The 57,671-nt window shown below is 62.7% G+C and carries 47 protein-coding genes, 1 tRNA gene, 1 rRNA gene and 4 pseudogenes (1 of these 53 running past the window's edge); 22 read left to right on the plus strand and 31 right to left on the minus strand.

The window, feature by feature from the left end:
* The first annotated feature begins 189 nt into the window (after positions 1–189).
* Positions 190–302: ribosomal RNA gene (gene rrf / locus QZM72_RS32500) — 5S ribosomal RNA — on the plus strand.
* A 247-nt stretch (positions 303–549) separates the two neighbouring features.
* Here rrf and QZM72_RS32505 read toward each other — a convergent pair.
* The 11 genes from QZM72_RS32505 to dnaA all read right to left on the minus strand — a co-directional run bounded on the left by QZM72_RS32505 (position 550) and on the right by dnaA (position 17,849).
* Positions 550–795, minus strand: a complete 246-nt coding sequence (locus QZM72_RS32505) for a SymE family type I addiction module toxin (RefSeq protein WP_059608924.1) — start codon at positions 793–795, stop codon at positions 550–552.
* Between the two features lie 198 nt (positions 796–993).
* A complete protein-coding gene (locus QZM72_RS32510) occupies positions 994–4,107 on the minus strand; it encodes a type I restriction endonuclease subunit R (RefSeq protein ID WP_301740159.1) in 3,114 nt (1,037 codons plus the stop codon).
* A 54-nt stretch (positions 4,108–4,161) separates the two neighbouring features.
* Positions 4,162–5,094 carry a DUF5655 domain-containing protein gene (locus QZM72_RS32515; protein ID WP_301740160.1) on the minus strand — a complete coding sequence of 311 codons (933 nt, stop codon included), beginning with the start codon at positions 5,092–5,094 and terminating at the stop codon, positions 4,162–4,164.
* On the minus strand, positions 5,091–6,449 hold the full coding sequence (locus QZM72_RS32520) for a restriction endonuclease subunit S (protein ID WP_301740161.1): 1,359 nt from the start codon (positions 6,447–6,449) through the stop codon (positions 5,091–5,093). Before QZM72_RS32520 ends, QZM72_RS32515 begins: the two co-directional genes overlap by 4 nt.
* The gene (locus QZM72_RS32525; RefSeq protein ID WP_301740162.1) at positions 6,446–8,284 is read right to left on the minus strand and encodes a class I SAM-dependent DNA methyltransferase; all 1,839 of its coding nucleotides are present in this window, start codon (positions 8,282–8,284) and stop codon (positions 6,446–6,448) included. The genes QZM72_RS32520 and QZM72_RS32525 overlap by 4 nt, the downstream gene beginning before the upstream one ends.
* Positions 8,285–9,128: 844 nt before the next feature.
* On the minus strand, positions 9,129–9,986 hold the full coding sequence (locus tag QZM72_RS32530) for an HNH endonuclease (RefSeq protein ID WP_301740163.1): 858 nt from the start codon (positions 9,984–9,986) through the stop codon (positions 9,129–9,131).
* On the minus strand, positions 9,976–10,635 hold the full coding sequence (locus QZM72_RS32535; RefSeq protein ID WP_226159177.1) for an OmpA family protein: 660 nt from the start codon (positions 10,633–10,635) through the stop codon (positions 9,976–9,978). The genes QZM72_RS32530 and QZM72_RS32535 overlap by 11 nt, the downstream gene beginning before the upstream one ends.
* A gap of 47 nt (positions 10,636–10,682) precedes the next feature.
* Positions 10,683–11,951: a hypothetical protein gene (locus QZM72_RS32540; RefSeq protein ID WP_301740164.1), complete on the minus strand. Its 1,269-nt coding sequence runs from the start codon at positions 11,949–11,951 to the stop codon at positions 10,683–10,685.
* A gap of 377 nt (positions 11,952–12,328) precedes the next feature.
* Complete coding sequence (gyrB, locus tag QZM72_RS32545) at positions 12,329–14,803, minus strand: DNA topoisomerase (ATP-hydrolyzing) subunit B (protein WP_011546516.1); 2,475 nt, start codon at positions 14,801–14,803, stop codon at positions 12,329–12,331.
* 191 nt (positions 14,804–14,994) lie between these two features.
* The gene (gene dnaN / locus QZM72_RS32550) at positions 14,995–16,101 is read right to left on the minus strand and encodes a DNA polymerase III subunit beta (RefSeq protein ID WP_006490996.1); all 1,107 of its coding nucleotides are present in this window, start codon (positions 16,099–16,101) and stop codon (positions 14,995–14,997) included.
* Between the two features lie 170 nt (positions 16,102–16,271).
* Positions 16,272–17,849: a chromosomal replication initiator protein DnaA gene (gene dnaA, locus QZM72_RS32555; RefSeq protein ID WP_301740165.1), complete on the minus strand. Its 1,578-nt coding sequence runs from the start codon at positions 17,847–17,849 to the stop codon at positions 16,272–16,274.
* 421 nt (positions 17,850–18,270) lie between these two features.
* On the opposite strand from dnaA, the gene rpmH reads away from it, so the two are divergent.
* From rpmH to yidC, 4 genes are all read left to right on the plus strand, one after another.
* Positions 18,271–18,405 (plus strand): 50S ribosomal protein L34, encoded by a 135-nt coding sequence (gene rpmH, locus QZM72_RS32560; protein WP_004198824.1) that lies wholly within the window; start codon positions 18,271–18,273, stop codon positions 18,403–18,405.
* A gap of 15 nt (positions 18,406–18,420) precedes the next feature.
* A complete protein-coding gene (rnpA, locus tag QZM72_RS32565; protein WP_006489941.1) occupies positions 18,421–18,882 on the plus strand; it encodes a ribonuclease P protein component in 462 nt (153 codons plus the stop codon).
* Positions 18,883–18,957: 75 nt separating this feature from the next.
* The gene (gene yidD / locus QZM72_RS32570; protein WP_089468780.1) at positions 18,958–19,224 is read left to right on the plus strand and encodes a membrane protein insertion efficiency factor YidD; all 267 of its coding nucleotides are present in this window, start codon (positions 18,958–18,960) and stop codon (positions 19,222–19,224) included.
* Positions 19,225–19,232: 8 nt separating this feature from the next.
* The gene (gene yidC, locus QZM72_RS32575; protein ID WP_089468779.1) at positions 19,233–20,894 is read left to right on the plus strand and encodes a membrane protein insertase YidC; all 1,662 of its coding nucleotides are present in this window, start codon (positions 19,233–19,235) and stop codon (positions 20,892–20,894) included.
* A gap of 115 nt (positions 20,895–21,009) precedes the next feature.
* Here the strand turns inward: yidC and QZM72_RS32580 are convergent, their stop codons facing one another.
* Positions 21,010–21,444, minus strand: coding sequence for a transcriptional regulator (locus tag QZM72_RS32580; RefSeq protein WP_050018236.1), 435 nt, complete (start codon positions 21,442–21,444; stop codon positions 21,010–21,012).
* 338 nt (positions 21,445–21,782) lie between these two features.
* Here QZM72_RS32580 and mnmE point away from each other — a divergent pair, with 338 nt between their 5' ends.
* The gene (mnmE, locus tag QZM72_RS32585; RefSeq protein ID WP_089468778.1) at positions 21,783–23,177 is read left to right on the plus strand and encodes a tRNA uridine-5-carboxymethylaminomethyl(34) synthesis GTPase MnmE; all 1,395 of its coding nucleotides are present in this window, start codon (positions 21,783–21,785) and stop codon (positions 23,175–23,177) included.
* Positions 23,178–23,318: 141 nt separating this feature from the next.
* On the opposite strand, the gene QZM72_RS32590 is transcribed toward mnmE, so the two are convergent.
* The 4 genes from QZM72_RS32590 to QZM72_RS32605 all read right to left on the minus strand — a co-directional run bounded on the left by QZM72_RS32590 (position 23,319) and on the right by QZM72_RS32605 (position 25,599).
* Positions 23,319–23,483 (minus strand): hypothetical protein, encoded by a 165-nt coding sequence (locus tag QZM72_RS32590; protein WP_179233428.1) that lies wholly within the window; start codon positions 23,481–23,483, stop codon positions 23,319–23,321.
* A gap of 111 nt (positions 23,484–23,594) precedes the next feature.
* Positions 23,595–24,953 (minus strand): sensor domain-containing diguanylate cyclase, encoded by a 1,359-nt coding sequence (locus QZM72_RS32595; RefSeq protein ID WP_089468777.1) that lies wholly within the window; start codon positions 24,951–24,953, stop codon positions 23,595–23,597.
* Between the two features lie 109 nt (positions 24,954–25,062).
* Positions 25,063–25,311, minus strand: a complete 249-nt coding sequence (locus QZM72_RS32600; protein WP_089468776.1) for a DUF2795 domain-containing protein — start codon at positions 25,309–25,311, stop codon at positions 25,063–25,065.
* Between the two features lie 117 nt (positions 25,312–25,428).
* Entirely contained in the window at positions 25,429–25,599 is a 171-nt protein-coding gene (locus QZM72_RS32605) for a hypothetical protein (RefSeq protein WP_006489933.1), read from the minus strand.
* Positions 25,600–25,749: 150 nt separating this feature from the next.
* On the opposite strand from QZM72_RS32605, the gene speG reads away from it, so the two are divergent.
* From speG to QZM72_RS32620, 3 genes are all read left to right on the plus strand, one after another.
* Positions 25,750–26,307 carry a spermidine N1-acetyltransferase gene (gene speG / locus QZM72_RS32610; protein ID WP_301740166.1) on the plus strand — a complete coding sequence of 186 codons (558 nt, stop codon included), beginning with the start codon at positions 25,750–25,752 and terminating at the stop codon, positions 26,305–26,307.
* 488 nt (positions 26,308–26,795) lie between these two features.
* Positions 26,796–27,143 (plus strand): surface attachment protein Sap1, encoded by a 348-nt coding sequence (gene sap1 / locus QZM72_RS32615; protein WP_179233447.1) that lies wholly within the window; start codon positions 26,796–26,798, stop codon positions 27,141–27,143.
* Between the two features lie 189 nt (positions 27,144–27,332).
* A complete protein-coding gene (locus tag QZM72_RS32620) occupies positions 27,333–27,887 on the plus strand; it encodes a YaeQ family protein (protein WP_301740167.1) in 555 nt (184 codons plus the stop codon).
* Between the two features lie 41 nt (positions 27,888–27,928).
* On the opposite strand, the gene QZM72_RS32625 is transcribed toward QZM72_RS32620, so the two are convergent.
* Entirely contained in the window at positions 27,929–28,342 is a 414-nt protein-coding gene (locus tag QZM72_RS32625) for a VOC family protein (protein ID WP_301740168.1), read from the minus strand.
* Positions 28,343–28,773: 431 nt separating this feature from the next.
* Between QZM72_RS32625 and ada the strand changes: the two genes are divergently transcribed.
* The 3 genes from ada to gshA all read left to right on the plus strand — a co-directional run bounded on the left by ada (position 28,774) and on the right by gshA (position 32,912).
* Entirely contained in the window at positions 28,774–29,865 is a 1,092-nt protein-coding gene (gene ada, locus QZM72_RS32630; RefSeq protein WP_089468772.1) for a bifunctional DNA-binding transcriptional regulator/O6-methylguanine-DNA methyltransferase Ada, read from the plus strand.
* Positions 29,862–30,821, plus strand: a complete 960-nt coding sequence (locus QZM72_RS32635; protein WP_301740169.1) for a DNA-3-methyladenine glycosylase — start codon at positions 29,862–29,864, stop codon at positions 30,819–30,821. The genes ada and QZM72_RS32635 overlap by 4 nt, the downstream gene beginning before the upstream one ends.
* A gap of 477 nt (positions 30,822–31,298) precedes the next feature.
* Positions 31,299–32,912 (plus strand): glutamate--cysteine ligase, encoded by a 1,614-nt coding sequence (gene gshA / locus QZM72_RS32640; protein WP_179233445.1) that lies wholly within the window; start codon positions 31,299–31,301, stop codon positions 32,910–32,912.
* Between the two features lie 75 nt (positions 32,913–32,987).
* Here the strand turns inward: gshA and QZM72_RS32645 are convergent, their stop codons facing one another.
* The gene (locus tag QZM72_RS32645) at positions 32,988–33,305 is read right to left on the minus strand and encodes a DUF4148 domain-containing protein (RefSeq protein WP_089468770.1); all 318 of its coding nucleotides are present in this window, start codon (positions 33,303–33,305) and stop codon (positions 32,988–32,990) included.
* Positions 33,306–33,723: 418 nt separating this feature from the next.
* Between QZM72_RS32645 and QZM72_RS32650 the strand changes: the two genes are divergently transcribed.
* The gene (locus tag QZM72_RS32650; RefSeq protein ID WP_301740170.1) at positions 33,724–35,364 is read left to right on the plus strand and encodes an L-lactate permease; all 1,641 of its coding nucleotides are present in this window, start codon (positions 33,724–33,726) and stop codon (positions 35,362–35,364) included.
* Between the two features lie 282 nt (positions 35,365–35,646).
* On the plus strand, positions 35,647–36,372 hold the full coding sequence (locus tag QZM72_RS32655; protein ID WP_089468768.1) for a phosphonate utilization associated transcriptional regulator: 726 nt from the start codon (positions 35,647–35,649) through the stop codon (positions 36,370–36,372).
* A gap of 295 nt (positions 36,373–36,667) precedes the next feature.
* Here QZM72_RS32655 and QZM72_RS32660 read toward each other — a convergent pair whose 3' ends face one another.
* On the minus strand, positions 36,668–38,056 hold the full coding sequence (locus QZM72_RS32660) for an FAD-dependent oxidoreductase (RefSeq protein WP_301740171.1): 1,389 nt from the start codon (positions 38,054–38,056) through the stop codon (positions 36,668–36,670).
* 136 nt (positions 38,057–38,192) lie between these two features.
* A pseudogene (locus QZM72_RS32665) lies at positions 38,193–38,381 on the minus strand (2-aminoethylphosphonate--pyruvate transaminase); the annotation flags it as partial.
* A gap of 189 nt (positions 38,382–38,570) precedes the next feature.
* Between QZM72_RS32665 and phnA the strand changes: the two are divergent.
* The 3 genes and pseudogenes from phnA to QZM72_RS32680 form a co-directional block, all read left to right on the plus strand.
* Positions 38,571–39,809, plus strand: coding sequence for a phosphonoacetate hydrolase (phnA, locus tag QZM72_RS32670; RefSeq protein ID WP_301740173.1), 1,239 nt, complete (start codon positions 38,571–38,573; stop codon positions 39,807–39,809).
* A 27-nt stretch (positions 39,810–39,836) separates the two neighbouring features.
* Complete coding sequence (phnY, locus tag QZM72_RS32675) at positions 39,837–41,291, plus strand: phosphonoacetaldehyde dehydrogenase (RefSeq protein ID WP_089468764.1); 1,455 nt, start codon at positions 39,837–39,839, stop codon at positions 41,289–41,291.
* A pseudogene (locus QZM72_RS32680) lies at positions 41,292–41,595 on the plus strand (amino acid ABC transporter ATP-binding protein); the annotation flags it as partial. It lies immediately after the preceding gene.
* 30 nt (positions 41,596–41,625) lie between these two features.
* On the opposite strand, the gene QZM72_RS32685 reads toward QZM72_RS32680, so the two are convergent.
* A complete protein-coding gene (locus tag QZM72_RS32685; protein WP_301740174.1) occupies positions 41,626–42,441 on the minus strand; it encodes an alpha/beta fold hydrolase in 816 nt (271 codons plus the stop codon).
* An 82-nt stretch (positions 42,442–42,523) separates the two neighbouring features.
* On the opposite strand from QZM72_RS32685, the gene QZM72_RS32690 reads away from it, so the two are divergent.
* Positions 42,524–43,138: a CGNR zinc finger domain-containing protein gene (locus QZM72_RS32690; RefSeq protein WP_301740175.1), complete on the plus strand. Its 615-nt coding sequence runs from the start codon at positions 42,524–42,526 to the stop codon at positions 43,136–43,138.
* Between the two features lie 36 nt (positions 43,139–43,174).
* Here QZM72_RS32690 and QZM72_RS32695 read toward each other — a convergent pair whose 3' ends face one another.
* The 7 genes and pseudogenes from QZM72_RS32695 to QZM72_RS32725 form a co-directional block, all read right to left on the minus strand.
* Entirely contained in the window at positions 43,175–44,215 is a 1,041-nt protein-coding gene (locus QZM72_RS32695) for a DUF3592 domain-containing protein (protein WP_301740176.1), read from the minus strand.
* A gap of 473 nt (positions 44,216–44,688) precedes the next feature.
* Positions 44,689–44,918: pseudogene (locus QZM72_RS32700) on the minus strand (IS5/IS1182 family transposase); the annotation flags it as partial.
* Between the two features lie 94 nt (positions 44,919–45,012).
* On the minus strand, positions 45,013–46,704 hold the full coding sequence (locus QZM72_RS32705; RefSeq protein ID WP_144030119.1) for a hypothetical protein: 1,692 nt from the start codon (positions 46,702–46,704) through the stop codon (positions 45,013–45,015).
* A gap of 425 nt (positions 46,705–47,129) precedes the next feature.
* A complete protein-coding gene (locus QZM72_RS32710; RefSeq protein WP_089468759.1) occupies positions 47,130–47,864 on the minus strand; it encodes a hypothetical protein in 735 nt (244 codons plus the stop codon).
* A gap of 992 nt (positions 47,865–48,856) precedes the next feature.
* A complete protein-coding gene (locus QZM72_RS32715) occupies positions 48,857–49,255 on the minus strand; it encodes a hypothetical protein (RefSeq protein WP_144030118.1) in 399 nt (132 codons plus the stop codon).
* Between the two features lie 169 nt (positions 49,256–49,424).
* Positions 49,425–50,198, minus strand: a complete 774-nt coding sequence (locus QZM72_RS32720; protein WP_089468758.1) for a TIGR04255 family protein — start codon at positions 50,196–50,198, stop codon at positions 49,425–49,427.
* Positions 50,199–50,348: 150 nt separating this feature from the next.
* Positions 50,349–50,424, minus strand: a tRNA-Lys gene (locus tag QZM72_RS32725).
* 190 nt (positions 50,425–50,614) lie between these two features.
* Between QZM72_RS32725 and QZM72_RS32730 the strand changes: the two genes are divergently transcribed.
* From QZM72_RS32730 to QZM72_RS32735, 3 genes and pseudogenes are all read left to right on the plus strand, one after another.
* On the plus strand, positions 50,615–51,019 hold the full coding sequence (locus tag QZM72_RS32730; RefSeq protein WP_089468757.1) for a PaaI family thioesterase: 405 nt from the start codon (positions 50,615–50,617) through the stop codon (positions 51,017–51,019).
* A gap of 8 nt (positions 51,020–51,027) precedes the next feature.
* Positions 51,028–51,216: pseudogene (locus tag QZM72_RS35730) on the plus strand (patatin-like phospholipase family protein); the annotation flags it as partial.
* A complete protein-coding gene (locus QZM72_RS32735) occupies positions 51,189–51,893 on the plus strand; it encodes a patatin-like phospholipase family protein (RefSeq protein WP_367620050.1) in 705 nt (234 codons plus the stop codon). The pseudogene QZM72_RS35730 and the gene QZM72_RS32735, both read left to right, overlap by 28 nt.
* Positions 51,894–51,943: 50 nt before the next feature.
* Here the strand turns inward: QZM72_RS32735 and QZM72_RS32740 are convergent, their stop codons facing one another.
* Positions 51,944–52,957, minus strand: coding sequence for a D-2-hydroxyacid dehydrogenase family protein (locus QZM72_RS32740; RefSeq protein ID WP_301740177.1), 1,014 nt, complete (start codon positions 52,955–52,957; stop codon positions 51,944–51,946).
* A gap of 425 nt (positions 52,958–53,382) precedes the next feature.
* Between QZM72_RS32740 and QZM72_RS32745 the strand changes: the two genes are divergently transcribed.
* Positions 53,383–54,432, plus strand: coding sequence for a LysR family transcriptional regulator (locus QZM72_RS32745; protein WP_089468754.1), 1,050 nt, complete (start codon positions 53,383–53,385; stop codon positions 54,430–54,432).
* 123 nt (positions 54,433–54,555) lie between these two features.
* Here the strand turns inward: QZM72_RS32745 and QZM72_RS32750 are convergent, their stop codons facing one another.
* Positions 54,556–57,153 (minus strand): DNA topoisomerase III, encoded by a 2,598-nt coding sequence (locus QZM72_RS32750; protein WP_301740178.1) that lies wholly within the window; start codon positions 57,151–57,153, stop codon positions 54,556–54,558.
* 192 nt (positions 57,154–57,345) lie between these two features.
* Positions 57,346–57,671: the 3' portion of a thioredoxin family protein gene (locus QZM72_RS32755; RefSeq protein ID WP_050011119.1), read on the minus strand. The gene runs 55 nt beyond the window's last position; only the last 326 of its 381 coding nucleotides appear in the window; its start codon lies off the right edge, out of view; its stop codon occupies positions 57,346–57,348.

The following is a 57,671-nucleotide window of genomic DNA, read 5'->3' on the forward strand; positions in this document are numbered from 1 at the left end:
CTAACTGATACTAATTGCCCGTAAGGCTTGATCCTATAACAAGTCTGCCTTGTAGATCGGCGCCGTGCGCAAGCACTGGCCGCGATCCAAAGCGACAAGTTGGATTCTCGTGTGTGATACACACAACCTAAATTACTGCTTCTTCCCAGATTGGTTCTGTTGGCCACGCCAGCAGAACAACCCTCTTTGCCTGATGACCATAGCGAGTCGGTCCCACCCCTTCCCATCCCGAACAGGACCGTGAAACGACTCTACGCCGATGATAGTGCGGATTCCCGTGTGAAAGTAGGTAATCGTCAGGCTCCCTAAGCCAGAAACCCCCGCCCGACAAGGCGGGGGTTTTTGCATTTGTGCGGCGGAAATGTGCGGTGCGCCCGGTATAGGTTGCAGCTCGTGCCGACAGGCTAAACGGCAGCGGACCTGAGTGTCTGGCCCGCTGCGCTTGCATCGCAATCGTCGCTTGTCACAGTTACTAACGGTATCGAGTCTCGGGTACTGAGCTACCTGAACGATGGTGACTTGCGACGCCCACCATGGGCAATGCGCCGATCACATCGGCGTGATGATGAGCCGCTTGTCCTCGACAGTAATCCGGACGCGTTCTCCAGCCTCGAATCCCGCGTCCTCGAGCCATACTCCCGCGATTTTGATCCACGGGAAATACGTCGTGTTCAGCTTCCGGTGCGCTCTGATAGCACGGAGAACTCTAGACAAGGAATGATGGCGCGCTGACTCTTGAACCGTGACGAAGCGTTCCGTTACGACGGGGCGTGACTTATGATTGGCGTTAGCCATTTCCGACTCCTGGTGTGAGTTGGTTGTGGTCAGCGGGTCGTATGGGTGGCAGCCCATGCGGCCCGCGCTTTTTTGCGGTGACGCAATTTGAGTGTACCTAACTGGTCATCTCGAAATATGGAAAATGCAACGAGTGGCCAATCGGCATAGCTTCTTGAGTTTTCGCCGCAGGAAATCGCGGCGAGCGGAATCCAACGCCTACGCATGTGGTCGTGGTGAGGCGTCTGAGCGAGCCCGCAGCGCTTCATAAAGTTGGGCCGGCCCCAGCAAGATGTCCTTCAGGCCGTCGCGCACCCGCTCCGAATCGAGCGCTTGCTTGCTCATCGTGGTGTGCGCATCGAATGCGTCGATGATGGCGTGCATCAGAGCAGCCGTCAGGTCGGGGGAGTTGGCGAATTGCTCCTTGCTGTTGCTGGCGGCTTGTTGCACCAGTAGCGCGTTTTCCAGCAGTTTGCCCTTGAGCACGCCGTTCACGTACACGAGCTGGTCGTCGTCGGTCAGCTCACCGTCGAACAGGCCGTTGACCTTCTGGATGATTTCGTCGAGGAAGGCCTTTTCCCTTTCGTGGACTGCACCGCTGCCGACAGCATCCATCGGTGGGAGCTTAGGTATGTCTCCGTGGCCCAGGCTCAGTTGCTGGCGCCCGGTGTTTCTCAGGGTATGGTGCGTCAGCGTAACCTTGGACAGGTCAACCGCGTCGCGCTCACGACCGAATTCCAGGAGGGGGATTAGCCGCTTGTAGAAGAGGAAACGTTTCTCGATATCGGTATTACCGTAGTCAAAAATCTGCGACAGAAACGCATACAGGCGCAAGAACGCCCCCATGTCGTTCTTGAACAGGGCCAGGGCGTCGAGGGTGTCCTTGGCGGTCTGGGCGGCCCTGTTGTCATGCTGTGCCTCAGCCGCTGCCTTGTCTGCATGCGCAGCCTTGTAGCGCTTGAGCAGCCGGTCAGCGACGGGGGCGATAGCGGCCTGCAACTGTGCCTGGGTGCCCTTCGGGTCGAGTTCAACCTTCGCCACGCGGTTGACCTCGAAGTCGTCGTAGTAGCCAGCCGTGTCTAGCTTGGCACGCAGGTCATAGACATGGTGCGGGTCGGTCGTTGCCTCGAGCTGGGCGGTCTCATAGTACGTTTTGAAGGCCTTGAGGATTTCGGGCGCGTCGTTGACGAAGTCGAGGATGTACGTGTTGTCCTTTCCAAGGTAGGCGCGATTCAGGCGCGACAGCGTCTGCACGGCCTGTATGCCGCCGAGCATTTTGTCGACGTACATGCCGCAGAGCAACGGCTGGTCGAAGCCTGTCTGGAATTTATTGGCGACGAGCAGCAGATGATAGTCGGGTTCGGCGAAGGCGTCGCGGATGTCGCGTCCCTTCAGGCCGGGATTCAGTTCGCTGCTGGTCTCGGTCACGGACGCTGGATAACTGTCGGGGTCGTCGATTTCGCCGGAGAACGCCACCAGCACACCGAGCGGATAATTCTGTCTCTCGATGTACGCTCGAATTGCCTTCTGCCAGCGCACAGCCTCCTTGCGGCTCGCGACGACGACCATCGCTTTCGCCTTGCCGTCGAGCAGGGGCTGGACATTCTCGCGGTAGTGTTCGACGACAATTTGCACCTTTTGCGCAATGTTGTACGGATGCAGCCGGACCCACTGCATGATGCCCTTCATTGCGGCACTGCGTTCAACCTGCTTCTCGTCGTATTCCTCGCCGTCATGAGCCAGCTTGAACGCGAGCTTGTAGGTCGTGTAATTCTTGAGCACATCAAGGATGAAGCCTTCTTCGATGGCTTGGCGCATCGAATACACGTGAAACGGCTCCGGCAGACCGTCCGGTCCAGGGCGGCCAAACAGCTCCAGTGTCTTTTGCTTCGGCGTCGCGGTGAACGCAATATAGGTCAGCCCCTTGACGCCAGTCCGGGCCTCCATTTGCGCTGCGAGTAACGCTTCGGTGTCAATTTCGCCGCCATCCTGTAGGTCGGCCCATTCCTCGGCGGATAGCAACTGTTTGAGCTTGGATGCGGCCTCTCCGGTCTGCGAGCTATGCGCCTCATCTGCAATGACCGCGAAGCGCTTACCTTCAGTGGCAGACAGTTCTTGGACTGCCTGCAGCGCGAACGGAAAGGTCTGAATGGTGCAGACGATGATTTTCTTGCCGTCTTTTAGCGCCTGGCCGAGCTGGGCGCTTTTGCTGCCGTGCTCGTTGGTGATGGTGGCCACTATGCCGGTGGTGCGCTCGAAGTCGAAGATGGCATCCTGCAACTGGGCGTCGAGCACGGTGCGGTCCGATACCACAAGGACGCTGTCGAACATCTTGTGGTGGTCCGCATCGTGCAAGTCGGCGAGAAAGTGCGCCGTCCACGCAATCGAATTGGTCTTGCCCGAGCCCGCAGAGTGCTGAATCAGATAACGCTGACCAGCCCCCTGGGCCAGCACGTCGGCAACGAGCCTGCGTGTCGCATCGAGTTGGTGATAGCGCGGGAAGATGACATTCTGGAGCTGTTTCTTGTCATCGCGCTTGCCAATCAGGTAGCGGTGCAGGATGTTGAGCCAGCTGTCACGCGCCCACACCTCTTCCCACAGATAGGCAGTGGCAAAGCCTTCCGGATTGGGTACGTTCCCTGCGGCGCCGGCATTGCCACGGTTGAATGGCAGGAAGGAGGTGGCCGTGCCGGCCAGCCGGGTGGTCATCATCACCTCGGTCTGACTGACGGCGAAATGCACGAGCGCCCCGCCGGGAAAGCTGAGAAGGGGCTCGACCTGTCCGCTCTTCGGCTGCGGATTACGGTCAAAACGGTACTGGTCCACTGCGTCCTGCACGCTCTGCGTAAAGTCTGATTTCAGTTCGGCGGTCGCGACGGGGATGCCATTAACGAACATCACGAGGTCCAGCGCGTCCTGCGGCTGGTTCGGCGAATGACGGACCTGGCGCACCACGCGCAGACGGTTGGCAGCATAGCGCTGCTGGATGACTGGGTTGATGGCTAGCGCGGGTTTGAACTGCACTAGCAAGAGCGGCTCTTTCAGGCCCAACATCTCGACGCCCCGACGCAGCACATCGAGCGTGCCACGCTCGTTCAGGCTCTTGCGGACCCGTTCAGCCAGACGCTCGTGAAGCGCGGGACCATGCGTCTTGCTCAGGCGCTGCCAGGTATCGGGCTGGGTAGTTTCAATCCACGCCAGCAGGTCGGGCATGAAGAGCGCGTTGGTGCGGTCGAAGTGCGCTGCATCATCTTCGGCGTAGAGCCATCCATTGGTCGCGAGGGACTCGCAGATTTCGGCTTCGAAGTGATGTTCTTGGTGCAGGTCGCTCATGGATGGCCCCGGTACGTTCAATATTGTTCTTGGGTAAGGAGTGTGGAGGCCCGTTCAGCCTTCGGTGTAACTGCGTTGCAGCAGCGGTTTCGCGCGCTCCAGGTCTGCCTGCGTGCGTAGAGTCAGTTCGACATCGCCGGTGCCCCAGTGACCGATTTCACTGACGTCGCGGCTGAAACCGTCCTCCAGCGTGACCGACGCCGGGTCGAGCTTCAGCATAACCAGCAGCCGATTCGGATAGGCAATGACGCAGGCGAAATTCTTCAGGCGCCGGAAGGCCGTGTAGAACTTCAGGCGATTTTCCTGTACGTCGTCGCCCAGGGCGGTAACATAGCTGGCTGTCTGCGCGTATAGGTCGCGAATCTCGATGGGCGCGTGGGCAAGCTGCTCGTCCAGCGACCTGTCCTTGCCGCTAGACTTCGAGCTTTCCGGTTCGTCGACTATATCGGCCGGCGCAGGCTTGACCGCTGTAGCATCCGGGACGCTCTGGGCGTTCACCAGCTCAAGCAACAGCAGGTCGTCACCAAACAGCTTGTAGCGAAGCAGTTCGATATTGCGCGGAATCTGCTGGACCGCATGTTCGTCGTAACGCGTGAAATCGGCTGCAATGCATAGCAGGCGCGTGCCGGTCCACTCGATTTGGTCCGCTACATCCTTCCCCAGCTTTTCCATCACTAGCCAGCGGAACTCCGCCTGGTGGTCGAGCAGCCAGTCTAGGTAGAAGAGCCCCTGATTGATGACGTTTTCGTTGCTGTGACGCTTGTACTCGATGATGACGGGGCAACCGTTCTCGTCTAGGCCGAGGGAATCGATTCGGCCCTTGTGGGTCTTGCCGGTCGTATACTCGCTGGCGAGGAAGCGGACGCCGAGAAACGTCGGCAGGTTCGCTTCGATGAGGCCCTGCAACTGCTTCTCCAGCTTCGCGGCCTGGCTCGGTAGCTCGCTTGCGCTGCCGTTCGACAGGCGAAATAGCTGGATGTCGCTCATGCGGCCAGCTCCTGCAGCACGGCGCCGCGCACGTCGATTTTGCCGGTAACGGCGGAGGCAATTAGGGCACTGCGGCGCTCTTTAAGTAGGTCGATGGCGCGTTCGGCTTCGGCCCTCAAAGCATCTAGTTTCGCAGTTTCGACATTGAGGAACGTTGCAATCTGCGACTGCTCCTCAATTGGTGGGAACGCGAACCGATAGCGTCGAAGCTTTTCTGCGGGGAGATGTTCGATGGTTGTCTCGTTACCGCCGTAAGAGAAAACGCCATGATGCGCTGCCCAGAACAGGACGTAGTAAAAAAACTGGGTCGTATCTGTTTCAGCCGAGTATGGACGAAGCCTATGCAGAGCTTTTTGGTAGTAGCACTCGTCAAGGGTGCCTCTCCAAATAGCAGACCGGCCAGGATAACTGCCACCCTCATTGACCAATATGTCTCCCGGAGCAAGTCTAAATTTCTCTCGTGCATCCTCGTCGAAATCCATTACCGGGAGTTCATCGGTGTTGATGTACCCCCACTGGACGTCAAATACCCGAAGGTAAGGACGCAGGTGGTCGCCCGTAATCTTGGCCGAGTCGAGCATCTTCCCCAATTGGATGTTGTAACGATATGCCAGCGGCACTACCTTCCAATGCGCCGGCACGTCCCCCAGCCATACCACGCCGGAATCCTTCATCGGCGCGTCAGGGCTGAGGCCCCGCGTGACGGCGTGCGAGATGGTCGCCTGGCGCTTTTCTGTCAGCAGGGTGAGGAGCTTTTCCTGCTCGGCAATCAGCGAGTTAATCTTGCTGGTCTCCCGGTCGAGGAAGGCGGCGATGGCGGTCTGTTCTGGCAAGGGCGGAAACGCCCAAGCAAAGTTTCTGACGAAATCATCTGGCACGCGCTTCTGACCGCCCGCGCCGTACATGCTGGCTTCGCCCTGCTGACGGAAACCGGGCGAGCGAAAAATCCAGTTCAGGTACTCGCCGGAAGTATGGGCGGGCCTGGGTCGCGCAACAATAAGTTCCGTCGTGCCAAATCCGACCCCTCCTTGAAGTCCACGCATGAGCGCCCCCTTTCCGTTTTCGAAGCAGGGGGTGATTTTGGCGAGTGTCACATCTCCGTCGCGGAAATAGGTATATCCGGTTTCGACCTGTCGGATGGGGCGTGTTCGTTCGAGGTTCAAGGAGCCGTCGTCACCAATGGCTTCCATGGGCAGAAACGAAACCTCCTCATCGCGTTCGAAATCGTCGATTTCCGACCTGGACGGATTCAGTTCAGCGACAACGCGTAACCGCTTGAATTTCCAATGTGCCGGCACATCGCCAAGCCATTGCAATCCACTGCCCTGGTAGTTCGGATAAGTCGGCACGCTCATTCCGCCAATTCCTCGAGCATCTTCATGATGTTGGCGGACACCGCCTTCAGCTCCTCGTCGATTGTGTGCAGGTCGCGGGGCGGTTCGAACACATAGAAGTGCCGGTTGAACGGAATTTCATAGCCAACCTTGCTCTTCTCTTCATCTATCCAGGCGTCCGGTGCGTGCGGCAGCACCTCCCGGTCGAAGTACGCTCCGATATCCTCAGCGAGCGGCACGTTCTCGGTATCGCGCAACGCGCTGTCCGCCTGCGGCTTGCCCTTTTGCTTGCCCTTGATGCCGAACACGACATTACCGCGCTCATCACGCAGCGGCCGCTCCACCGTAATCGTCGTGTAGCCAAAGTCCTCGTTCCGGAAAATCCGCGAAATTGGCACGGACTTAAGTTTGCCCCCGGCTGGCACATCTGGGGCATTGCTGCCCGCCGGCACGACCCAACGACCAACTTCCGCGCCGTCGGCATTAAGCACCGTCGTGAGTTCAGCTTCCATGAAATCGCCGAATAGGCGCGTGACCGTGTCGATGTGGTCGTCGGACATTTCCCGGCGCTTGCTACCCAGGCTCTTTCGCATCTTCTGCCAGAAGCTGGACGCATCAATCAGTTGCACGTAACCCTTGCGCCTTGCAGGCTTCCTGTTCGAAAGAATCCACACGTAGGTCGCGATGCCCGTGTTGTAAAACATGTCGGTGGGCAGGCCGACGATGGCCTCCACCAGGTCGTTCTCCAGCACGTAGCGGCGGATTTCCGATTCGCCCGAACCGGCACCGCCAGTGAACAATGGCGAGCCGTTCAGCACGATGCCGAAGCGGCTGCCGCCATCCTGCGCCGGACGCATCTTGCTGATGAGGTGCAGCAGGAACAGCATCGAGCCATCCGACACGCGTGGCAGACCCGGACCGAAGCGGCCATCGAAACCTTTCTGTTCGTGCTCGGTCCGCACCGCCTTCTCGACCTTCTTCCACTCGACGCCGAACGGTGGATTGGAGAGCATGTAGTCGAACTTGCGCCCGCCATGACCGTCGTCCGAGAGCGTGTTGCCGGCGACAATGTTCGCGACGTCCTGGCCCTTGATAAGCATGTCCGCCTTGCAAATGGCGTACGACTCGTCGTTGAGTTCCTGGCCGAACATGGTCAGGCGGGCAGCCGGGTTGTGCTCCAGCAGATGTTCGCCCGCCACTGACAGCATGCCGCCGGTGCCGGCCGTCGGGTCGTAGATGGTCCGGACCACTGCGTTGCCCGGTGCGAGCACATCATCGTCCTCGATGAACAGCAGGTTGACCATCAGGCGGATGACCTCGCGCGGGGTGAAGTGTTCCCCGGCCGTCTCGTTCGAAATTTCCGCAAACTTGCGAATCAGCTCCTCGAACACCAGCCCCATCTGGGCGTTGTCGACGGCGGCGGGATGAAGGTCAATGTTCGCGAATTTCTCAGTCACCAGATAAAGCAGATTGGCCTTGGCCAGACGCTCAATCTGGGTGTAGAAGTCGAAGCGCTCAAAGATGTCGCGGGCGGCTGGCGAGAAGGCTTGGATGTAGGCGTACAGGTTCTGGCGGATATGGTCCTGGTCACCGAGAAGCTTGACCAGGTCGAGCGGGGATGTGTTGTAGAACGACTGGCCGGCCTTGCGGACGAGGAACGGGTCGGGATTCAGGCCGGCCTTCGTTTTGGCATCGAACTCCGCGAGCACTGCGGTCTTGGTGGATTCAAGAACGCAATCAAGACGGCGCAGGACCGTGAACGGCAGGATGACCCTGCCGTACTCCGACTGTTTGTAGTCGCCACGCAGCAGGTCTGCGACCGACCAGATAAACGAAGATAGCGCCTGATGATTCATCGATGATGCCTTATATGCGCAGATTGGAGTGTTGAGCCAGTCACCTTTTGCCTGTGCGGAACGCACAGTTGATCTCGATAACAGCAAGAAAAGGGCTTGATTTTACCCCTTACCTTTTACGGCGGGGCTGTCGTCGGATGCCTGATTCGAACTCGCGCTTCCTCAGATGAACTACCATCCGGCGAAGTTGGCGGAAGGAGATGTAACCTAGAACTACGCTCGAGGAGTGAATCAGACGGTAACTGTTGTCCTCGAGACATCGCTGGCGTGTCGGGATCAATGTGACGATTGAATTGTTAGGACAATCAGTTCGTCTCGTTGTCCCATGTAGATGAGTTCCCGAGAAAATCGTACTGTCGCTTTGATACGCGTTGTTTTCGCGTTACCCAAAAGGTGCGACACGAGGAATATCCCAACCGCCGGGCAAAAAATTCTAGTGAAGTAGAGCAATGAAGGACGTATTGAAACCGGTAAGATCGACTTGAACAAAAATTTCTTGGCCTGGATAGAGGAGCAAATTCTTCGGTTGATTGCACACGCGTGGCGCAATACGATGTCGATTGGCAATCAACCGGACCGGCGCTCCACGCGGCGAGCAAACTCGAACGGAATGAAAGACGAGGAGTTGTTCTGTCGCATTTCTGAGGCGGAGAAGGTGCCATTGGATACTAACTCTTGCTTTGAGATAGAAGACTCAAAGGTAATCATTGGGCGATCTTTTAGGTGTGAGCGGATGGCGAACTAGGTGCTCAGTATTGTACCCCATATAGCAGCTCTTTTTTTCAAATCCATATTCTATGATGGGGTGAGTTGTGGAAAATTTGAAATCATCAATTGAATTAAGTTATTTGTGTTTTCCACGATGCTTGCGAATAAACTCCCGGTATTCCGGGAGCGATTTCATGTGCGCATGCAGAGGCTCATCCGCATGACAACCGATGCACAAAACTTCGAGGTTCTCATCTCGGTTGTCGTGCTTCTGGCCGTTCCGATGGTGCACATGCAGGTACTTGGATTCTGCGCCGATTAGGATGATGGGGCACTTCTCGCACTTGAAGCCGCGCCGGCTACGCGTTTTGGCGGATACCTCCCCCCAGTCATCAGTATATGTGTTCATCGGTGCTGTCACTGACGAATACCTTGGTGTTACTGACATCAAATCCCGTGGATACTTGGCGAAGAAATCGACGAGTTTGAAATGCCCGACAATGGCAATACGATTTGAGCGAGCCATCTGCATGTCAAATCCATTCCAGTGGATATGGGCGAGACAGTTCTGACAAACACTCAGCCGTACTTGCTCGGACCGCACGCCACCATCCATTACGTTAACTTGAAAAAGGCCGGAATCGGAGTTGGCCACAACATATCGCTCAGCTCGCTGATTTCTATACATAGTTTCGAGCGTCTTGCAGTGCGAGAAGTGGTACTTAGGCATGTTTTCGCGATTCCCTATGACGGGAATATCTCTGATGTAAACTAAGACGCGATAGCCCTTATATGCGAGTGTGCCGTCATTCAGAACCTGAATCTGATCGGCAGTGACGTCAATTCCCTCACCCTGAAGACGCTCAATAACGGGCAATTCAATTTCGGTAAATTTAAGATCCGAGCCAAATTGCTCGATCAGGGGGGCACGCATCTTATGCCGCAGCCCGTTGAGTGTGGACCATGTCAAGAAATCAGGTAGCTTAATGGCCATTTTTTTGTAACTTCTGAGCAATGAGGTCCATCTTGTCGCTTGCGTTGGTAACAATGCGGAACTCGACGCGTTGGTTGGCGAGTTGCGCGGTAGCGGAACGAGCATCAGGTGATATTGGATGCGATGACGAAAGTCCGTTTGCTGTCACGTGCTGAATCAGCCACTTTTCCGTCGGTTGTACTGATTGCAACGACAACAGGTATTCGAGCGTGCTGCGCGTACGTGCTTGAGAGAGCTCCATGTTTTTGAAGTACGCGGTCCGCTCATCAGTGGTGCCAGTCCATGCCGCGCTTGTGTGTCCTTCAATGCGGATTTCCTTCACAGCGTCCTTGAACTGCGGCGACGTGAGTAGACCAACGTAGCGGGGGAAGAACCGTCCCAACACTTCCTTAAACCGTGGCCGAAGCTCCGATGACCCCGTTGCGAACAGCACCGTTGGGTCATTGAATCTGATGGTCATATCCCCAAGGATTTCCGCGTTCCACTGCTTAAGGTCTTTCTGGAACTCCTTTTGTAGTGCCAGCTGCATGTCCTTCTTCGTCGTCTCATACTCTTTGACGACCAACGTAGTGGTCTTCTCGACACGAAGCATGAATGCTGCGGTCAAAAGCATGAAGACCAACATCAGGCCGGTCATCAGGTCGGCCATTGGTATCCAATACGACTGATTGCTTTGTTCCGAGTCCACACTTCACCTCACGCAGCGCCAGCGATACGAACGACTTCGCGCAGGCGATCGGTGAGTGGCGTGTAGTCCGCCACAAACTTTTCTGACAGTGATGCCAGTTGCCTGCCAAGCGACTCGAGGCTCTTATTGAGTTCTTCCTGAAGGCCCTTGTCGAGAGCAACAACGCTCTGACGTACCGCCTCCATGGAGCGCGTAAGGCTATCATTCACGTCGGTCTGGGATTTTCGTAGAGTGTCGGTGAGGAGCTGTTTCATTTCTGATGAGGAGGCTTGCATCTGCGAGCCCAAGTTCCTTACAACATCCGATACATCAGCCTGCACTTTCGCCACGCCTTGTTTCATCGACTCAGTCATTTCATCAACCTTGCGCGAGAATTGCGGTGTGACGTCCTTCATCTGGAGTAACACCTCGGCCATCGAGCGCTGCGACTGATCAATCTGATGATGTTGCTGCGCGAGACCTCGTAACGTGTTCTCGAGTGCTGCTGCGGTATTCGCGAATCCGCCGGCCCTGTCAATGAAGACACCGAGACTGGCTGAAGCATTTCTCAAATCCTCCGCCGAGGATTTCTGGAGGACCTGCAGCTTATCCAACTCCTCCTTGTATTGCTGTTGCCAAACGACGAGCTTTTCAACAGCGGCGTTGAGGTGCCGGAAATTCTCGCCAAACTGTTCGCTTATTTTTGTGTTGAAGTCTCGGATGACCTCTTTTAGCGCGTCGATGAGTGCCTTCGAACCATCTTCCGACATACGTTGAGCGAACGTGTCAAAAGACGACCTGAGTGCACGTAATTCGTCGCCTTGCTCTTGACGCATTAGCTTAAGTTGAGACAGAAGACTGCCTTCTTCGGTCCCCGACAGGCTCCGCTGCAATCCCTGCGTCGCTGCAACGACATCATCGAGCGTGGCTGCCTTCGGGGTGCCTTCGGTCTGAGGTATCGGAGTTTTTCGAGTGTAATGCCGGTAGCGAAGAATCAACGATCCCGCGACGCCACTGACAGATGCCCAAAAAGCTGTTCTCACACCTTCCAAAAGATGCGGCACGCTGTCGGAGACATTGGTCGAATCGAAATGCAAGAGTGCCAGTGCAATGCTGAAAAAGCATCCCAAGATGCCAACGGTGGTCAATACTTCTGGGCCATGCGAAACAGAAAATCTGTCAAACTTACGAAACCCGAAGTACCACGTCAGTAGAACGTTCACCCCGATAAAAAACATTGTCGGAACATCTGTCAGGATGTCTGCCGCGGAGTCGCTGGCAAAGACGGACGGTGACAATGCGATGCCTACGAGGCAAAGGAAAATTCTTAGCATCATTATTCGATTGATCTCGCTGTGGTTTTTTGCATCTTCACGTTCAACGCCATAACGAATGCGGCCGGTATAGCTGCTAGCACCCAGGCTTCATTTGTTGGCATGGACGTCGCTTAGTCGTGACTACGGCATCATTTTTCTAAACTTTACACCATTATAAAAATTTGTCAGAGCTCGTGCTACGTTTCCTTCAAGCTGGCGGGGGCTTTTGGAATGATGGAGGGGAATTTATGTGCATTGATGGTCTCGGCATAAATTCGAACTATCAATGAAAAAGGCCCATAAGCTTGTCAGCCTATGGGCCCAGTATTTTTGCGTTATACGTCTAGTTACGAAGCACCTTATACGTCAATATTCCCCGCCCGCAACGCATTCGACTCAATAAACGCCCGCCGCGGCTCGACATCATCCCCCATGAGGGTAGTAAAGATCCCATCCGCAGCAATAGCATCCTCGATCTGCACACGCAGCAGACGCCGCACTGCCGGATCCATCGTCGTTTCCCACAGCTGCTCGGGGTTCATCTCGCCGAGGCCCTTATAGCGTTGCTTCGACACGTTCCGCTCAGCATCCGCCAACAGCCACTTCATCGCGCTCTTGAAGTCCGCCACGGCCATGCTGCGCTCACCGCGCTTGATGACCGCACCTTCCCCAATAAGCCCCTTGAACGTATTCGCCGTCGTCACGAGCTGCTGATAATCCGCCGTGTGCTGGAATTCCTGGTCGATGACCGAAACTCGCACGTTGCCGTGATGCGTGCGCTCGACATGCAGCGCCCGCTGTTCACGAACCGCGTCATACGAAGGCACAACCCGCACTTCGTTCTTCAGCGCTTCATCATGCAACGCAGCGTGCAGCGCCTTAGCCGAAGCCTCGGTCGACTCCTCATTGGAGAGATCGATCACCACCCCATCCATAACCGCTTCCAGCGCAGCCGGGTCGTACAACCGGCTCAACCGATCGATCACGCTCTGCGACAGCAGATACGACCTTGCCAGCTCCCCAAGCGCATCCCCAGAAATCGCCGCCGCATTCTCACCCGGCACCAGCTCCGAGCCTTGCAGCGCCAACCGCAGCATATGCGCGTTGAGCTCCACGTCATCCTTCAGATACCGCTCGTCCTTGCCCGCCTTGATCTTGTAAAGCGGCGGCTGCGCGATATACACGTACCCGCGCTCGATCATGTCCGGCATCTGGCGATACAGGAACGTGAGCAGCAGCGTCCGGATGTGCGCACCGTCGACGTCCGCGTCGGTCATGATGATGATGCGGTGATAGCGGAGCTTGTCGAGGTTGTAGTCTTCCTTGCCGATGCCGCACCCAAGCGCGGTCACGAGCGTGACGATCTGCTCCGACGACAGCAGCTTGTCGTAGCGCGCCTTTTCGACGTTCAGCACCTTGCCGCGCAGCGGCAGGATCGCCTGGAACTTGCGATCACGCCCTTGCTTCGCCGACCCACCTGCCGAGTCACCCTCGACGATGTAGATTTCGCACTTCGCCGGGTCTTTCTCCTGGCAGTCCGCGAGCTTGCCGGGCAGGCCGACGCCGTCGAGCACGCCCTTGCGGCGCGTCATCTCACGCGCCTTCCGCGCAGCATCCCGCGCCCGAGCAGCTTCAACGATCTTCCCGCAGATGATTTTCGCGTCGATCGGCGTTTCCAGCAGGAACTCTTCCAGCGCCTTCGCCACAACTTCCTCAACCGGCGCACGAACCTCGGAAGAAACCAGCTTGTCCTTCGTCTGCGAGCTGAACTTCGGCTCCGGTACCTTCACGGACAGCACGCACGACAGCCCTTCGCGCATGTCGTCGCCGGTCGTCTCGACCTTCGCCTTCTTCGCGATTTCGTTGTCGGTGATGTACTTGTTGATGACGCGCGTCATCGCGGCCCGCAGGCCGGTCAGGTGCGTGCCGCCGTCGCGCTGCGGAATGTTGTTCGTGAAGCACAGCACGTTCTCGTTGTAGCTGTCGTTCCACTGCATCGCGACTTCGACGCCCACGCCGTCCTTCTCGCCGTTCGCGAAGAACACGGTCGGGTGCAGGTTCGTCTTAGTCTTGTTGATGTACTCGACGAAGCCCTTCACACCGCCGGCGAACGCGAAATCGTCTTCCTTGCCCGAGCGCAGGTCGGTCAGACGAATCCGCACGCCGTTGTTCAGGAACGAGAGTTCACGCATCCGCTTCGCGAGGATGTCGTAGTGATACTCGACCGTGCCGAAAATGGTCGGATCGGCCATGAAATGCACTTCGGTGCCGCGGTTCTCGGTGTCGCCGGTCACGAGCATCGGCGACACTTCCACGCCGTCCACCACCTCGAGCACGCGATCCTGCGCGACGCCGCGGTGGAATTCCATGAAGCGCTTCTTGCCGTCGCGGCGCACGGTGAGGCGCAGCCAGCTCGACAGCGCGTTCACGCACGACACGCCCACGCCGTGCAGGCCGCCCGACACCTTGTAGCTGTTCTGGTCGAACTTGCCGCCGGCGTGCAGCTCGGTCATCACGATCTCGGCGGCGCTGCGCTTCGGCTCGTGCTTGTCGTTCATCTTCACGTCGGTCGGAATCCCGCGGCCGTTGTCGGTCACGGAAATCGAGTTGTCGGCGTGAATCGTCACGTGGATGTCGTTGCAGTACCCGGCCAACGCTTCGTCGATCGAGTTGTCGAGCACCTCGAACACGAGGTGGTGCAGACCGGTGCCGTCAGACGTGTCGCCGATGTACATCCCGGGGCGCTTGCGCACCGCCTCCAGACCTTCGAGGATCTGGATCGACGAAGCGCCGTAGCTGCTGTTATCGGGTTGCGAATTGTGCTGTTCACTCATGGATATCTTCCGGTTCTGCGGGGCCACTCTCGTGGCGGCGCGGTGCGTTTCAGCGAGAAATCGCCGGGCCGCTCCAGTTTCCTGGCCCGCCCGAAGTGCCGAAAAGGCACCAAAAGGGCGGGTTGTCGGTTCGCCATAAAAACGCCAAAGGGGCTTGCCGCCCCCTGGTGTGTGTCGCGATGTCGAGCGCGTCAGATGCGCATCGGCATCACGACATACTTGAACTCGTCGTTCTCGGGCACGGTGATCAGCGCGCTCGAGCTGGCGTCGCCGAGGCTCACCTGCACGGTGTCGACCTTCAGGTTCGCGAGCACGTCGAGCAGATACGTGACGTTGAAGCCGATGTCGACGGTATCGCCCTGGTAGGCGATTTCGAGTTCTTCCTGCGCCTCTTCCTGATCGGCGTTGGTCGACATGATCTTCAGCTGGCCCGGCGCGATGATGCAGCGCACGCCCTTGAACTTGTCCGAGGTCAGGATCGCCGCGCGCTGCAGCGAACGCTGCAGTTCTTCACGGCCGATCTCGAACGTGTTCTTGTGCGCCTTCGGGATCACGCGCTGGAAGTCGGGGAACTTGCCCTCGACGAGTTTCGACACGAGCTCGACCTGGCCGAACGTGAACTTGGCTTGGGTTTGCGCGATGTCGATGGTGACGGTGTCGTCGATGTCCTCGAGCAGGCGCTGCAGCTCGAGAATCGTCTTGCGCGGCACGATGACTTCCTGGCGGCCGAACGTGCCGCCTTCGAGCTTCATCGACGAGAACGCGAGGCGGTGGCCGTCGGTGGCCACGGCCATCAGCTGGTCGCCGTCGACGACGAGCAGCATGCCGTTCAGGTAGTAGCGGATGTCCTGCTGCGCCATCGCGAAGTGCACCATGCCGAGCAACTGGCGGAACGACTTCTGCGGGACGGTGAGCGTGGCGCCGAAATCCTTCGCCTGCGCGACGGTCGGGAACTCGTCGGCCGCCAGCGTCTGCAGTGCGAAGCGGCTCTTGCCCGATTGAACGGTGAGGCGCTTGTCGGCGAGCGACAGCGTGACCTGGCCGTCAGGCATCGCGCGCAGGATGTCGAGCAGCTTGCGGGCCGCGACGGTGGTCGCGATCTGGTCGCCGCCGACGCCGAAATCGGCGCGCGTGGTGATCTGCAGCTCCAGGTCGGTCGACAGGAATGAAACGTCCGGGCCGTTCTTGGTGATCAGCAGGTTGGCGAGGATCGGCAACGTATGGCGGCGTTCGACGATGCCGCTGACCGTTTGCAGCGGCCTGAGGAGGGTGTCTCGTTCGGTCTTGACCAGTTGCATAGAGTTCCTTCGTTGAGTAACGGCCTGCAGCGCAGCAGCCACGCAGCGCCCCGCCGGCCGGGCTCTTGGCCCGCCACCACCGGGGCGGTCAAACCAGTATTGTGCCTCAAAACCGAACCGCCCCCCTTAAATTGGGGCGGAGGCCGAATTATCAAGCGCGGTGCGCGCGCTCAGCCCTTCAGCGTCTGTTCCAGCACGTGCAGCTCGTGGTTGAGCTGCGCATCCTTGCTGCGCTCGTCGGCGATCTTGCGCACCGCGTGCAGCACGGTGGTGTGATCGCGCCCGCCGAACAGCTCGCCGATTTCCGGCAGGCTCTTCTGCGTGAGTTCCTTCGCCAGGTACATCGCAATCTGCCGCGGCCGCGCGATGTTCGCGGGGCGCTTCTTCGAGTACATATCCGCGACCTTGATGTTGTAGAAGTCGGCGACGGTCTTCTGGATGTTCTCGACCGAAATCTGCCGGTTCTGCACGGTCAGCAGGTCCTTCAGCGCTTCCTTGGTCAGCTCGATCGAGATCTCGCGGCCGTGGAACTTCGAATACGCGAGGATCTTGCGCAGCGCGCCTTCGAGTTCGCGCACGTTCGAGCGCAGATGCTTCGCGACGAAGAACGCGACGTCTTCCGACAGGTTCACGTATTCCGACTGCGCCTTGCGCATCAGGATCGCGACGCGCATTTCAAGCTCGGGCGGCTCGATCGCGACGGTGAGGCCCGAATCGAAGCGCGAGATCAGGCGATCGTCGATGCCGGAGATTTCCTTCGGATACGTGTCGCTGGTGATGATCACCTGCGCCTTGTTCGCGACCAGTGCCTCGAACGCGTAGAAGAATTCCTCTTGCGTGCGCGACTTGCCGGAGAAGAACTGGATATCGTCGATCAGCAGCAGGTCGAGCGAATGGTAGTAGCGCTTGAAGTCGTCGAACGCCTTGCGCTGGTACGCCTTCACCACGTCGGACACGTATTGTTCGGCGTGGATGTAGCGGATCCGCGCGCCGGCCTTGTCGAGCAGCAGCTGGTTGCCGATCGCGTGGATCAGATGGGTCTTGCCGAGGCCGACGCCGCCGTACAGAAACAGCGGGTTGTACGAGATGCCCGGGTTGTCCGCCACCTGGATCGCGGCGGCGCGCGCGAGCTGGTTCGCCTTGCCGGTCACGAAGTTGTCGAACGTGAGCACCGGGTTCAGCTTCGAACGTTCGTACATCGAATCGGCTTCGCCGCCGTTGGCGGGCGCGGCGCCCGGGCCCGGACGCCACGTGCGGCGGCCGGCCGCCGCTTCGTGCGCGGGCAGGCTCGGCAGGTCGATGTCGGCGTCGTCGGCGTTCAGATGGTGGGCGGCGGCCGCCGACGGCGTCATCGGCACGTCGGCCGGCGCGCTGGGCGCGGCGGCGGCATTCGCGGTCAGGTTGGCGGCGATCGCGGCGACCGTCGCGGCCGGGCCGCTCGGGGTCAGCGGCGCACGCGGGGCGGCCGGTGCGGTGCCTACGGCGGCGCTGCGCATGCCGGCCTTCGGATCGAGGACGAACTGGACTTCGATCGGCGTGTTCCAGAATTCACGGGCCAGATCGGAGATCCGGCCCGAAAACTGGCTCTTGACCCAGTCCAGCTTGAAGCGGTTCGGCGCGGCGATGGACAGCGTGTTCGCCGACGCATCGAAGGCCACCGGGGCCAAGGGTTTGATCCACGTCACGTACTGCTGGGGCGTCAGCTCGCGCTCCAGCAGTGCGGAACAGTGTTGCCAGAAATCGTTCATCAAGTAACTGTCGTTTTTTGCGTGCACAGCGCGGCTCGCCGGCGCCCTTGTCGCAGTCGCGCAACAAGGCCCGAAGCGGTCGTGCGAGCGTGCCTCGGACGCCTGCGTCACAGTCTTGGAGGGGCAGGCGCGAGCCGAAGCGGCGTGCGGGATTCTTGGAGATAAGGCGAGATTCTAACGCCAAACGCGGCCACAGCGGGACTTATCCACAGGCTGGGTTTGTGGGTCGCGGGGCCGGATCGGCGCGGCCCGGCACAGGCGAGCGACTCGTAAAGTATTGACCGTCAACGGAAAAACGGTTTAAATAGCGGGTTCCGCGAAAACCAATCCTGTATTCCCGGCGATTGCGTTCGCCCGAATGCCTCCGGTTAAGGGCACGCGGTCCCCTGAATTTCGACATTCTCGAACAAGTGAGAACATCATGAAACGTACTTACCAACCGTCCGTGACGCGCCGCAAGCGCACCCATGGCTTCCGTGTCCGCATGAAGACGGCAGGTGGCCGCAAGGTCATCAACGCTCGCCGCGCGAAGGGCCGCAAGCGCCTCGCCATCTAAGGCAGGTTGCGCGCTGTGTCCGCCGTCCGCAGTCCTGCGGAAGGTGCCGTCGAGCCGGGTGCGAATCCGTCGCAGACGAAAGCCGCCTTCCCGAAAGCTGCGCGACTTCTGAAAACGGATGAATTTTCATCCGTTTTTCGTTTGCGCCCCTGGCGGCGCTCCGCGCACTTCGTGATCTACGGCAAGCCGACCGGTCAGCCCGCACGCCTGGGGCTCGTCATCGGCAAGAAGTATGCGCCGCGTGCAGTAACACGTAACCTCGTGAAGCGGCTGGCGCGCGATCAGTTTCGCCTGCGCCGCGCCGAATTCGCCGGTTACGACCTGCTGCTGCGGCAGCACACGCGCTTCGACAAGAAAGCGCTGCCGAGCGCGGCTTCCGCCCCGCTCGCGGCGATGTGCGCGGCCGAGATCCGCGAACTGCTCGACAGGGCAGTCCGGGAAATCGCGCGCCGGGCGTCGAAGCCCGCGTCCGAGTGACGCATCCGTGCCCGGTGCGGCGTTCGCGCCCGCCCGGCCGGTTTTGACGCGGCGTCGTACGGCGCCGCCCAAGGTATGGAAACGGTATTGATCGCCTTGCTGCGCTTCTACAAGGTTGCCGTGAGCCCGATGCTCGGCAGCCGTTGCCGTTTTTATCCTTCCTGTTCGGATTACGCGCGCGAGGCAATCCAGTATCATGGCGCCGCGCGCGGCACGTATCTCGCCGTCAGGCGCGTGTGCCGATGCCACCCGTTTTCCGCGGGCGGCGTCGACCTCGTCCCGCCGCCCAACTCCGACACTCGCGCTCGCGGCGAAGCCGACGCGCGGTCCCATCGACTCTGAGACAACGCATGGATATCAAACGCACCGTCCTATGGGTGATCTTCTTCATGTCAGCTGTCATGCTGTACGACAACTGGCAGCGGGACCATGGACGCCCGTCGATGTTCTTCCCGAGCGCCACGCAGACGGCCCCGGCCGCTGCCGGCGGCGCATCGGGCACGGGCGCGACGAAGACCGCAGGTGACGTGCCTGCCGCCGCAGCCGGCGCCGCACCGTCGACGACGGCCCCGGCCGCGCAGGCGCAGCTCGTGAAGTTCTCGACCGACGTGTACGACGGCGAAATCGACACGCGCGGCGGCACGCTCGCGAAGCTGACGCTGAAGAAGCAGGGCGACGGCAAGCAGCCCGACCTGTACATCACGCTGTTCGACCACACGGCCGGCCACACGTATCTCGCACGCACGGGCCTGCTCGGCGGCGATTTCCCGAACCACAACGACGTCTACACGCAACTGAACCCCGGCTCGACGTCGCTGACGGGCGACCAGAACACGCTGAAGCTGTCGTTCGAATCGCCGGTGAAGGGCGGCGTGAAGGTCATCAAGACCTACACGTTCACGCGCGGCAGCTACGTGATCGGCGTCGACACCAAGATCGACAACGTCGGCACGGCCCCGGTCACGCCGACGGTCTACATGGAACTGGTGCGCGACAACACGGCCGTCGAAACGCCGATGTTCTCGCACACGTTCCTCGGGCCGGCGGTCTACACGGACGCGAAGCACTTCCAGAAGATCAACTTCAGCGACCTCGACAAGAACAAGGCCGACTACGTGAACTCCGCCGACAACGGCTGGGTCGCGATGGTGCAGCACTACTTCGCGTCGGCGTGGATCCCGCAGCAGGGCGTGAAGCGCGACATCTACGCTGAGAAGATCGATCCGACGCTGTATCGCATCGGCGTGAAGCAGCCGGTCGCCGCGATCGCGCCGGGCCAGTCGGCCGACGTGCAGGCGCGCCTGTTCGCCGGTCCGGAAGAAGAGCGCATGCTCGAAGGCATCGCGCCGGGCCTGGAGCTCGTGAAGGATTACGGCTGGGTGACGATCATCGCGAAGCCGCTGTTTTGGCTGCTCGAGAAGATCCACAGCTACGTCGGCAACTGGGGCTGGTCGATCGTGCTGCTGACGATCCTGATCAAGGCCGTGTTCTTCCCGCTGTCGGCTGCCAGCTACAAGTCGATGGCGCGCATGAAGGAAATCACGCCGCGCATGCAGGCGCTGCGCGAACGCTTCAAGAGCGATCCGCAGAAGATGAACGCCGCGCTGATGGAGCTGTACAAGACGGAGAAGGTCAATCCGTTCGGCGGCTGCCTGCCGGTCGTGATCCAGATCCCGGTGTTCATCTCGCTGTACTGGGTGCTGCTCGCATCGGTCGAAATGCGCGGCGCGCCGTGGATTCTGTGGATTCACGACCTGTCGCAGCGCGATCCGTTCTTCATCCTGCCGGTGCTGATGGCCGTGTCGATGTTCGTGCAGACGAGCCTGAACCCGACGCCGCCGGACCCGGTCCAGGCGAAGATGATGAAGTTCATGCCGATCGCGTTCTCGGTGATGTTCTTCTTCTTCCCGGCCGGTCTCGTGCTGTACTACGTCGTGAACAACGTGCTGTCGATCGCGCAGCAGTACTACATCACGCGCAAGCTCGGCGGCGTGAAGAAGAAGCCGGCCTGACGTTCGCTGCATTCGCGGGTGGCCAGCCGCCCGCGATGCTCGCAAAAAAAGCCGCATGGTTCGTGACCATGCGGCTTTTTGTTTTCCTGGCGGTGGCGCGTGCGGCTGCTGCCGTTCAGGCCTTCTTCGCTTCGAGTTTCGGATCGCCGTAGAACTGCTCGACCAGTTCCTGCACGAGGTAGCGCTGATGCGGAGACAGCGCCTCGATCTTCGATGCGAGTTCGATCGTCTCGGGCGTCGGCGGGTAGCGTTCGTCGCGCGGCAGCGGTTGCGGCGTCGGATGTTCGACCACGCTCGGCGACGGCCCGTAATGCAGCCAGTGCACTTCGACGCGTAACCATTCGGCCAGCGTTTCGAGTTTGTCCGACGTCGGAATCGTGCGGCCCGTCAGCCATTTGTGCGCGGTTTGCGGCGAAACAGGATGCGTTCCGCGGTGACGCAGATTGAATCGGTTCGCCAGTTCCGTCGCGCCCGTGACCTTCTCCGGGCTGCGCCGCAGGGCGAATTTCAGGCGTTCCGAGAACGCGGCTTTTTCTTCGGATGTCGGCATGAGGGAGATTGTGCAATTCCATCGCCGCGTCCCAGACAACCATATAGGATAAACGTATCTCTTTCAGACGAATCCCAACCCTGATCAGGATGATCGATGAAATTGAGGGACGTAGTGCCGAGCCCCTCCGGCACGCATACTTGTCCGAAACGGTGGGCGGCTCATCACGCTGAGCTGATACTCGGCTTATCCCCGTCGGGATAAATTCGGGCATGTCCGAATCCGGCGTCGCGGCCGGTGGCGCGTGAGCCGGCACGCTACAATGCCGGCGTTCCGATGCCCGAATTGTTGCGCGGGCGCACCATTGACTCGCCGATTACCCGATTTCTCGAATTCCCATGCTCGCTACCGATTCCGATCCGATCGTCGCCATTGCCACTGCTGCCGGCCGGGGCGGCATCGGGGTCGTCCGCGTGTCGTTCGGGCGCGGCGGCGAGGTGGCCGCGCTGCCGCTGATCGACGCGTTGTGCGGGCAAAAGCTCGTGCCGCGCCATGCGAGCTACGTGCCGTTCCTCGACGAGCATGGCGCGCCGCTCGACCGTGGGATCGCGCTGTATTTCCCGGCGCCGCATTCGTACACCGGCGAGCACGTGCTCGAGCTGCAGGGGCATGGCGGGCCGATCGTGATGCAGCTGCTGCTGCAGCGCTGCCTGGATGCGGGGCGCGGCTTCGGGCTGCGGCTCGCGGAGCCGGGCGAGTTCACGCGGCGCGCGTTCCTGAACGACAAGCTCGATCTCGCGCAGGCCGAGGCCGTCGCCGATCTGATCGAGGCCAGCACCGAGGCGGCCGCGCGCTCGGCCGGGCGTTCGCTCGACGGCGCGTTCTCGCGACAGATCCACGCGCTCGTCGACGACGTGATCACGCTGCGGATGCTGGTCGAGGCGACGCTCGATTTTCCGGAGGAGGAAATCGACTTCCTGGAAGCGGCCGACGCGCGCGGCAAGCTCGCGAAGATCCGCGCGCAGCTCGCGCACGTGCTCGGCGATGCGCGGCAGGGCGCGCTGTTGCGCGAAGGGTTGTCTGTCGTGCTCGCGGGGCAGCCGAACGTCGGCAAGTCGTCGCTGCTGAATGCGCTGGCGGGCGCCGAGCTGGCGATCGTCACGCCGATCGCCGGCACGACGCGCGACAAGGTCGCGCAGACGATTCAGGTCGAAGGGATTCCGCTGCACATCATCGATACGGCGGGGCTGCGCGAGACGGAAGACGAAGTCGAGCGGATCGGCATTGCGCGCACGTGGAGCGAGATCGAGCGCGCGGACGTCGTGCTGCATCTGCTCGATTCGCGCACGGGAATGACGCCGGACGACGAAGTGATCGCCGCGCGGTTTCCGGGCGGCGTGCCGGTGGTGCGCGTGTTGAACAAGACGGATTTGACGGGCGTGCCGGCGTGTGTCGAGCATCCGGCGGCGGAAGGCGATTTGACCGAGGTGCATCTGTCGGCGAAGCGCGGCGACGGGATCGACATGCTGCGCGCGGAGCTGTTGCGGATTGCCGGGTGGCAGGCGGGGGCCGAGGGCGTGTATCTGGCGCGCGAGCGGCATCTGATCGCGCTGCGGGCCGCGCAGGAGCATCTGGCGCAGGCGGCGGATCATGCGGAGCAGCGCGCGCAGTCGCTCGATCTGTTTGCCGAGGAACTGCGGCTCGCGCAGGAGCAGCTCAATGCGATTACCGGGGAGTTCACGTCGGATGATCTGCTGGGGGTGATTTTCAGCAGGTTTTGTATCGGGAAGTGAGCGGACGCTGAACCGTACGTTGCCGCGGCCAGCGGCGTGTCGTGGAGTACGAACGGCATGGGCGCTCATGCATCGTCATTGCCGGATGCCGAAACGAATTCGAACATCCGGAAGGATGATGCAATGCTCGGCCGGGAGGCCTCAATCCCAATGCCGATGATGGTGATAATACCCACCCCCACCGTAATACCCGCCACCATCCGGCACCACGATACAGCCGCTCAACAACACGGCGACGCCTGCAATCAACAAAAGGGCCTTCTTCATCGCGTTCACCTGCTCGGGGTTCAATATGAAACCCAGCATAGCGAGCGGCTCCGGCCCGGGCTGTAAGCGATCGTTTCCCCGCGCCGCAATCCGTAACGGTGGATTATTCCGGTCAGAATGACCGTAACAATTGGCCAAACAGCAGACGTTTCAGGCGACGACGACCCGGTTTCGCCCCGTATCCTTCGCGCGATACAGCGCGGCATCGGCAGCTTCGATCAGCGCGTCGGGCATCGACAGATCGTCGGCCGACACGGACGCGCAGCCGACGCTGACGCTCACGCGTCCCGCCGGCGACGAAGGCATCGCGAGGTCGAGCCGCAGCACGGCGTCGCGCACTTCGTCGGCCACCACCCGCGCACCGCGCGCGCCGGTGTTCGGCAGCACGATCGCGAACTCCTCGCCGCCGTAGCGCGCGACGATGTCGGCCGGCCGCCGCACCGCGCCGGCCAGTGCGTTCGCTACGGCGATCAGGCACGCATCGCCCTTCACGTGACCGAACGCGTCGTTGTACGCCTTGAAGTGATCGACGTCGACCATCAGCAGCGACAGCGGTTCGCCCTGCCGCCGCGCCTGCAGGAACAGCGTGTGGAAATGATCGTTGAAGTGGCTGCGGTTGAACGCGCCCGTGAGCCCGTCGCGCGCGGAAGAGCGGATCAGCGTCGCGTGCGCTTCGAACAGTTGCTGATACAGCATCGTCACTTCCCACGCGAGCACGCATACGAGCACGCCGGGCGTGAACATGCTGAACAGGCGCGCGACATACCAGCCGACCGTGAAGCGGTGGGTGGACAGCAGGTTCAGCGTCGTATCGGTGAGGCACGCGAGCACCGCGATCGCGAGCCACAGGTCGAGCGTCGTGCGCAGCCGGCCGGTGACCAGCACGGCCACGAGCGCGAGCACGTTGAGGATCCATACGACGAGCGCGATGCCGTTGACGGGCAGCACGGCCGCGTCGCCGGGCGGATGGAACGCGGGCGGCAGCGACACGTTCAGCGCGATCGCGCACAGGAGCGCCGCGGCGACGGCCGGGCCGCCGATCAGCGCGATTGTCCAGCGGCGCGTCTCCTTCGCGCCGACCGGGGCGCGCGTGAGCCGCTCGCGGGCGAACAGCGCGGCCATCACGAAGCACGGAAAGCCGGCATGCCAAAAGATCCACATCCATGCGGCGCTTTGCGGGCGCGCGCCGAGCAGGCCATGCGGCGCGAACACGCCGGGAAAGGTGAGCAGTTGCAGCGCGACGGCGAGCGCGGTGAACGCATAGGCGCCGCCGAGCGCACCGAGCACGGGCTGGCGCGTGACGGTGAATTGCGCGCCGAGGAAGAACGCCGCGATGCTCGCGGTCGTGAACACGGTGAGCGCGCACATCGGCATGAACGGCTCGACGGCCGGCAACGCGACGTTCGCGTGCGGCGCGGCGATCCCGAGCGTGAGCAGGATGACGAGCGCCGTCAGCGCGCCGAACCACAGCTGACGCTGCGTCGTGTGCTGGATCAGGATGCCTTCCATGGGGTCCCCCGGACATGCGTGCGAAGCGCCCGATCTTGCGCCGGGCGGCACGCATCCCGATCGCGGCGCGACCGGTGCGGCCCGATCCTATCGCGTTATTGGCCTGCGCTCAAATGCCGAGCCCCGGGCCGAAGTTGCCGGCGACCCAGCGCGTGACGGCGTCGACGTCCGCATAGTCCTGTTCGGGCAGGCCGTCGAGCATCGACAACACTTCGTTGCTGGCGCCGGCGTCGCGCGCGGCATCGACGATCGCATCCTTGTTCGCCGGATAGCGGACGGCCGCCAGCACATCGGCGATCTGCAGGTCGATCGTTTCGTTCGGGACATCGTGCGGGGGAATGGCGGGCTTGTCGTTCACGTCGGCGTCTCGCGGGTTGGGCGGGAATCGGATCGGGCGCAAGGGCTGTGCCCGCGTCGCATGTTATCCGGCCCCGGCGGGCCGGCCGGCGCGGGCGGCGAATCGGCGGTGACTAAGTCAGTGCCCGCGCCGCACACGGCGCCACGGATGCTTCCAGTCGATGTGCGGGGCGTTCTCGTCGCGCGGATGCTGGCGACGATGCTCCTGCCACAGTTCGTCGGAAAACAGCGCAGCCACGATGACGAGCGGCAGCACGAGGAAAATTCCGAGGATGACTTGCTCGATCACGATAGCCTCCTTGCGGTGGCAGGAACCCTTGCTCCCATTCTAGGCTCTGAACAGCGCCCGCGTTCAAATTCTTACAGTGCAAAACGGGCTCGAACGCGGCCGTGACGCCCGGGCGTTCCGCGCGGCGCCGGCATCAAAAAGGACACGACTATGCAACTCCAGAACGATACCAACACGCTCGCGCTGCGGCCGCTGGAGCGCCAGGACCTGCGCTTCGTCCACGAGCTGAACAACGACGCGAAGATCATGCGCTACTGGTTCGAGGAGCCGTACGAAACCTTCTCGGAACTGTCGCAACTGTACGACCGCCACGTACACGACCAGCGCGAACGCCGCTTCGTCGCGGTGGATGCGCAAGCCGAACTGGTCGGCCTCGTGGAGCTGATCGAGCTCGACTACATTCACCGCCGCGGCGAGTTCCAGATCATCATCGCGCCGCAGTGCCAGGGGCGCGGCTACGCGGGCCAGGCGACGTGCCTCGCGATCGAGTACGCGTTCAAGGTGCTGAACATGCGCAAGCTTTACCTGATCGTCGATACGTCGAACGCGGCGGCGATCCACGTGTACGAGAAATGCGGATTCCAGCACGAGGCCGAATTGAAGGAAGAATTTTTCGGGAATGGCGCGTATCACAACGCTTATCGCATGTGCATCTTCCAGCGCGATTATTTCGAACGTCAGAAAATCGGGCTGAATAAAGCAGGGTAAACACCACACGGACGAAAGGTGCTGGCGACGGGGGCGCGGAGCGCCGAATGGTGCCGAGAACTACGGATAAATACGGGGGCGCTTATACCTGGCATTTTTCTTGTATCAGGTAAATGCGATTGCGCACGGTGGTAAATTCGAATCGTTTCGGATGACTTTATGTGCAACGCATCAAAATGATCCGGATAGCGAAATGGATTATCCAAACCGTTCAATCGTCGCAATGTAAATTTTCTGAAAGCCTTGCCGGATAACGGTTTCCGCCCGGCGGCGAAGGCCGATCCGCAGTTTGGCGGCGCTTGCCGCACGCGCCGGTCGCGCCAAAAAGCAGCCCGCGCACGGGGTGCGACAATCCGCCGCTATTGCGGTCGCACAACAAATGTGCTTGCTATCGTTTACCGGTCTTCTAAAGTGAAAAACGCGGGTTCACGATCACCTTTAAACACATAGCTAACCCAGCCTGGTGCCCGCAAGCCTGGAGACAGAACATGATCAAGCGTACCGGTGTCCTTTTTGCCCTTGTCGGCGCATTTTGCGCTGTGTCGATTGCCCAGGCCGGCGGCGATTCGGCCGTCAAGCCGAAGCAGGAAATCCAGCTGACGAAGAACGCATGGGGCTGCCTGTCGAAAGACAATCTGGATTCCGTACTGAATCACGAACGTGACGGCAAGTCGCAGGCGAAGCAGCAGTATTTCGACGACTTCCGCTGCCTGTCGGTGCCGGAAGGCCAGCGGTTCCGCGTGGTGACGGTCGACCAGGGCGACGTGCAGTTCGTCAGCGCGGACAACAGCGACCAGCAAGGTCTCTGGACCGATTCGCGCTTCGTCAAGCAGTAAGCGTCCTCTCATCGCGCAGTCGCACGACGCGCGAACGCGCCGGCCCGACGAGCGGGCGGCGCGCACCGAACACGGCCCGGCGCATGCCGGGCCGTTGCGCTGAGAACCGCGCATGACGCACGCCGGGCGGCGCGCATTCGGTATCATCACGGCCCGACCGAACCGAATGCCCGCCCGGGCCGCATCCGCATGGCGCTGAAATCCACGATCTACAAAGCCGAACTGCAAATCGCCGACATGGATCGGCATTACTACGCCGATCACGCACTGACGGTGGCGCGCCATCCGTCGGAAACCGACGACCGGATGATGGTGCGCATCGTCGCGTTCGCGTTGTTCGCGCACGAGCGGCTCGAATTCTGCAAGGGGCTGTCGGACGTCGACGAGCCCGACCTGTGGCAAAAGGACCTGACGGGCGCGATCGACGTGTGGATCGAGGCCGGTCAGCCGGACGAACGGCGCATCTCGAAGGCGGCTGGCCGCGCCGGGCAGGTGACGGTGATCGCGTACGGCGGCAAGACGTCGGATATCTGGTGGCAGGGCGTGCGCGGCAAGGTCGAACGGCTGCGCAACGTGCAGGTGCTGTCGCTTGCCGACGGCGTCGCGGTCGCGCTCGGGCGGCTCGCGGCGCGCACGATGCGCCTGCAGTGCACGGTGCAGGACGGCGCCGCATGGATCTCGTGCGCCGACCACGATCCGGTCGCGGTCGAATGGACGGTGCTGAAGGCGCGCGACGGCGCGTAAGGGTCCGTAAGGGTCCGTAAGGGCCCGCGCGCCGGCCGCGGTCAGCCGAGCGCGGCCGGCGGCCCCTTGAATTCGACCATGTTCCCTTCGGGATCGAACAGGTAGATCGACGGCCCGTAGCCGCCGGCGCCGTAGCGTTCCGCCGGCGCGCCCGGCCGCGCGCCATGCGCGGCGAAATGGGCGATCAGTGCGTCGGGATCGAACGGCTCGACACGCAGGCACAGGTGATCGAGATTGCGCCCGGTGCCGGGCGGGCCGCTGTCGGGGCGGTCGATCGGGCCGCCGACCGTCAGCAGGTCGATCAGCGCGTCGCCTGCGCGCAGTTGCACGAGGCCCAGATCGGGCTGTTCCTTCTCCACATGGCAACCGACGGCCTCGCAGTAAAAGCGCGTCATCGCCGCCATGTCGGCCACGCGCAGCACGATGTGATCGATTCCGCGGATGGTGGGTTTCATGAACGGGGACTCCTTCGCAGTCGACGAGCATCGAGTGTAGACGCATCGCGCCTGCGCTGCCGGCAGGAACGCGGCACAATCGACGGACGAAAAAAAGCCCGTTCACGCAGTGCGGAACGGGCTTAATCCATATCAGGAGGAGACATGGAGGAGACAGTTCTAACTATACACACGGCGATGGTGCGACGCAATATTCCGATTGCAAAAAAACGTCAGGACGGCGATTTGTCGCATCCGCACTGCAGCAAAACGGTGACGGGACGATGACGAAAACCGCGCTGGAGCGGCCGCCGCGCGCGTTTTCGTCGGATTTATTTCGATCGATGTGGCCCCGATTCACCGGCACGAATCACAGAGCAAGATTCAGGGCGCGACGGCATGTGCCGATGCCTAGAGTAGGCACCATCTACACTAGAGAGTGCGAGGTTCAGATGAAAACCGCCTATTCGACCGACGATGCCCGCTGGGGCGCCGTGACCCTGCGCGATCCGCATGCGGACGGCGCGTTCTTCTACGCCGTCCGCACGACCGGCGTGTTCTGCCGCCCGACCTGCGCGTCGCGGCAGCCGCGCCGCGAGAACGTGTCCTTTTTCGCCGATCCGGCGGCCGCCCGCGCGGCCGGCTTCCGGCCCTGCAAGCGCTGCCAGCCGGAAGGGCTGCCGCGCGAGCTGGAAATCGTCAACCGTGCGTGCGCGGTGCTCGACGCGCAGGCCGAGCGGCTCACGCTGCAGCAGTTGAGCGACGCCGTGCACGTGAGCCCGTTTCATCTGCAGCGGCTCTTCAAGCGCGTGGTCGGCGTGTCGCCGCGGCAGTACCAGGCCGCCCAGCGCGGCGCCGCGTTGCGGCAGGCGCTGCAAAGCGGGCAGCCGGTCACGCAGGCGGCCGTCGACGCAGGGTTCAACTCGCCGTCGCGGCTCTATGCGTCGGTGCCGCGCGAGCTGGGGATGGCGCCGTCCGCGTTCCGCCGTCAGGGCGCCGGCCTGCGGATCGACTATGCGACCGCGTCGACGTCGCTCGGCACGGTGCTCGTCGCCGCCACCGAACAGGGCATCTGCCGGATCGCGTTCGGCGACGACGCGGCGTCGCTCGTCGGCGAGCTGAAGGACACGTTCGCACGCGCCGAACTGGTCGAAGCGGCCGCGCGGCTCGCGCCGTTCGTCACGCAGATCCGCGCGTACCTGGACGGTACGCGGCACGCATTCGATCTCCCGCTCGACATCGCGCCGACCGCGTTCCAGCAGCGCGTGTGGGAAGCGCTGACGCATATCCCGTACGGCGAAACGCGCAGCTATTCGGAGATCGCCGAGGCGCTCGGCTCGCCGCGCGCGGTGCGGGCGGTCGCGTCCGCGTGCGCGTCGAATCCGGTCGCGCTCGCGATCCCGTGTCACCGCGTCGTGCAAAAGGGCGGCGCGCTCGCCGGGTACCGCTGGGGCGTGCGTCGCAAGGCGACGCTGCTCGCGGCCGAGGCGCGTCATGTTCACAACGATGAAACCGAAGCCGAGACGGAGGGCAATGCGGTTTGAGCATCGAGAAAATAACGATTACATCCGTCGCGAACGGCGGCCTGGCGCCGCCGTCCGCGCAGATGGAACTGCGTTACCAGGCGCCGTACGACTGGGCGCGCGTGCTGCGCTTCTTCAGCGGGCGCGCGATTCCGGGCGTCGAGCAGGTCGCGGACGGCGTGTATCGCCGCATCGTCGATCTGCATGGCGAGGCGGGTCGGCTCACCGTGACGAAACATCCGCGCAAGCATTGCCTGGTCGCGACCGTCGAAGGGGCGGTCGCGCGTCACGTCGACGACGCGTTCGCCGCGCGCGTCGCGACGATGTTCGACCTCGGCGCCGATCCGGCCGCGATCGGCGGCGGACTCGCGCGCGATCCGTGGTTCGCGCCGCTCGTCGAGGCCGCGCCGGGGCTGCGCGTGCCGGGCGCATGGTCGGGGTTCGAACTGGCCGTGCGCGCGATCGTCGGCCAGCAGGTCAGCGTGAAGGCCGCGACGACGATCGTCGGCCGGCTCGTCGAGCGGGCCGGCGAACGCGTGATGCCGGAAGACGACGGCGCGCCCGCATGGCGTTTCCCGACGCCCGACGCGCTGGCCGCGTGCGATCTCGACAAGATCGGGATGCCCGGCAAGCGCGTGGCGGCGCTGACCGGCGTGGCGCGCGCGGTGGCGGCCGGCGACGTGCCGGTCGATCGCGCGCATGCCGATCTCGCGACGCTGCGCAGCGCGTGGCTCGACCTGCCCGGCATCGGCCCGTGGACCGTCGAATACATCGCAATGCGCGCATGGCGCGATCCGGACGCGTGGCCGGCCTCCGATCTCGTGCTGATGCAGTCGATCGCCGCGCGCGACCCGGCGCTCGACCGGCTCACCAGCCAGAAGCGCCGCACCGAAGGCTGGCGGCCGTGGCGCGCATATGCGGCGCTGCATTTGTGGAACGAAGTAGCCGACCGGGCGGGCGGCGCGCGCGGCGGGTAAGCACGGCGGTCCATGGCCGGTGCGACCGCAACGCGGGCTGTGCCCAACCCGTTGCACAGGCGGTGCCGACATCCGATAGGCGTCAAGCGCCGGGGCGTGACGCGGCTCCGTCACGGCGCTTGCCCATCCCCGCCGGGGCCGGCCGGATGTAGCGCGTGCGATGCCTGCGTACGCGTGGTTTCGCGATCAATCCAGCGGCACGGTAGCACCTGCCGCCACCCGTTCGCCGTTCACGTTTCATCCGACGAATTCCGCCGACCGGCGTGCCGATCGGCCTCGTCCGCAACCGGTGATACGGGCCCGAGCTGCCGCACCCGGCCCGCCCGATCGCCCGCTCAGGCCCGCGCGCCGTGCCCGCGGCCACCTCAAGCGCGGCTTTCGGCGAGATGTTAAAGTGCCCGCTACCAACGAAGCGACCAACAATCCAGCCGGCCGCGCGCGGCGTTCTGCACGCGGCCGTCACGCACTTGCGTCTCCATGTCGAACACCATGACTCACCGCCAGTCCGAACTGCTGCTGAAACGTCTCGACGCGCTGAGCTCGGGCCCGACGCGGCAGCATCTGCCCGACGGCCTGCGCGGCATCGAGAAGGAAAGCCTGCGCGTGACGCGCGACGGGATGATCGCGTTCACGCCGCATCCGCGCGCGCTCGGCTCCGCGCTCACGCATCCGGCGCTGACGACCGACTATTCCGAGGCGCTGATCGAACTGATCACGCCCGCGGAGCGCGACGCCGCGCTCACGCTCGAGCGCCTCGACGATCTGCATCGCTACGTGTATGCATCGCTCGGCGACGAGATCCTGTGGAACGACTCGATGCCGGGCCTGCTGCCGGCCGACGACGAGATCCCGATCGCCAACTACGGCACGTCGAACATCGGCCGCCTGAAGACGGTGTACCGGCGCGGCCTCGCGTATCGCTACGGCCGCACGATGCAGTGTATCGCCGGCATCCACTACAACTACTCGCTGCACGAGGAAGTGTGGCGGCGCCTGCATGCGGACGAAGAGTCGACGGCGACGCTCGTCGATTACCAGTCGGAACGCTATCTCGCGCAGATCCGCAACTTCCGCCGCCGCAGCTGGCTGCTGATGTACCTGTTCGGCGCGTCGCCGGTGCTCGATACGAAGTTCCTGCGCGGCAAGTCGCACCAGCTCGACACGTTCGACGCCGATACGCTGTACCGGCCGTATGCGACCAGCCTGCGGATGAGCGATCTCGGTTACTCGAACACGACGGCCCAGGCCGCGCTGCACGTCGACTACAACACGCTGCCTGGCTATCTCGACGCGCTGTCGAAGGCGGTGAGCGAGCCGTATCCGGCGTACGAGGCGATCGGCACGCATCGCGACGGCGAGTGGATCCAGATCAACACGAACGTGCTGCAGATCGAGAACGAGTTCTACTCGACGATCCGGCCGAAGCGCGTCACGTATTCGGGCGAGCGGCCGCTGCATGCGCTCGCGTCGCGCGGCGTGCAGTACATCGAGGTGCGCTGCCTCGACATCGATCCGTTCGAGCCGACCGGCATCGCGCTGGAGACCGCGCGCTTCATCGACGCGTTCCTGCTCGCGTGCGCGCTCGACGAAAGCGCGCCGCTCGACTGCGACGCGTACAAGGAAGCGAACGCGAACTTCGGCAGCGTGACGCTGGACGGCCGCCAGCCGGGGCTCACGCTGACGCGTGACGGCCAGCCGGTCACGCTGCAGCAGTGGGCCGACGAGCTGATGGCCGATATCGAAATCGTCGGTCGCCGGCTCGACGAAATCCGCGGCGGCGACGAACATGCGCGCGCGATCGCCGCGCAGCGCGAGAAGCTCGCCGATCCGGAGCGCACGCCATCCGCGCGCGTGCTGCGCACGATGCGCGAGAACGGCCAGTCGTTCCTCGCGTTCGGGCTCGCGCAGAGCGAAGCGCATGCCGCGCATTTCCGTGCGCATCCGCCGTCGGCCGTGACGCTGCGCGCCGAACAGGCGCTCGCCGCGAAGTCGCTCGCCGAGCAGGCCGAACTCGAAGCGAAGGAGGCCGGATCGTTCGACGCATTCGTCGCCGCCTATCGCGCCTATACGCTGAACCGCTTCAGCGTGTGACGATCGCGCATGCGGCCGGCGCGGGGTGCGCCGCGCCGCTGCCGCGCGATCGATCCGGTTCGGTCAGTGATTCGGTCAGTGATGCGCATACGTGCCGCGATCGATTGCGTGCGGCAGCGCCGGTTTGCCCGATTCCCTATTCGCCCGGCCGTTGCTACCGTAACCGGCGGCTTCGCCCTCACCGCGCGCCTGCGCGGCACGCTGCATGACCGCCTGCATGTTCCGCGGAAAGTCAGGACTGCTTGCGAGGCTCGCCCGGTAGCCCGCGGCCTGCAGTTCCACGAGTTCCTGGCGGACTTGCGCGCGCGTGAGCGTCGACGCGGCTTGCGCGTGAGCGGTGAACGCCGCGCCGATCAGCACACACGCGCATGCCGCGCGTTTCATCGTCTTCATCGTGTTGGCTCCGTGAGGCTCCGGTGCCGCGCCATTGGCGGCGCGGGCCGAAACGATGCAGCCAGTCTAGGCTTCGGACGCCCAACGAAACATCGTCGCGGCTGGCAGTCACCTTTTCCGGTCGCGCAACATTGCGCGCACCGGTGAGCCGTCGCGACGGGTTTCCTGTCGAGCGCGACAGCGGCGCGCCATCCGCCGGTCATCATGCTGCGGCCGATTCGCATCGACTCGCCCGCATCGGGCTTCTCCCCCTTGTACAAGCGCGTTGCGCCTCCTAACCTCTTTTAAGCGACCGATCGGTTGGCCGCGCAACGTCGTTGCGTATGCAAGCGCCCCAGCACGGTCGTGACTGCAGGACATCGCCTTGTACCGAACCCGGCGCATCGACATGCGAACCCGGGTCGACTCTGGAGACACGATGAACCCCACCGACGCCCTTCCGCCCGGCATCGCCTTCGCGCAACCGTTGACGCCCGTCGCGAACTCGCTGCTCCTGTCGTTCCTCGTCGCCGCGATCCCGATCGCGGTCGCGCTGATCGCGCTCGGCGTGCTGCGCCGCCCCGCGTGGCAGGCGTCGCTCGCCGGGCTCGTCGCCGGCCTCGCGGTCGCGATCGGCGCGTGGGGAATGCCGGCCGGGCTCGCGTTCGACGCGGTCGGCGCCGGCATGGCGCTCGCGGTCGTGCCGGTGATGTGGATCGTCTTCAACGCGCTGCTGCTGTACAACATCGCGGTGAAGTCGGGCCGCTTCGACCAGTTCCGGCAGTGGATGCTCGACAACCTGCCCGACGACCGCCGCCTCGTGCTGCTCGTCGTCGCGTTCTCGTTCGGCTGTCTGCTGGAAGGGATCTCCGGATTCGGGACGCCGGTCGCGATCACGAGCGCGCTGTTGATCGCGCTCGGCTTCCCCGCGCTCGAAGCGCTCACCTATACGCTGCTGTTCAACACCGCGCCGGTCGCGTTCGGCGCGCTCGGCGTGCCGATCACCGTGCTCGGCGCGGTCACGTCGCTGCCGCCCGCGACGCTCGCGCAGATGGTCGGCCGCCAGTTGCCGTTCTTCGCGCTGCTGCTGCCGTTCTACGTGGTCGGCGCGTATGGCGGGCTGCGCTCGATCGCGAAGCTGTGGCCGGCGTTGCTCGTGTCCGGCGGCAGCTTCGCGATCGCGCAGTTCGTCACGTCGAACTTCCTCGGCTACCAGCTCACCGACGTGCTGTCGTCGCTCACGTCGCTGATCGTGACGATCGGCTTCCTGCAGGTATGGAAGCCGCAGCCCGATCCGCAGTACGCGCTCGCGCGCAGCGTGCCGGCCGCCGCCGGCGCCGCGCGCGCGGGCTTCGGCGGCTGGCTGCCGTGGCTCGTCGTGTCGGTGGTCGTGATCGTGTGGGTGCACGCGAACATCGCGGCGATCGGCGACGTGAAGATCAAGTGGCCGGGCCTGCACAACGCCGTGTACGTGTCGCTGTATCACAAGCCGTATGCGGCGATCTGGGATTTCCAGCCGCTCGGCACGGGCACCGCGATTCTCGTGTCGGCGATCATCACGGCCGCGCTGACGCGCACCGGCCCCGGCGCGTTCGTCGAATGCGTGGTGAAGACGTGGCGGCAGACGTGGATCGCGATCGTCACGGTGATGATGATCGTCGGGCTCGCGTACCTGCTGAATTACTCCGGCATCAGCTACACGCTCGGCACCGGCGTCGCGTCGACGGGCGCGTTGTTCCCGCTGGTGTCCGCGTCGCTCGGCTGGATCGCGGTGTTCCTGTCCGGCAGCGACACGTCGGGCAACGCGTTGTTCGGCAACCTGCAGGTCGTGGCTGCCCGGCAGCTCGGCCTCGATCCGGTGCTGATGGCCGCGACCAATTCGTCGGGCGGCGTGATGGGCAAGATGATCTCGCCGCAGAACATCGCGACGGGCGTGTCGACGACGGACCTGAAAGGGCAGGAAGGCGTCGTGTTCGCACGCACCTTCTGGCACAGCGTGATCCTCACGCTGCTGCTCGGCGTGCTGGTGTTCCTGCAACAGCACGTGCTGACCTGGATGATCCCGGCGCTGCCGAAGTGACGCACGGCGCCACGACAGAAGGAAGGCACGAGGAAAACAACGAGGGAAGGCGCGGGAAAAGCGCCGGGTCATGTGGGAAAGCGGTGAGCGCGCGGCGGTTTAGCGCGTTCACCGGCCGTACCCCCTAGCGGCGTGTCGGTTGCATGTCGGTTGTGCTTCGCACGCAGCCGCGGCCTTTGGAGACTGAATACTGTTGACAATATGTCGGGCCGAGCGTATACAACGAGCGTTCGCCGACATGGCGCCCTCGTTTTCACCGACAGCCCCGCTCCCCGCCTACTCATGACTGCCCCGAACGCGCTCAGCGCCATCGAACTCCTGCAAAGCCAGTCGCTCGCGATGATCGTCCAGGACATGCTCGAGCGTGCAATCGTGTCCGGCGAATACGCGCCGGGCGAAAAGCTGAACGAAGTCGATATCGCGACGAAGCTGAACGTGTCGCGCGGCCCGGTGCGCGAAGCGTTTCGCGCGCTCGAACAGGCCGGCCTGCTGCGCAACGAGAAGAACCGCGGTGTGACCGTGCGCGTCGTGCCGCTGCGCGAGGCGGAGGAGATCTACGAAGTGCGCGCGATGCTCGACGAGTCGGTCGCGCGCGCGCTCGCGAAGCGCATCTCGCCCGATACGCTGAAAGTGCTGAAAGGCATCATCCAGTCGATGAAGGATGCCGCGAAGACGCGCGACGTCACGCGCTATACCGAGCTGAACGTGCAGTTCCACGACGCGATGGTGGTCGGCGTCGGCAATACGCATCTCACCGATACCTACCGGCGGCTCGTGCGCCAGCTCGGCCTGCTGCGCCAGGCGGCGATCGAGGCCGAGAAGGGGGCGATCGCGGTGTCGGCGGCCGAGCACGACAAGATCGTGCAGGCGCTCGCGGCCGGCGACGAGGACAAGGCCGTCGCGCTCGTGCGCGAGCACGTCGCGCACGGTCTCGCGCGGATGCGTCGCACGCATGAGCAGGGGATGCCGGCGACGGGCAAGGCGGCGCGGGAGAAAGCCGGCGCGTAAGCTGTCGCGTTACCGGTCACCGCACGTTCAAAGGCCGCGGAGCGGCCGGATCACGGCTGTCGCTTCGCTCGACGTTGATGATGCCGGCCGAATGCGGTGATCGCCGGCATGTCACGAAGCGCCGTCCATTTTCCATCTCTCGATTTCGAGCACGCACCGATCGTCACGACGAGCGCGGCGAACAGCAGAAAGCGCATCATTCTTCAGATGGATTGACGAGATCGCCAATCGTACCGTGATGCGACGCGGTCCGCCTGCGCGGCAGGCGATTCGATACGTGATCCGAATGATCTAGTCACGCCTTGTCGGCCTTCCCCGCCGCGCTCGCAAACTTCGCGAGCCACGTATCGAGAGCCGACGGCTGACGGCTCTCGTCCTCCGCGCGTTCCTTGCGACGAATCGCGTTGCGCACGACGTGCGCGCCGACATAACGGATCGGCTCCGGCGGGAAATGGCCGAGCGGGCCGCGCACGATCGGGCTGCGTGTCCACGCGTTGTCCAGGCCGAGCACGAGCGACGACAGGACCTGCCCGCCCATGTAGGTCGGCCCGACGCCGTTGCCCGAATAGCCGAAGCCGTAGAACACGTTCGGCGCATCGTCGAGGCGGCCGAAGAACGGAAAGCCCGTCACCGAGCGATCCGACGGCCCGTTCCAGCTCGCGGCGATCGGCACGCCGGCAAGCGACGGAAAGAATTCGCGCAGGCTGCGCGTGAGCTGCGCCTCGTACGGCGAGCGTCGGTCGAACACGGGCGCGATGCGGCTGCGCCACGAGAACGTGTTGCCGCCTTTGCCGAGCATCAGCCGACCGTCGACGGTCGTGCGGTAGTAGTACACGAAGATCCGCGAATCGAGCACCGACACGCCGTCCGCGAGGCCGGTCTTCTCCAGCAGATCCGGACATTTCTCCGTGATGACCATGTCGCTCGACACGACCGCGATCGTCCGTTCGAACTGCGGGAAGCGGCTCGCCATCCATGCGTTGATCGCGAACACGAGTTTGCCCGCGCTCACGCTGCCGGACGGCGTGCGCACGACGGCCGGCTGGCCGGGCGCGAAGTCGAGCATCGGCGTGCGCTCGTAGATCCGGATGCCCATCGCAAGCGCGACGCGGCGCAGCCCGCGCACGAGCTTGCCGGGATGGACGGTCGCGGCGATCGGTGAGTACACGCCGTCGAGATTGCGCGCGGAGCCCGAGCGGCGCGCGACTTCGGCGGGCGGCAGCGGTTCGTAGCTGTGGATGCCGCACGCGGCGAGCGCATCGAGCACCGGCGCGAGCGTGCCGACCTGCGCGCGCGACGTCGCGGTGTACAGCGTGCCGTCGAGCCGTAGCTCCGCATCGATGTCGTGCGCGCGGCAAAAATCGGCGATGTGCTGCACGGCCGCTTCCGATGCCTTCACGAGCCGGATCGCCTCGGCTTCGCCGAACAGGCGCCGCAGCGTCAGGAATTTCGCGGACCACGTGAGCAGGCAGCCGCCGTTGCGTCCGCTCGCGCCGGCACCGCACAGGTCGGCCTCCAGGATCGCGATGTCGAGCGCGGGGTGCTGCTGCTTCGCCTGGATCGCGGTCCAGAGGCCCGTGAAGCCGCCGCCGACGATACACACGTCGGCTTGCGTCGCGCCTTGCAGCGCGGGGGCGAGATCGCCGTCGTTGAACAGCGCTTGTTCGATCCAGAAGGGGCGCATCGGGTGTCGTATCAGTGAGGATGGGAGGTTGCCGTGCCGCACACGGCGCAAAAACGAAAACCAGCGCGAACGCGAAACCGGCACCGCCGCACCGCGATGCACGCCGGCGCGCCGTCTTGCGGCCCGATTCGTCGAGTCAGGCCACCGCGCCCGCAGACAGGCGGCGGCTCATCGCGTTCAGCGTGTCGGCGATCGCGGTGCCTGCTCCCGGCATACCGGCTTCGCCGAAGTGGCCGATGCAGCCCACGCGGAACGCGTCGACCTCGGCGAGCTTGCGCCGACACCGACCGTAGCCGCGCTTTTTGACCGCCTGATAAAAACCGCGCTGCGCCACGAGACGACCGGGTGCTCGCCCCCTTCGTGCTCCTCACGTGTCAGCCATTTGCTTTCTGTTCTTTGCATGTTGTTGACAATCTACAAATCCTCCCTTTTAATGTCAAGCCTGAAAACACTTCCCTTCGGCGCGGCGCGGGTGCCGACGGCTCACCCCTTCGATCGGAAAGGAATGAACGTCATGACCGAAACGCCTGTATCCGTGGAAGTGAATGGCCGCCGCTACAAATGGATGAGCCGGCCCGTGGTGGTCGTCTGCGTGGATGGCTGCGCATACGAATATCTGGAGGAGGCCGCCGAGGCCGGCGTCGCGCCGTTCATGCGCACGCTGCTGAAGCCGGGCACGGCGCTCAAGGGCGAGTGCGTGGTGCCGAGCTTCACGAACCCGAACAACCTGTCGATCGTCACCGGCGTGCCGCCGGCGATCCACGGGATCAGCGGCAACTACTTCTACGATCGCGACACCGGCGCCGAGGTGCTGATGAACGATCCGAAGTACCTCGTCGCGCCCACCGTGCTCGCGACTTTCGCCGAACAGGGGGCGCGCGTCGCGGTCGTCACCGCGAAGGACAAGCTGCGCCGCCTGCTCGGCAAGGGGCTCAAGGGCATCTGCTTCTCGTCGGAGAAGGCCGACGAAGCGAGCGTCGCCGAAAACGGCATCGACCACGTGCTCGAACTGGTCGGCAAGCCGTTGCCGAGCGTGTACAGCGCGGATCTGTCGGAATTCGTGTTCGCGGCCGGCGTGCGCCTGCTCGAGACGCGCCCGATCGACCTGATGTACCTGTCGACCACCGACTACGTGCAGCACAAGTGCGCGCCCGGCACGCCCGGCGCGAACGCGTTCTACGCGATGATGGACACCTACCTGCAGCGCCTCGACGAACTCGGCGCGATCGTTGCGATCACCGCCGATCACGGGATGAACGCGAAGCACGACGACGCGACCGGCGAGCCGAACGTGATCTACCTGCAGGAACTGTTCGACGAATGGCTCGGCCACGATGCGGCGCGCGTAATCCTGCCGATTACCGATCCGTACGTCGTGCACCACGGCGCGCTCGGTTCGTTCGCGACCGTCTACGTGCCGGCGACGCCCGATGCCGATGCGTTGCGCGCGCGGCTCGCCGCGGTCGACGGCATCGAGGTCGTACTGACGGGCGCCGAAGGCTGCGCGCGCTTCGAGCTGCCGCCCACGCGGATGGGCGACCTGATCGTGATCTCGAAGCGGGACGTCGTGCTCGGCACGCGCCGCATCAAGCACGACCTGTCGGGCCTCGACGTGCCGCTGCGCTCGCACGGCGGGATCTCCGAGCAGATCGTGCCGCTGATCTTCAGCAAGCCGGTCGCGGCCCACGTCACCGGCCGCGCGCGGCTGCGCAACTTCGACATCCTCGACATCGCGCTCAACCATCTGCAGTGACGCGGACGCATCCGCCAGGAGACAGTCATGAACGCCATGGCAGCATCGACGGATGTTCGCGAGCTTCGTCGCGAAGCACTGCGAATCGACGGTGAAAAGATCTACCGCGACGCGGTGATCGAAGTACGCAACCCGTACGACGGCGCGTTGGTCGGTACCGCGCCGAAGGCGACGCTCGACGACGTGCGCCGCGCCTTCGCCATCGCGCGTGCATACCGGCCGACGCTCACGCGTCACGACCGTGCGGCGATCCTGCGCCGCGCGGCCGACGTCGTGCGTGCGCGTACGGCGGAGATCGCGGCGTTGATCACGGCCGAGGCCGGGTTGTGCGTCAAGGATTCGACGTACGAAGCCGGCCGCGTGGCCGACGTGCTGACGTTCGGCGCCGGCGAAGTGCTGAAGGACGACGGGCAGATCTTTTCGTGCGATCTGACGCCGCACGGCAAGAAGCGCCGCGTGTACACGCAGCGCGACCCGCTGCTCGGCGTGATCTCGGCGATCACGCCGTTCAATCACCCGATGAACCAGGTCGCGCACAAGATCGTGCCGTCGGTCGCGACCAACAACCGGATCGTCGTGAAGCCGTCGGAGAAGGTGCCGCTGTCGTGTTATCTGTTCGCGGACATCCTGTACGAAGCCGGCTTGCCGCCGCGGATGCTGCAGGTGATCACCGGCGACCCGAAGGAAATTGCCGACGAGCTGATCACGAACGCGGCGATCGACATGATCACGTTCACCGGCGGCGTGTCGATCGGCAAGTCGATCGCCGCGCGAATGGGCTACCGGCGCGCGGTGCTCGAACTCGGCGGCAACGATCCGATCATCGTGATGGAAGATGCCGATCTCGACGAAGCGAGCACGCTCGCGGTGTCGGGCTCGTACAGGAATTCGGGGCAGCGCTGCACGGCGATCAAGCGGATGCTCGTGCACGAGGCGGTGGCCGATCGCTTCACGGAACTCGTCGTCGAGAAGACGCGCGCGTGGTCGTACGGCAATCCGTCCGATCCGTCGGTCGACATGGGCACGGTGATCGACGAAGCGGCCGCGAAGTTCTGCGAGCGGCAGGTGAACGACGCGATCGCGCGCGGGGCGCGGCTGCTGGTCGGCAACGTGCGCGACGGCGCGCTGTATTCGCCGACCGTCGTCGATCGCGTGACGCCCGACATGCCGCTGGTGAAGCATGAAACCTTCGGCCCGGTGTCGCCGATCATGCGCTTTCGCGACATCGACGAAGCGATCCGGATGTCGAACAGCACCGACTACGCGCTGTCGTCGTCGGTATGCACGAACCGCTTCGACCACATCACGCGCTTCATCACCGAGCTGGAAGTCGGCAGCGTGAACGTGCGCGAGGTGCCCGGCTATCGGCTCGAACTGACGCCGTTCGGCGGCGTGAAGGATTCGGGCCTCGGGTACAAGGAAGGCGTGCAGGAAGCGATGAAGAGCTTCACGAATACGAAGACGTATTCGCTGCCGTGGTAAGCGATGTGCAGGACGTTTGCGCCGTCTTCGCAGGTGCGGCTGAGCGACGAGCCGACGTCGGCGCCCGATCCGGCGCTGTCCGTCGAAGTGGTCGAGGTGCTGCGCCAGCTCGCGCGAAGGCACGACGATGCTGATGGCCACGCGCGACCTGCGTCTGGCCGCGTCGATCGCGCACGATGCGGGGTTCCTTGCCGACGGCCGCATCGTCGAGGCCGGCGCATCGCGCGACGTGTTCTGCCGATCGCGCGACCCGCGCACCGCCACGTTCGTCGCGACGCTCGCGCAACGCGTGCCGGGGTTCTGACGCGGCACGCGTTGCGCGATACGGTCATGCTCAGCCGGGCATGTACCCATCGAGCACGGCGGCGACGATCGCTTCCGGCGCATCCTCCTGAACCAGATGGCCCGCGTTCGGGACCCGTATCAACTGGCCGTTCGCGATGCGGTCGGCGAGCGCCTGCCCTTGCTCCAGCGGAATCCACACGTCGTCCTCGCCCCATACGATGCGCACCGGAAAATCCGGCGGCGCGTAGCGGGCCTCCGCTTCCTCGATGTAGCGCTGGCGCATCTGCGCGATCTGGCGATAGAACGCGGCCTGCCCGGCCGGCGGGAGCCACGGTTCACGGTAGACCGACAGCGCGTCGTCGCTCAACGGTCGCGCGACGGCCTGGCTGATATAAGCCGACAGGAGCGCATGGTGCGCATACGCGGGCAAGCCCGTGAACGCGGCTTCGTGCTGCGCGACGTGGCGCACGAACGGCGAGCCTTGCGGCGCGATCGCGACCGGATTCACGAGCGTGAGATCCGCATACGCGATGCCGTCGAGAAAGTGCGCGCGCAGCACGGTGGCGCCGCCGTAGTCGTGCGCGAGCACGCGCGGCCGCGACAGTTTCCATTCATTCAGCAGCGCGCCGAACAGCACGTTCTGGCGGCCCAGCGATACGTCGGCGTCCGGCATGTCGGACTGCCCGTAGCCGAGCAGGTCGTAGAAATACACGCGATGGCGCCGCGCGAGCCACGGCGCGATCCGGCGCCATACCTGCGACGAAAACGGCGTGCCGTGCACGAGCACGAGCGGCGGGCCTTCGCCGAGCGTGCCCCATGCAATCCGGTGGCCTTCGAAAGTGAAGCGGTTCGGGAGTTCGAGCATCGGCTTCTCCGTGATAACCTGTTTTGGTTATTAACAGGTTACGCCGGATTGTCCGGATATGAAACCGAATAGGTGAAAATAAATGGTTACTCGATCCGACCCGGCACGACAAGGGCATGACTGGCTCGCGGCCGATTTCGTCGGCGGCCATCCGGCGCTCGACTTCCTCAACACGGTGGCCGACACGGGCAAGACGCGCGATGAAGACAAGCTCATCGACTGGCCAGCCGTGCGCACATGGGCGGAGAAGGCGGGATTGCTGGCGCCGGACGATCTGGCGCGGCTGCTGCGCCATCCTCGGCAGGACGGCCCCGACGAGCTGGCGGCGCTGCACCGCTTTCGCGACGACGCGTACGCGGCGATCGCGTATCTGACGGCCGAAGGCGGCAGCAGCGCGGGCGAGCGCGCGGCGAACCGGCTCGCGGTGGCGATCCGCGACGCGATCGGGCGCAGCGCGTTCGACGCCATCGGCGGCCGCTTCGCGTGGCGGCCCGATGCGCGTGCCGCGTCGCGCTGGATCGATGCGGTCGCGCTCGGCTTCGAGGATCTGATGCGCAGCGACGATTTCGCGCGCGTGCGGCAATGCGGCCGGTGTACGTGGTTCTTCGTCGATCGCGGCCGCGGCGTCGGCCGGCGCTGGTGCGACATGCGCACGTGCGGAAATCGCGCGAAGGTGGAGGCGTTCAGGGAGCGCTGACGCGCACGTCGTGCCGCGGGCCGCGCCGCGCGTGCGTCATTGAGCGGCTTCGTGCGGACGGTGGTGGTCGGGCCATAACGTCGCGGCGATGAACAGCCCGGCTGCAAGGAACGGCGCACCGATCGCGAACAGGATGGCCGTGAGGCCCCAGCGATCCCAGAAGCGGTCGACGAGCGCACGCTCGGGGGTGACGGGATCGTACAGCACGTTGACCGCATCGCCTTCGTGCAGGCCCGGGTGCGACGACGCCGGGCCCTGGGCGAACGTGATCAGCTGCCCGCTGTCGGTGGTGAACGCGACGACGGCCGAATATAGCGTCGTGCGTGACCGCCCGTTTTTCGCGATCTCGACCACGTGGCCGGTCGAGCGCGCATAGTGGTGGACGATCTGCCACTGATGCAGGCCGGCCGCGCCGGCGCCGGCGAGGAAGCCCGTGCCGATCGCGATCGGAATCAGCACGATCGCGACATCCCAGCGGCGTCGTGCCCGCTTGCGTGCGGCGCGCGGCGGCGTGGGGTCCGATTGCCGGCGGCGGCGCTCGCTGGCAATCAGCAGGCCGCCGATCGCGAACGACGTGACGGCGAGCAGCGCCGGCACGGCCACCGGAAACCAGCGTTGCGTGAAATCGTCGATCAGCGCGGGGCGCTCGGGGTGGTCGGGGTCGAGCAGGACGTCGACGTTCTCGCCGATGTCATAGGCGGGGACCGTCGACGCGGTATTGCCGGCGACTTCGCGGCGCTGGCCGTCGTTCGCGAGGTACGCGACGATCGGCCGATATGCGCGCATCGCATCGCTGTCCTGGACGATGCGCACGACCGTGCCCGGCGCGCGGACCAGATGGCCGGGTTCCCGGCTGGCGGTGATGGCCAGTACGCCGGCCAGCACGAACAGGACGACACCGATCGTCAGCGCGACCAGCGCGTCCTTACCCGGCATGACGCGATCCGGTTCGTGCATCGCACGGATTCGGGTGTGCCCGGGTGCGCGGCCCATCGCGACGGACGGACCGATATTGGCGCAACCATGCCCTCTGAATGGTCGCGCGTCGTTCACATGCTTCCATGTCTGACGTCCCATGCTCTCTCAGTGCCGGCGGGCCAACGACGATGCGTGGCGCCGGTCGTGTGATATTTGTCGGACGATTCTAGCGGAAACGATGCGCAACGGGCGTGCGCTCGCGTACCGGCGCGGAAGATATGCATCGCGAGTGGGGCGCGACAGAACGGAAAAAGGCCGGTCAGCTTTCGCTGACCGGCCTTTGGAATTCCTGGTGGGGCGTGAGTGACTCGAACACTCGACCTACGGATTAAGAGACTGGACTGGTTGATTTATATTCTTTGTTAATCAAACACTTGCTTCGCTTGCCGCCAATACTTCCCAATCTCATCCAACCTTAAACATGGGGTGCTCGGACGCAGCGTGTCACAATTCCGGCACAGTATGCTTTGCAGTCAGAGTCGCTTTATGCCTTTTGCGTCGGCCGCTTGCCCGAGACGATCGCCGCGCCCGGTCATGGGACGCTAGGCTAGCGGACGGCCCGACGCGTCGTCCAGCTTGGTGAACTCACGAAGCACGGGCATGGTATGCCGCGCCTTTTCCTTCGCGGGATCGCTCAACGCGAACCATTGCTGCAGTTGGTGAATGGACAGCATCGCCTCAATCGCTAACGGCAGGGGGGCCTTCTGTCTGGATAGTGCAGCTCGACGATTTGCCCTCCACGGCACCACTCGCTCCACACCCCTCCCAAAAACCCGCGCTTGCGCGCCCTCTTGGTCGACATGCTCAATTCCAACCCGAGCTGCTTCGTAAATACGACGTTTCCCGGCCACCGTCGCTCACGCTACGCGGATCGGCACCGAATTTGCGGCGTTTCGTTAGCCTTCGCTTGCGTCATTGCTTGGCATGGCTAGCGTATCGATGAATCGGTATCCGGTTTCCAACGACTCCGTCTCGATTCGTTCCAACCAACCACTGGAAAGATAGGAGTTTGGCCTTAGTTTTATCAGTTTTTTGAATTGCGCAACGTCGAATTTGATATTTTTACCAGATGCCATGGTCGACATACGGGACAATCTATAACTCTGATCTACGGTTTCGTGCCATTTGCGAAGGGTGGCCTGCATATAGTTTACATCCCCATCGCTATTCTCGATAATGTGCTGGAGTAGATCGGCATCAACAATGGTCGTCTTTTCGTCGGGGTAGGATACGCCAATATTTTGGGACGTGACCACGATATAGTCGACCAATATTACGAATCCCGTTGGAAAGAGACTCTTTAAGTCAAGGTGTGCGAACATTTTCTCAGCTAAAGCGCGCAAATAAATGGCTCCTTCCTGTGTAGAGAGAAAAGCCTTCAGTTTTTCAATTTGATTCAGTGCCTTTTCCAGATATCCACCTTCTCCTGAGCCCTTAAGGAAATCCTTGGCCCATTTTGCGGGGAGGTTGTTCTTGGCCTCGCAGATATAGGCGTGAAATCCTAGCGATGGCTCGTATGAAACAGCTAGACAGTCGATATCGGGCAAATCCTTGTTGAAAGATTGGAGCTTAATCTCGGTTCTGGTTCGAAAATTTTTGTGAATCAGGAAGTGCGCATCAATTCGTTCGACTAGAGCTGATCCGATCGGTCCAGCAAAGTCTGCTAAGAATCGCTTGCTGTGTTTGGTCGCGTACATGCGCAATGTGGCTCCAAGCCCATCGCGAAGTGAAAAAGTGTTGGGCAGTAAATGAAATGTGCCTTGACTTTGATCCCATATGAACGATTCCTGCGAGGCGGCAGCGATGCATTTAAGAGCAAGCTCGCATGCGACAGGAGTCACGCCTGTCCCGTGTGATATGCCATCTCGTATCTCCTGCATTGTGTAGTGAATGACTGCGGGTATCTTGTTTGCTGACGCAAAGCGACGCTCGTAAAGGCTGAGGAAAAGCAATTCTTTGTAAACTTTAAGTAGATCAGCATAGCAAAATCCTCCCATCTCGATCTTAGAGTCGTTGGGAATGTAAGAAAAGTAGGAGTCGACCTTGATTCCGACCTCGGCTTGGATAAGATCAAGTTGCTCGACGACGATCGGGTTGTCAATATCCCAGTGTTTCGTGCCTGCCAAAGCTTTTGAGTCAAGCTTATCTAATTTCCCTTTGAGGCGCTCAAGTGAGTTCATCGCGAAAACTTGTCGCTCATGAACGACTTGCCTTAAAAATGAGCGATCTTTTACCGACACGAGAAAGCAGTCTTTGGTTTTTTTGCAAGCAATGGATGCTGGATTCGCGTAGAAATAATAAATGTAATCCCGCAAAACGTGATATGCAGCACCGAATTCTGCGGCTTCACGGAGAACCCGGGAGATATTTTTTGTAACGGGTCCGTCGCAATTTATTGGAAGACGGCCTCCAACGATTTCGAGAGAAGCGCTATACAGTTCGCCCGCCGCAAAATCCTGGGCGTAGAGCAGTTCAACAAAGTTGCCGAAGAACGTGCGTGAGCAATTGGCGTTTTCCAGCTTTTCCACTTGAGCGGAAAGCTCTTCCTCGATAGCGCGATCAAGCTCTTGAATGATTTCTTTGGACATATTTCTAACCGTATCGGCTCATATTAGAGAGGGCTCTCCTGAAAATACTGCTTTTCTTCAGGCGTAATGGACAGGAGCATGTGTGCATTATCAAATAGGACATGTCAGCCATCCAGCGGCTTGGCGGCTATCTCGCGCCTCGGTCAGTTCCTCAAACGACTCCTGTGGGTCCGGAAGCCGCCGCTGCGACGATCGATGTCGAATGGTTGAGAGGGGTCGCAACACGCATTCCCTTTCGGTGGGAAATGTCATTCGCGACCGTCGACCTGCGAATGGCGGGAAAGCATCCCTTACTAATCCGACCGGCACTGGTGCTCTAACAGCGGGCGATTCGAGTAGAGACGCCCGTCGATATGCCCCACAGGTCCGCAGCCATTTCTGACAGATGGGACCTCATATTGCTGGCGGCGAGCCGGCGGTCCCTCTCAGTCGATCGGGTACAGGACGCCGACCGCTGGTATAGTCGCGAGGTCCTCCTTGCTGCGAGCAAGAAGCGGAAACGCCGGATTCCCTCCAATGGCTTCCGCGATGGCCGAGCCAACCGTCATGGGCAGATAGCGGTGTTGCTCGATGCCCCCGTCCTTGTGTCCCCACGTGATTGCCCCGCTTAGCGCGCGCTCGCTCGGCCGCACCCGCGCGAGCGAACTGAGCAGACTCAGCTCGATAATTTCGCCAGAGGCGACCGTAAGCCACGCGTGGAGGTTGATACCGTCGCGCCCCTGTATCGCGAGCTCAAGGGGATCGATGCCGGACCGGCTCCATCGTCGCAGATCATCCCAGTCTGGATGGAACACAGACTTTCCGTACGCCCATAGCTGACCGATCGTGACCCACACGGGCACCCCTAGTACCTGCTCGAAGTAAGGCTGCAGGTAGTGACACCACTTCAGACACTGCCCCGCCGATCCGGAAAAATCAGAGACCCCACTCGCCTGCGCAGCCTCGCATGCGAAAGCCCCGTCGGGGGTCAGCACGTCACCGACATGCCACGCGAGTTCTGGCGCCTCGAATCCGCAGTGTCTTGTGAACGCTGCAGCGTGCGCCAAGTGCTCCCGGTAGTCACCAATGTCTTCCTGACGTTTGGGCAGATCGGGCAGTTTGAATGATCGGGTCTGGTGCGGCAGCAACGGGACAGGCAATCGACCGAAGAGGCGGTCCATGGTTTTACGAAAAGACATTGGAAGGCATCTGATTTGTTGGCACTTCCGCTTTATCGGCTCGAAACGGCTCGGCTTTAAACTCCCGTGGGGGCGTCATGTCATTTGTGACTGACTGACCGGTAAACCTCGGGAAGAGGCCCCGAAGGCGCCTGAGGGCCAACTGCCGTTCGAGGTCGAAGGAAGCTCACTGATTTACGGGTCGGTGGCCATGCGCATTCCGCAAACTTTCGCGCGCAGCCAGGTGCGGGCAGTCGACAACAGATCAAGCATTGTCGACAATTGCACAAAGTTTTCTTACGTGACCGCCCAGCTCCAGTCCCAAGGCCGCCTTTCGCGTATGACGACCACAGTTGACACCGTCAAGCTTCGTTAAACACGTGATGAACGCCGACCATCATTGATGGTCGCTAGCACGCCAAGAAGAAAGGAGACCAGACATGATCGATGATATTCAACTTTCGGGGGCTCAGGCATGAGCTTTGCCCTTGAGAGACATTGTGATTACTGAGGGGATAGTCACTTCTTGCCGGCTTCGTGATACACAACCTTTGACAGTAAGTACTGTTGGACGGCCAATTGCTCGGCCCCGCTCCACGGCAGGGTATAGACTCCAGCGTGTGGATCGTAGCCGGGGTCCGTGAATTGACGTCCGTGACCGTCGGGCAAATCGGGTTCTTCGCGTGGAACGTGTTTGCACACGAATCGTACGCGTTCGTGACGGTTCTCCAAGTCCCCTGAGCAAAGAGCGGCCAATCTACCGCTCTTTTGTGGCTTGATGTCGTTGAATCGGGAGCTCACCAAAAAGTCGCGTAGCGTATCGAAGGCGGTGGGCAATGTTTGCGTGCCGTCCATGTATTCGAGCCAGTGAACAGACAGGTATCCTTCATTTTTTACTGGCTCGAATGCCTGAGGAATGATCTCCCCATTCTGTACGTACTTCGGTTTGCAAATTCGAACGACGTGGTGCTCAGAGGGAATAGGCCTTAGGCGTACTAGTTGCCACCACCGATAAATTCTTTCGCGTACGCAAACGACGAGACGAAGTTCTCGCAACGGTCTTCCCCCCACTCACGCTTCACCTTGCCATTCTTATCTTCCCGAGCCCACGCAAACTCGATGCGGGCGCGGTCTAAAAAACGAATGCTCAGCATCGAAACGGTGCTGATTCTCCACGTCGCAACCAACGACCCATCGGAATCAGATGTTAGAAGTGGGTTCTTCGCTGTTGGGCACCGATCAAAGAATGCCCAGAGGCCAGAAATGGAGTCTTGCGTCGGTAACGGCTCATCGTCCTCAGTCGAGTAGCGGATCAGCTCAAAGAGGCGGTGGCTGACCTCCGACGTCACGTTGAGCGGAGTCGATCCGACCTCGCTGGAGTCAGTGGCGTTCACAGGTATAGCCACCTCCTCGGACGGTGACCAGGCATCAGCGTTGTATGTTGTCGCCGGCGTTACGCGCACACGAGGAAACGAGGGGCGGCGCAGGGTACCGTATGTAATACCCGCGTCTCTAGCAGTAGAGAGCGGTAAAGTCGCAGCGTCCATAGTATTCCCCGGCGGTTTATGTTTCTCGTTTCCAGATCGTCTGCTGCATGACGTCCGTCGTTAGATCGCAGAAGCCTTCGACGATAGCTTTGTGTGCAACCTGAAACCAATCATGTTCCCAATCGGCATGCGGTTCCGGTTTCGACGATGATGCAGTTAGCTCCATCCGGATAGCATCGCCGCCAGCTGTCAGCTTGGCGCTCGCTATTGAGACCGTTAGCTTGCCAGCATCTTTGGGCAACCCATATTCAAGCTGCAGATAGGCGCCACGAATGTCGCCGCCCTCGACCTTGGGGGGCAGTCGCACATCCTTGAACAGCCGCTGCAAATCGCTCCAGTCGTTCCATTCGCGTCCTTGCCGGAACACGTTGATGTACGAGAGCTCGCATCGTCGTGTGACAAGCTCCGCTTTGAGTTGGCCTAGGAGGAACGTTTGGAACAGCTCAGCGTACTTCTTGTACTCAGCATAGATGGATTCAAACCGAGCATAAGGCTGAGTGCCGTCGGTTTGGCGCCAGTTGCAGTGGAAGCGGTCGCTTTGTACTTGAAGAAGACGTGTCTTATCCGCGCTGACAAACCAAACACGCGGGAGCATTGCGCCCGTTGTCCGATCGAAGTGAGGTTCTGCGCCGGGATCAAGCAACAGTGGGGCATGCTCGCACCCTGGGAAGTCGTTCTGGATCAGTTCCCAAAATCGACCGTAGTAGGGGACGAGGAGGCGAGTCTGTGGCTCAAAAGTCTTCCCGACGATTACCTCATTGATAGGCGGTGCGGAGAAGGAGATCGTCATGATGGTCGAGGATGCTACTTTTTACGGCAATGTAGCATTGAACTGCGGTTGCCGTATAGCGATCTCGGTCGACCGAAACGTGCGTTGACACTTCGTTGACAGAAAAGAAAAAAGGGTTACAAGCAATCGCTTGTAACCCTTTGAATTTCTTGGTGGGGCGTGAGTGACTCGAACACTCGACCTACGGATTAAGAGTCCGCTGCTCTACCAACTGAGCTAACGCCCCCAACAGAAGAAAGATTATGCCGGGGTTTTCAGGGCATGGCAAGCCCTTTCTGCGAATTTCCCGAAAATATTTCGTCTAGGCAACGACGGCTGTCGGCGCGGTAACGAGCGGTCGCAGTTCGCGCGCTCCCGGTATGATGACGCCACACGCGTTGCGCGGCGGTCGCGCAACGCTTTCTGGACACTCGAAGATGGACGAAAACGCAGTCCGCGAATTGCTGGATCGCCTGCTGGCCCCGTGGGTCCGCTCGCTGGGTCTGGTCCCCGTGTCGATCGGCGACGACAGCGTCACGCTGCGCCTGCCGTTTTCCGGCGAGTTCCGTCATTCGGGCGGCGTGATCTGCGGCCAGGTGTTCACGGCGGCGGCCGACACCGCGATGGTGGTCGCGATTTCGGCCGCGCTCGGCGAATTCCGTCCGATGACGACCGTGTCGCTGAACACGAACTTCATGCGTCCCGTGCGCAAGGGCGACGTGCTGGTCACCGCGCGCGTGCTGCGGATGGGCCGCAATCTCGTGTTCGGCGAAGTCGAGCTGTTCGACGAGGACGGCAAGATGGCCGTCCACGCGACGTCGACCTACGCCCTCATCAGCTGAGCGGCGCGATGTTCGACCAGATCGTCTTTGCGGGCGGCGGCAATCGCTGCTGGTGGCAGGCCGGCTTCTGGGACGTCGCGCAGCCGGCCCTCGGCCTGCGCCCGCGCGTGATCACCGGCATCTCGGCCGGCGCGGCCACCGCCTGCATGCTGTATACGCGCGACGCCGCGTGGGTGATGCGCTATTACGAAGAGGCGCTGCGCCACAACCGGAAGAACGCGTACTGGGGCAACCTGTTCGGGCGGGAGCCCGTGTTTCCGCATTACCGGATCTACCGCCAGGCGCTGCTCGACATCTACGGCGAGCCGTTCGCGAAGCTCGCCGCGGCGCCGGAGATCCGCATCGGCGTGTCGCACGTGCCGCGCTGGCTCGGCGCGCGCAGCGCGGTCGCGGCCGGCCTCGTCGCATACAACATCGAAAAGTACGTGCGCAAGACGCTGCACCGACGCTCGGGCGCACGCTCGGCTTTCGGCCGGAATTCGTGCGCGCGCAGGCCTGCGCGCACGTCGACGAACTCGCCGACCTGATCCTGCAGTCGTCCTGCACGCCGCCGTTCACGCCGGTGCTGCGGCGCGGCGGCCGGCCGGTGCTCGACGGCGGGATGGTCGACAACGTGCCGGTCGATGCGCTCGATCCGTCGCCGGGCGACGTGCTGGTGCTCGTCACGCGGCTGTATCCGCGTCCGCAGATGTTCACGGTCGCGCATGGCGACCAGCGGCGGCTGTATGTGCAGCCGTCGAGCAAGGTGCCGATTTCGAGCTGGGATTACACGAGCCCGTCGCAGATGCGGCATGCGTACGATCTCGGGCGGCGCGACGGCGAGCACTTCCTCACGCGCGTCGGCGCGATGACGGGCGGCCGCGTGGCCGCCTGACGATCGCTCGGGGGAGCAACGGGCCGCGCGACGCGCGCAGCCCGTGGCGATCAGCGCTTGCGGATCGGCGTCAGCGCTTCCGGGTTGGCGACGCTCGACATGTCGCCGTCGTCGAACGCGAGAATGTTGCGGAATGCGGCACTGAAATACAGCTCGTAGCTTTCGCGTTCGACGTAGCCGATGTGCGGCGTGCAGATCACGTTTTCCATCCGCAGCAGGCTGTAGCCCTGCAGGATCGGCTCGCTTTCGAACACGTCGATCGCGACCATTCCCGGACGGTTATGCGACAGCGCGTTGACGAGTGCGTTTTCCTCGAGCAGCTCGGCGCGGCTCGTATTGACGAGCAGCGACGTCGGCTTCATCCGCATCAGGTCTTCCTGCTTCACGATCCCGTGCGTGTCGTCGTGCAGGCGCAGGTGCAGCGACAGCACGTCGCTCTGCTCGAACAGCGCCTCGCGGCTCTCGGCGGCCGTATAGCCGTCGGCGCGCGCGGCCTCGAGCGAATGCTCGCGGCCCCAGATCAGCACGTTCATCCCGAACGCCTTGCCGTAACCGGCGACGAGCCGGCCGATCTTGCCGTAGCCCCAGATGCCGAGCGTCTGGCCGCGCAGCACCTGGCCGAGGCCGAAGTTCGGCGGCAGCGCCGACGTCTTCAGGCCCGACTGCTGCCAAGCACCCTGTTTCAGGTTCGCGACGTATTGCGGAATGCGGCGCTGGGCGGCCATCACGAGCGCCCAGGTCAGCTCGGCCGGCGCGACCGGCGAACCGGTGCCTTCGAGCACCGCGATGCCGCGGTCGGTACACGCGTCGAGATCGATGTGGCTCGACACGCGGCCGGTCTGGCTGATCATGCGCAGATTCGGCAGCTTGGCGAGCAACTGCGACGTAATCGGGGTTCGTTCACGAATCAGCACGAGCGCCTCGACTTCCGCCAGACGGCTGGCGAGCTGTCCGAGGCCGCGCACCGTATTGTTGAAGACCTTTACGTCGTGGCCGGCGAGCATCTCGAAGCAGTTCAGCTTGCGGACGGCGTCCTGGTAGTCGTCGAGGATGGCAATTTTCATGGTGAACGGGGTGTCGCGCGTTGAAAGCGGCAGGGCGGCGGCGCAGCTTGCGCGCCGGTCTCGCCCGGCCGGGGCCGACATGATGCAACGTCGGCCGCCTTCATGGTGTCTTTTTAACAGGTTGTTACGCTCCGCCGCAATCGGCTTCCGCCGCCCCGGGCGCCGCTCCCGCGCCGTGCAAAGGGGTGCGCTGTTGTGTCGCATCGAACACGTCCTTCCTGATTCGGCCGCTTACTCGACGAGGTTCACCCAATTGTTGCTTCAAGCAGAATAATTGGATCAAGTATCCGCAGAAGGCGAGGATTTTTGACTATTTTTATCGTCAACCGGCCCCTTGTTGAGCAACTCTGCATCATTTCCGCTGTCGTAGGAGAATTACGCATTTGCATCATCTTTTTGAAGTTGTAACAGCGGCAGGAGTCGTTATGGATCATTTGCAGTCGATGCGCGTGTTCGTCAAGGTTGCAGATCTCGGCAGTTTCGCGCGGGCCGCGAGCGCAATGGATATCTCCAACGCGGTCGCGACGCGCCACGTCGCCGATCTGGAAGGCCGGCTCGGCACGCGTTTGCTTAACCGCACCACGCGCAGCCTCTCCCTGACGGAGTCGGGTCAGGTCTATCTGGAGCGTGCCCGCCAGATCCTCGACGAGCTCGAGGACGTCGAGCAGATGGTCGTCGCACGCAATCACGAGCCGGTCGGCACGCTGCGCATCGTCGCGCCGGTCGTGTTCGGCCTGCACAATCTCGCCCCGGTGCTGCAGTCGTACACGGAGAATTTCCCGAAGGTGGTGCCCGATCTCACGCTGGTCGACCGGCAGGTCGATCTCGTCGAGGAAGGCTTCGACGTCGGCATCGTGGTCACGCGCCAGATGCGTAGCGCGAGCATCGTCACGCGGCGCCTGACCACCGGTTGCATGACCGTGTGTGCGACGCCCAGCTATCTGGAGAAGCACGGCGTGCCGATTCATCCGGAACAGCTCGCCGAGCACCCGGCCCTGAGCCTGCCGACCGAATACTGGGGCGACGAGCGTGTGTTCACCGGGCCGGACGGCGAAGTACGCGTGCGCCCGACCAACGTGATCGTCGCGAACAACACCGCGATGCTGCGCCAGTTCGCGCTGCTCGGGATGGGCGTCGCGATCCTGCCGAGCTACCTGATCGGCAGCGACATCGCGCGCGGCGCGCTCGTGCGGCTGCTGCCGGATTTCCGGCTGCCGCAGGTCGAGATCAACATCGCCTACCCGAGCCGGCGCCATCTGCCGGCGAAGGTGCGCACGTTCATTGACCACCTCGTCGAGCATTTCAGCCACTCCACCGACGCGACGATGGGCGAACAATGGGCCGCGCAGAGCGCGACGGTGCCGCCGATCGGCGTCGAGATGCGTGCCGAGCAGCCCGAATCGACCGATCCGAACCTGCAGCCGCGGATGGCGCGCTCGCCGCGCGCGCGCGTGGCGGTGCCGTCGCCGCTGTAACGGCTCGGCGCCCGGTAGCGATACGCCGGCGCAAATAAAAAACGCGGATCGATCGATCCGCGTTTTTTTATGGCTGCGTGCCGGCGCCGGGCGCGCCCGAAGCGGCGCCCGGCGGCCGGGCCGTCACGAACCCGTCTTGCGCGCCGTCGTCTTGCGGGCGGCGGTCTTGCGTGCCGGCACCGGTTTCTCTTCAGCGCCTTCGGTCACGGTTTCGGCATCCTTCGTCGCCGATTTGGCCGTCTTCTTCGCCGCGGCCGCCTTCGGTTCCTTCTTCTCGAACTCGAAGCCGATCTTGCCGTCCGGCTGCTTCACGAGGAACGCCTTGAAGTTGCGGCCGGTACGCGACGACTTGAAGCCCGGCAGCAGATCCGTGCGGCCGTCGGCCAGCAGCTTGCCCATCTGCTCGCGCGTGATTTCCTGCTGCAGGATCACCTTGCCCGAGCGGAAGTCGCAGGTCTTCGGGTTCGCGACCGAGTGCTCGCACACGTAGCTCATCCCGTGCTCGAACACGCGGCCCTTGCATTTCGGGCACGCGCCGACCGGTTCCTGCGCGGAGAAGTCGGGCGCTTCGCCTTCCTCGCCGCCCTGGTCCTGGCCGAAATCGAACTCGAGCTTGTAGTTCTTCGTCTCGTCGTCGAAGGACAGCTTGAGGATCGCCGAGAACGGGCGGCCCATCTTGCTGCGGAACCCGGACAGCGGCCCGATTTCCTTCTTCTGCAGCAACTCCTCGACTTCCGGGATCTCGAACTGCCGGCTGCCCGGGATCTTCGAGATCGAGAAGTCGCACTTCGTGCACGCGAAGCGGCGGTAGTTTTCCTTCACCTGGCCGCCGCAATTCGGGCACGGCGTCTGAAGGGTCGCGTAGTCGCCGGGGATCGTGTCGGAATCGTATTCCTTCGCGCGCTTGACGATCTGCTGCGTCATGCGGGCGATTTCCTGCATGAACGCGTCGCGGCCGAGATTGCCGCGCTCCATCTGCGACAGCTTGTATTCCCATTCGCCGGTGAGCTCGGGCGCGGTGAGTTCCTTCACGCCGAGGCCGCGCAGCAGCGTCATCAGCTGGAACGCCTTCGCGGTCGGGATCAATTCGCGGCCCTCGCGCAGCAGGTACTTCTCGCCGAGCAGACCTTCGATGATCGCCGCCCGGGTGGCCGGCGTGCCGAGGCCCTTCGCGGCCATCGCCTCGCGCAGCTCGTCGTCCTCGACCAGCTTGCCGGCGCCTTCCATCGCGGACAGCAGCGTCGCTTCCGAGTAGCGTGCGGGCGGCTTGGTCACGAGCGCGACGGCGGCGATTTCGTCCGTCTTCACCTTCTCGTCCTTCTGCACCGGCACGAGGTTCGCGTCCGCGCCTTCGGCATCGCGGCCGTACACCTGCAGCCAGCCCGGTTCGACGAGCACCTTGCCTTCGGTCTTGAAGTGATGGCCGGCGACTTCGGTGATGCGCGTCGTCACGCGGAATTCGGCTGCCGGGAAGAACACCGCGAGGAAGCGCTTCACGACCATGTCGTACAGCTTCTGCTCCGGCTCGGACAGCGATTTCGGCGCCTGCAGCGTCGGGATGATGGCAAAGTGGTCGCTGATCTTCGAGTTGTCGAAGATCCGCTTGTTCGGCTTCACCCAGCCCTTGTCGAGCACCTGCTTCGCGTGCGGCAGATAGTTGTTGCTTTCCTTGAGCATCTCCAGCGTGGACTGGACCGTCGACAGGTAGTCTTCCGGCAGCGCGCGCGCGTCGGTACGCGGGTAGGTCAGCACCTTGTGCTTTTCATACAGCGCCTGCGCGAGGCCGAGCGTGTTCTTCGCCGAGAAGCCGAAGCGGCTGTTCGCCTCGCGCTGCAGGCTCGTCAGGTCGAACAGCAGCGGCGACAGTTGGGTCGACGGCTTCGATTCCTCGGACACCGTGCCGACCTGGTCGCGGCAGGCGGCAACGATCGTTTCGGCGGCCGGCAGGCTCCACAGACGGGAGTCGCGCTTTTCCGGATCGAATTCGTCGCGCTTGAATTTCGGGTCGTACCACTTGCCTTCGTAGAAGCCGCCCGCGCACGCGAATTCGGCCTTCACTTCCCAGTAGTCGCGCGGGACGAAGCGGCGGATTTTCTCTTCCCGTTCGACGACGATCGACAACGTTGGCGTCTGAACGCGGCCGACGGTGGTCAGGAAAAAGCCGCCGCCCTTGCTGTTGAACGCGGTCATCGCGCGCGTGCCGTTGATCCCGACGAGCCAGTCGGCTTCCGAGCGGCAGCGCGCGGCGTCGGCGAGCGGCTGCATGTCCGAGTCGCTGCGCAGGTTCGCGAAACCGTCGCGGATCGCCTGCGGCGTCATCGATTGCAGCCACAACCGCTGGACCGGCTGCTTCGCCTTCGCGTGCTGCGCGATCAGGCGGAAAATCAGCTCGCCTTCGCGCCCCGCGTCGCATGCGTTGATCAGTCGGTCGACGTCCTTGCGCTTCATCAGCTTCGTGAGCACCTTGAGGCGCGACTCGCTTTTTGCGATCGGGTTCAGGTCGAAATGCGGGGGAATGACGGGCAGATGCGCGAAGCTCCATTTCCCGCGCTTGACCTCGTACTCCTCCGGGGCGGCGATTTCCAGCAGGTGGCCGACAGCGGACGAAAGGACGAAATCGTCGCTCTCGTAATACTCGTCATGCTTGGTAAAGCCGCCCAAAGCGCGTGCGATGTCGTTCGCGACAGAAGGCTTTTCCGCAATGATCAGTGCTTTGGACATGACAGGTGTGTGTTGGTAGACCGGGTTCGCCGGTGTGGGTCCCTTTTACGACCGCTTTATAGCACACGCCGCAGCGACGGCGGCTCAGCGTGTAAAAAGCGGCTCATCATAGAGGGGGGCCGCAACGGCGGCAAGCGCCGGGCGCGGTGGGGCGCGCAAACCTGCGCCAAACCGCCGCGCCGGCCCGCGGATTCAGGCTTCGACGTTCAGGACGTCGCGCAATTTCGGTGCGTGCGGCGCACCGGGCACCGCGCTCAGGTCGGACAGCATGCGCTCGACGATCGCCGCGTGCGGCAGCACCGTGCCGAAGAAGCGCGCGGTGTGGGCATCCTCGATCAGGATGGTCGGGAAGTTCTCGACGTCGAGATCGTCGAGCCGGTCGGCATGGGTTTCGATGTCGATCCACGCGAAGCAGGCGTCCGGATGCGCATCGGCGAGCTGGTCGAAGGCGGTCCGGTAGTCGCGGCACGTGCCGCACCAGTCGGCGCACAGGCACGCGACCAGCAACGTGCCGGGAT

This window comes from Burkholderia sp. AU45388 (assembly GCF_030481585.1).
GTDB lineage: Bacteria > Pseudomonadota > Gammaproteobacteria > Burkholderiales > Burkholderiaceae > Burkholderia > Burkholderia sola.

Coding starts and splice junctions, on each gene's coding strand:
- QZM72_RS32505 (WP_059608924.1), bottom strand. CDS start 795: ATGGCTAACGCCAATCATAAGTCACGCCCCGTCGTAACGGAACGCTTC.
- QZM72_RS32510 (WP_301740159.1), bottom strand. CDS start 4,107: ATGAGCGACCTGCACCAAGAACATCACTTCGAAGCCGAAATCTGCGAG.
- QZM72_RS32515 (WP_301740160.1), bottom strand. CDS start 5,094: ATGAGCGACATCCAGCTATTTCGCCTGTCGAACGGCAGCGCAAGCGAG.
- QZM72_RS32520 (WP_301740161.1), bottom strand. CDS start 6,449: ATGAGCGTGCCGACTTATCCGAACTACCAGGGCAGTGGATTGCAATGG.
- QZM72_RS32525 (WP_301740162.1), bottom strand. CDS start 8,284: ATGAATCATCAGGCGCTATCTTCGTTTATCTGGTCGGTCGCAGACCTG.
- QZM72_RS32530 (WP_301740163.1), bottom strand. CDS start 9,986: ATGGCCATTAAGCTACCTGATTTCTTGACATGGTCCACACTCAACGGG.
- QZM72_RS32535 (WP_226159177.1), bottom strand. CDS start 10,635: ATGGCCGACCTGATGACCGGCCTGATGTTGGTCTTCATGCTTTTGACC.
- gyrB (WP_011546516.1), bottom strand. CDS start 14,803: ATGAGTGAACAGCACAATTCGCAACCCGATAACAGCAGCTACGGCGCT.
- dnaN (WP_006490996.1), bottom strand. CDS start 16,101: ATGCAACTGGTCAAGACCGAACGAGACACCCTCCTCAGGCCGCTGCAA.
- dnaA (WP_301740165.1), bottom strand. CDS start 17,849: ATGAACGATTTCTGGCAACACTGTTCCGCACTGCTGGAGCGCGAGCTG.
- rpmH (WP_004198824.1), top strand. CDS start 18,271: ATGAAACGTACTTACCAACCGTCCGTGACGCGCCGCAAGCGCACCCAT.
- yidD (WP_089468780.1), top strand. CDS start 18,958: ATGGAAACGGTATTGATCGCCTTGCTGCGCTTCTACAAGGTTGCCGTG.
- yidC (WP_089468779.1), top strand. CDS start 19,233: ATGGATATCAAACGCACCGTCCTATGGGTGATCTTCTTCATGTCAGCT.
- QZM72_RS32580 (WP_050018236.1), bottom strand. CDS start 21,444: ATGCCGACATCCGAAGAAAAAGCCGCGTTCTCGGAACGCCTGAAATTC.
- mnmE (WP_089468778.1), top strand. CDS start 21,783: ATGCTCGCTACCGATTCCGATCCGATCGTCGCCATTGCCACTGCTGCC.
- QZM72_RS32590 (WP_179233428.1), bottom strand. CDS start 23,483: ATGCTGGGTTTCATATTGAACCCCGAGCAGGTGAACGCGATGAAGAAG.
- QZM72_RS32595 (WP_089468777.1), bottom strand. CDS start 24,953: ATGGAAGGCATCCTGATCCAGCACACGACGCAGCGTCAGCTGTGGTTC.
- speG (WP_301740166.1), top strand. CDS start 25,750: ATGCAACTCCAGAACGATACCAACACGCTCGCGCTGCGGCCGCTGGAG.
- sap1 (WP_179233447.1), top strand. CDS start 26,796: ATGATCAAGCGTACCGGTGTCCTTTTTGCCCTTGTCGGCGCATTTTGC.
- QZM72_RS32620 (WP_301740167.1), top strand. CDS start 27,333: ATGGCGCTGAAATCCACGATCTACAAAGCCGAACTGCAAATCGCCGAC.
- QZM72_RS32625 (WP_301740168.1), bottom strand. CDS start 28,342: ATGAAACCCACCATCCGCGGAATCGATCACATCGTGCTGCGCGTGGCC.
- ada (WP_089468772.1), top strand. CDS start 28,774: ATGAAAACCGCCTATTCGACCGACGATGCCCGCTGGGGCGCCGTGACC.
- gshA (WP_179233445.1), top strand. CDS start 31,299: ATGTCGAACACCATGACTCACCGCCAGTCCGAACTGCTGCTGAAACGT.
- QZM72_RS32645 (WP_089468770.1), bottom strand. CDS start 33,305: ATGAAGACGATGAAACGCGCGGCATGCGCGTGTGTGCTGATCGGCGCG.
- QZM72_RS32650 (WP_301740170.1), top strand. CDS start 33,724: ATGAACCCCACCGACGCCCTTCCGCCCGGCATCGCCTTCGCGCAACCG.
- QZM72_RS32655 (WP_089468768.1), top strand. CDS start 35,647: ATGACTGCCCCGAACGCGCTCAGCGCCATCGAACTCCTGCAAAGCCAG.
- QZM72_RS32660 (WP_301740171.1), bottom strand. CDS start 38,056: ATGCGCCCCTTCTGGATCGAACAAGCGCTGTTCAACGACGGCGATCTC.
- phnA (WP_301740173.1), top strand. CDS start 38,571: ATGACCGAAACGCCTGTATCCGTGGAAGTGAATGGCCGCCGCTACAAA.
- phnY (WP_089468764.1), top strand. CDS start 39,837: ATGAACGCCATGGCAGCATCGACGGATGTTCGCGAGCTTCGTCGCGAA.
- QZM72_RS32685 (WP_301740174.1), bottom strand. CDS start 42,441: ATGCTCGAACTCCCGAACCGCTTCACTTTCGAAGGCCACCGGATTGCA.
- QZM72_RS32690 (WP_301740175.1), top strand. CDS start 42,524: ATGGTTACTCGATCCGACCCGGCACGACAAGGGCATGACTGGCTCGCG.
- QZM72_RS32695 (WP_301740176.1), bottom strand. CDS start 44,215: ATGGGACGTCAGACATGGAAGCATGTGAACGACGCGCGACCATTCAGA.
- QZM72_RS32705 (WP_144030119.1), bottom strand. CDS start 46,704: ATGTCCAAAGAAATCATTCAAGAGCTTGATCGCGCTATCGAGGAAGAG.
- QZM72_RS32710 (WP_089468759.1), bottom strand. CDS start 47,864: ATGGACCGCCTCTTCGGTCGATTGCCTGTCCCGTTGCTGCCGCACCAG.
- QZM72_RS32720 (WP_089468758.1), bottom strand. CDS start 50,198: ATGACGATCTCCTTCTCCGCACCGCCTATCAATGAGGTAATCGTCGGG.
- QZM72_RS32730 (WP_089468757.1), top strand. CDS start 50,615: ATGGACGAAAACGCAGTCCGCGAATTGCTGGATCGCCTGCTGGCCCCG.
- QZM72_RS32740 (WP_301740177.1), bottom strand. CDS start 52,957: ATGAAAATTGCCATCCTCGACGACTACCAGGACGCCGTCCGCAAGCTG.
- QZM72_RS32745 (WP_089468754.1), top strand. CDS start 53,383: ATGGATCATTTGCAGTCGATGCGCGTGTTCGTCAAGGTTGCAGATCTC.
- QZM72_RS32750 (WP_301740178.1), bottom strand. CDS start 57,153: ATGTCCAAAGCACTGATCATTGCGGAAAAGCCTTCTGTCGCGAACGAC.